This window comes from Nocardioides sp., from assembly GCF_964229035.1.
Lineage (GTDB): Bacteria > Actinomycetota > Actinomycetes > Propionibacteriales > Nocardioidaceae > Nocardioides.
Genome location: NZ_CAXRAZ010000017.1, coordinates 1 through 56,523 on the forward strand (window position 1 = coordinate 1; position 56,523 = coordinate 56,523).

Below are 56,523 nucleotides of genomic sequence, written 5' to 3' on the forward strand. Positions count from 1 at the left end.
GGCGTTGCGCACGGCGTCCTCGATGCGGTGCTTGCGCTCCTTGAGCTCGACCTCGGTGGCCGCGCCGACCTTGATGACGGCCACGCCGCCGGCCAGCTTGGCGAGGCGCTCCTGCAGCTTCTCGCGGTCGTAGTCGGAGTCCGACTTCTCGATCTCGGCGCGGATCTGGTTGACCCGGCCCTCGATCTGGGCCTGGTCGCCGGCACCCTCGACGATGGTGGTCTCGTCCTTGGTGATGACGACCTTGCGGGCCTGGCCGAGCAGCTCGAGACCGGCGGTCTCGAGCTTGAGGCCGACCTCCTCGCTGATGACCTGGCCGCCGGTGAGGATCGCGATGTCCTGCAGCATGGCCTTGCGGCGGTCGCCGAAGCCGGGGGCCTTGACGGCCACGGACTTGAAGGTGCCGCGGATCTTGTTCACGACCAGGGTCGACAGCGCCTCGCCGTCGACGTCCTCGGCGATGATGACGAGGGGCTTGCCCGACTGCATGACCTTCTCGAGCAGCGGCAGCAGGTCCTTGACGTTGCTGATCTTGGAGTTGGCGAGCAGGACGTAGGCGTCCTCCAGCACGGTCTCCATGCGCTCGGGGTCGGTGACGAAGTAGGCCGAGATGTAGCCCTTGTCGAAGCGCATGCCCTCGGTGAGCTCGAGGTCGATGCCGAAGGTGTTCGACTCCTCGACCGTGATGACGCCCTCCTTGCCGACCTTGTCCATCGCCTCGGCGATGGCGTCGCCGACGGTGGCGTCGCCACCGGCGGAGATGGTGGCGGTGGCGGCGATCTGCTCGCGGGTCTCGACGTCCTTGGCCTGGCCGAGCAGCTGCTCGCTCACGGCGGTGACGGCGGCCTCGATGCCGCGCTTGAGACCCATCGGGTTGGCGCCGGCGGCGACGTTGCGCAAGCCCTCGCGCACGAGCGCCTGGGCGAGCACGGTGGCGGTGGTGGTGCCGTCACCCGCGACGTCGTCGGTCTTCTTGGCGACCTCCTTGACCAGCTCGGCGCCGATCTTCTCGTAGGGGTCCTCGAGCTCGATCTCCTTGGCGATGGAGACGCCGTCGTTGGTGATGGTGGGGGCGCCCCACTTCTTCTCCAGGACGACGTTGCGGCCCTTGGGGCCGAGGGTGACCTTGACGGCGTCGGCGAGCGTGTTCATGCCACGCTCCAGGCCGCGCCGGGCCTCCTCGTTGAATGCAATCAGCTTCGACATATCTCCTGCGATCCTTACCCAGTCAGGTGGACGATCTTGCGGGGGTGCGGGCCGTCGGTCCGCGGCGCTGGCCGCAGGTGCACGAGGCTCCGACAGCCGGGCGTTCGTTGTCACTCTCACCACGAGAGTGCCAGCGTCATGTTTAGCACTCGACCCCTGCGAGTGCAAGGAGCGGGGCCCCTCTCCTAGGGTCGATCGCGTGACTCGGATGCTGCTCGCGACCTTCGACCTGATGCCCGGCGGCGAACCCGAGGGTCACCTGCTCCTCGAGGCGCTGCAGCACCGCAGCATCGAGGCCTCCTGGGCGGTCTGGAGCGACCCGTCGGTCGACTGGGCCGGCGCCGACCTGGTCGCCGTCCGCTCGACCTGGGACTACTACCGGCGCCCCGCCGCCTTCCTGGCCTGGGCCCGGGAGGTGGAGCAGCGCACACGCCTGCTCAACGGCGCCGAGGTGATGGCCTGGAACGCCGATAAGGCCTATCTCGCCCAGCTGCCCGATCTCGACGTCGCGGCCGTACCCACCCTCGTCGTCGAGGACGACGCCCTGCCCGCCGGGCTGCAGCAGGCACTGGAGCGCTGGGGGCCGAGCGTCGTCAAGCCGCGCACGGGCGCCGGCGGCGTCGGCGTGGTGGTGGCCGAGCAGCTGCACGACCCCCGGCTGCAGGAGCTCACCGCCGGCCCCTGGGTGGTGCAGCCGCTCGTGGCCTCCGTGCGCACGACGGGCGAGAGCTCGGTCTACGTGATCGGCGGCGAGGTGGCCGGCCAGGCCGCCAAGCAGGTCGGCGAGGCCGAGGCGGCGGCGGGCGAGGTGCGGGTGCACCCGCTGTACGGCGGCCGCACCGGTGTCGTGGAGATCGATCCCGTGCGCGCCGGGCTCGCCGTGCAGGCCGTCGACGCCGTGGCCCGCCGCTTCGACACCGGCGTCGACTACGCCCGCGTCGACCTCGTGCACCACGACGGCGCCTGGGTGGTGAGCGAGCTCGAGCTCATCGAGCCGAGCCTCTACCTCGACGTGATGCCGACCAACGCGGAGCGCTTCGCGGACGTGGTCGCGGCCCGCCTCGGCGAGCGGGACTGACCGGCACGCCCCCGCGCTCATCCCGCGCTCATCCCGCGCTCACCCCGCTGGCGGCGCGTGACCGAACGGCACCCGCTCGGCCTCCCCGAGCGCGTGCAGCACCGAGGGCAGCAGCGCCTTCGCGGTGCGCTTGTAGCCCAGGGCACTCGGGTGGAAGTTGTCGAGGCTGAACATCTCGTCGGGGTTGGTGATGAAGAAGGGCCCCACGACGTGGGCGAGCGACACCGCGTACGCGCCGTTGCGCGTGGCGACCTCGGCCTGGGCCGCGGCGAGCGAGCGCGACATCCGCGAGCCGAGCGAGCGCAGCGGCTGCGGCACGGGGCGCAGGGCGCCGAGGTCCGGGCAGGTGCCCACCACCACGGCCACACCCCGCTCGCGCAGCCGCACGACGGCGTCCTCGAGGTGGGCGGCGGCGGTGCCGGCCGGCACGCGGTGCGTGACGTCGTTGCCGCCGACGATGACCACCGCGACGTCCGCGCGGTAGTCGGCCGGCAGGGCGTCGAGCTGCCCGGCCAGCGCCGAGCTCTCCGAGCCCACCACGGCTCCGGTGCGCAGGCGCACCGGGCGCTGCAGCGCATCGGCCAGGCCGCGGGCCAGGCGGGCGCCGAGGGTGTCCTTGGGCCGCTCGGCGCCGAGCCCCGCGGCGATGGAGTCGCCCAGCACGAGCAGCTGCAGCGGCTCACCGTGCTCGGCGTAGGCCTTTCGCTTCCAGGTCTTGTCGGCGTCGAGCGCCTCCTCCCCGAGCGGCTTGCCGATGCGAGCGCGCGCGAGCGCCGCCTGGCGCCGGAGCAGCTCGCGACCGCCGCCGGTGGTCAGGCCGACGCCTGCCGCGAGCGCTCCGAGGACGACGAGACTGCTGCGCGACCTGCTCACGTCGCTCAGTAGTGCCACGCGCGGCTGAACGGGACGTGGCCCGGCGGTGGATCGGCGGGGACCCTCCGGGCGAACGTCGCGCGACGAGCCCGGCGACTCAGCCCGTCAGGCCCCGAGGACGACGACCTCCGGCTCGTGGAGCACGGGGAAGTTCACCGATGCGGCGATGAAGCAGTTGGCCGCGGCCTCGGCATGGATGGTCTGCGCGGTGGCGACCATCGCGTCGTCCGCGACCGTGACCCGGGGGCGCAGGGTCACGGAGGTGAAGCGCCCGCCCTGGCCGACCTGGCTCATCGTGCCGACCGGGCTGTCGGTGTAGGCCCGCACCACCACGCCGTGGTTGACCGCCGAGTGCAGGTAGCTGAGCAGATGGCACTGCGCGAGCGCGGCGAGCAGCAGCTCCTCGGGGTTCCACCGCGAACCGTCGCCACGGAAGGGAGTGTCGGCCGAGCCGAGCAGGTCGGGCTTGCCGGCGGCGCGCAGCAGCACGTCGCGGTCGTAGTCGCGGTAGCCCGAGGTGCCGCTGCCGCGGTCGCCCTGCCAGATGACGTCGAGGGCGTAGTGGTGATCGGTCACGCCGCGATCCTCGCGCACTCGGATGCAGATCGCGCGAAAGGCTGGCGAGAACACGTTCTACTTGGCACGCTTCTCCTGTGACCGCCGCCACACACGCTCCCGCTCGCCCGATCAACCTGGCCGATGTGCTCGAGGGCATGGCTGAGGCGATCCCCGACCGCGTCGCCGTGTTCACCACCGAACGGCGCTACACCTACGCCGAGGTCGACGAACGCGCCACGCGCCTGGCCAACCACCTCATCTCGCTCGGCATCGCGCCGGGCGACCACGTCGCCGTCCACGCGACGAACCGGATCGAGTGGGTCGACGCGCTGTACGGCTGCCTGAAGGCGCGGGCGGTGCCGATCAACATCAACTACCGCTACCTCCATGACGAGCTGGCCTACCTCTACGACAACGCCGACTGCGTGGCCGCGATCATCGCGCCGGAGTTCGTGGAAGCGGTGCAGGCGTTGGAGGTGCCGACGCTGCGGCAGCTCGTCGTCCTCGGGCCGGAGTACGACGCCGCGCTCGCCGCCTCCTCCCCCGTGCGCCCCGACCTCGGGCGCTCCGGCGACGACCACTACGTGCTCTACACCGGCGGCACCACCGGCAACCCCAAGGGCGTGGTGTGGCGCATCGAGGACCTGATGCGCGCCGCGCTCAACGCCGCCCGCTACGGCGCCCCGCTCGAGTCGGTCGAACAGCTCACCGCCGAGGCGGCCGCCAACGAGAACCCGATGGTGCTGCTCGCGTGCGGCCCGATGATGCACGGCGGCAGCCAGTGGATCCTGGGCAACGGCCACGTCGCCGGGCACACCGTGGCGCTCTACACCGAGCCGAGCTTCGAGGCGGAGAAGATCCTCGACCTCGTCGACGCCGCCGGCGTGGTGTCGCTGACCTTCCTCGGCGACGCCATGGGTCGCCCGGTCGCCGAGGCGATCCTGGAGAACCCCGGCCGCTGGCACCTCACCAGCCTGGCCGCGGTCTCGAACGGCGCCGCACCGCTCTCCGACGGGGTGCGCGAGGAGATCCGCCGCGCCCTGCCCGGTCGCTTCATCCTCGACTCCTACGGCTCCTCCGAGTCAGGCGCCGCCGGCTCCCGCGTGGACGACGGCAGCGAGGGCGCCGCCGGAGCACCCCGCTTCACCGTCGACGACCTCGTCGAGGTCTTCGACCCCCTCGGCAAGCCGTGCCCACCGGGCGTCGACGGCATGCTCGCGCGGCGCGGCCCCGTGCCGCTCGGCTACTACAAGGACCCCGTGAAGACCGCCGCCACCTTCAAGACCATCGACGGCGTGCGCTGGGTGATCCCCGGGGACTTCGCCCGTCGCGAGGCCGACGGCTCGGTCACCGTGCTCGGGCGCGGCTCGGTGTGCATCAACACCGGCGGCGAGAAGGTGCACCCCGAGGAGGTCGAGGCGGTGCTGCTGCGCCACGACGACATCTTCGACGCCGTCGTCGTCGGCACGCCGCACGAGCGCTGGGGCCAGCAGGTCACCGCCCTCGTGCAGCTGCGCGCCGACGTCCACCTGAGCCAGGACGACGTCCGCGCCCATTGCCGCGCGCTCATCTCGGCCTACAAGGTGCCCAAGACGGTGCTCTTCGTCGACCGCGTGCCGCGCACGCCGGTGAGCAAGGTCGACTACCCCGCCAGCGCGCGGTTGGCGGCTGAGCTGCTGGGCTGAACGCGCGCCCCAGCGGGCGCGTCGCGGTGTACGGTCTGGGCGCAGCCCGTCTCGGGGCTCGATCTCTGGGAGGGTCCATGCGTCGACTCACGCTCTTGTTCACGCCGCTCATCAGCATCGTGGCCGCTGCCACGCTCACTCCTGCGACATCAGCGGGCGCGGCCGAACCCGAGCCAACCTTCCTCGTGGTCGGCAGCCACGACACGGTGCTCGAGGAGAACGGCGACGGCCTGTGGGAGTCGGCCACCGTCGAGGTGTCCGGCCAGCTCGACTCCGGCAGCTGGACGGTGCGCACCGCGGACGGTGCCGTGGTCGGCGGGGCCGCACTCACGCCGGAACAGGTCGCGGCGGCCAACGACCGGCCCTTCGGCTACCTGAGGCTCCCGATCGACTCCGACACGCTCGGCGTCCGGCTGCCTGCGGGCCCGGCGACCGTCACGGTCACCGGCGTGTACCGCGACCACCGGCCGACGACCGCGTCGACGGTGATCCACGTCAGCGACGCCCCCGCAGTGACGGCGCCGCGGCTGCACGGCACGACCATCTTCCCGCGCGACTCCCACCCCGGAGTGGATCACGTGACGAGCGCCGTGTTCACCGTCGGGGCGACGGCTCGGGCGCACGAGTACGTGCTCTGGCAAGTGGTCGGGCCCTCCGGTCTCGCTGTCGACGGCCCGTACCCGCTGCGGACGCGCGAGAGGACCCTCACCTGGGACGGCGCGACTCGCCGCGACGGCGAGGGGGGCGCCACCGCCCCGGCGGGCACCTACCATCTGCAGCTGCTGTTCACCGACGGTGGATCGCTGGTCCCCGGCGCGCGGTCGGCGCCCATCAGGGTCTCGCACGACTACCGCACCGTTCGCGACGTGGCCCAGCTGCGCAGCGCCGCCAGCACCCGCACCCGCACCCTCCGCGTGCGCGACGCGCGGCTCCGCGCGGTGTCCGGCTCGCTGCGCTACCGCGCGCTCGATCGCCGCGCGCAGGCACTCGTGCGCACCGAGCACGTGGTGCGCGTCCCGGCGTCTCGCGCACCGGGCTATCCCATCTTCCTCCGCCTCGAAGGGCGCCACCGCCAGCCGGACGGCTTCGACCTCGAGGTCGTGCTGGCGGACGGCCGGGTGCGCGACGTCGACATCTACGCCAAGCTCTCGAACCGGCAGGTCTGGTACGTCGTGCCGCCGCGACTGATCCGCCGCGACGGCACGGTGCGCTTCCGGGTGCGCTGGGACGGCTTCCGCTACGACGGCCCTGCCCGGCTCGACCAGATCGGCGTCCAGACGACGCAGTACGTCTGGCACAGCCGCTGACGTCGACAGGCAGGAAGCCGGGAGCGGCTCAGCAGCCGCCGGCGACCGCGGGGATCACCGACACCTCGGCGCCCGGAGGCGTCGGGGTGGCGAGGTCCTGCTCGAAGCGCACGTCGTCGTTGTTGACGTAGACGTTGACGAAGCGGCGCAGCTTGCCGTCCTCGTCCAGGATCCGCGCCTTGACGCCCGGGAAACGGGCGTCGAGGTCCTCGAGCACCTCGGCGAGGTTGGCGCCCTCGGCGCTCACCTCGGAATCGCCACCGGTGTAGGTGCGCAGGATGGTGGGGATCCGGACGGAGACGGCCATGGGTGTTCCTTCGTGCTCGCTACGGCGCTGGTAGGGGGTGGGTCAGATCCCGGTGGCCTTGAAGGCCTTGTAAGACGGCGCGATCGTGGCCGCCGCGCCGACCTGGCCGGACACGGCGTCCAGGGTCTTCAGGCCGTGGCCGGTGTTGATGACGACCGTCTCGAGGGTGGGGTCGAGCTGGCCCGTCTCGACGAGCTTCTTGGTGACCGCGAGCGTGGTGCCGCCGGCGGTCTCGGTGAAGATCCCCTCGGTGCGAGCGAGCAGCACGATGCCCTCGCGGATCTCGTCGTCGGTGACCTGCTCGACCGCACCGCCGGTGCGGCGGGTGATGTCGAGGACGTAGATGCCGTCGGCCGGGTTGCCGATCGCCAGGCTCTTGGCGATCGTGTCGGGCTTCACGGGGCGGATGGCGTCGACGCCGGCCTTGTAGGCGGTGGCAACCGGGCCGCAGCCCTCGGCCTGCGCGCCGAAGATGCGATAGGGCTTGTCCTCGACGAGGCCGAGCTTGATGAGCTCCTGGAAGGCCTTGTCGACCTTGGTCAGCTGCGAGCCGGAGGCCACCGGGATCACGACCTGGTCGGGCAGGCGCCAGCCGAGCTGCTCGGCGATCTCGTAGCCGAGCGTCTTGGAGCCCTCGGCGTAGTAGGGCCGCACGTTGACGTTGACGAACGCCCAGCCCTCCTCCTCGCCGGCGATCTCGGAGGCGAGCTTGTTGACGTCGTCGTAGTTGCCGTCGACGGCCACGAGGTTCTCGGTGAAGATCGCCGAGTTCACCTGCTTGGGCTGCTCGAGGTTGCTCGGGATGAACACGACCGTCTTCATGCCGGCCCGGGCGCCGGCGGCGGCGACCGCGTTGGCCAGGTTGCCGGTGGAGGGGCAGGCGAACACGGTGGCGCCGAGCTCGCGGGCCGCGCTCAGCGCGCAGGCGACGACGCGGTCCTTGAAGGAGTTCGTGGGGTTGGTGGAGTCGTCCTTCACCCACACCTTGGCGACGCCGAGCTCGCGGGCGAGGTTCTTCGCCTCGATCAGGCGGGTGAACCCGGGCTCGGTGTTGGGGCTGGACTCGATGTCGCTCGGCACCGGCAGCAGCGCCTTGTAGCGCCAGATGTTGGCCGGACCGGCCTCGATCTCCTCGCGGGTGATCGCGGGGAAGTCGTAGGAGATTTCGAGCGGGCCGAAACACTCCGGACAGGCGTAGAAGGGGCCCAGCGCGACCTGGTGGCCGCATTCGCGGCACGACAGGGCGGTGGCGTTGCCGAACGCCCCCTCGCGCGGGCCGCCGGCAGCGGCGGGGGCGGTCGTGGTGGCGGTGGTGGTCGACTCGGTGACGACGGCGCTCATGGGGTTCCTCCCTCTCATCTGCCCCGGGCGGCTCTCGCCAGGGTCGGATTTGGCACCGTTTCCGCGACGGTCACCCGCAGGTGTCCGGAGGTTCGCGGCGGTTGCCGGGACTTCGTAGGGCCGTTCCCTCAGTCCCTCTGGATGAGCAGTGCCAACAGTAGGGTCGTCGGCTCCACGGACCCCAATCGGCATTCCGTCCGCTGAGATGAGTGCCCGGATCCTGAGATGCCGGGGGCGTCAGCAGGCGTCAGCGGCGGGCGCGGGCGTCGTCTGCGAGGCGGGTGAGCAGGTCGAGGACGCCGCGCGGGCCGCGCACCACGACGTCGGAGAGGTCCATCAGCGCGCTCTCCTCCGAGGACGCCGAGCACACCCGCAGCGTCGCGACGCCCTGGGTGTCGAGGTGGCCGAGGGCGTCGAAGGCCTCGACGTCGCCGAGGTCGTCGCCGGCGAAGAGGAAGCCCTCGGCGTCGAGCACCGCGGCGAGCCGCTCGACCACCATGCCCTTGTGGGAGCCGGGCGAGCGGACCTCGATCACCGAGCGGCCGGGCTCGAGCACCATGCCGTTGCGCTCGGCCAGCTCGCGCAGGCGCGGGAGGAGACGCTCGAAGGCGGCCTCGCCGTCGTCCAGGCGCCGGGTGTGGACGGCGACCGCGAGCCCCTTGTCCTCCACGAACGCCTCGGCCGCCCCCGCCTGGCGCAGCACGCGCGGCAGGTCGCGCTCGAAGGTCGCCAACCCGCGCGGCGGGCGGGCTCCGCGGATGCGGCGCTGGTTCGACGTCCACCGCTCGTTGCCGTACTGGCCGAAGACGAAGAGCTCCTTGCCGATCGCCTGCAGCGCGTCGCCGACCTCCTCGAGGCCGCCGAGGTCGAGCACCTGGCGGGCGGGGCGGCCGGTGATGACAGCGACGGCCGCGACCTCCTCGGCCAAGGCCACGAGCACGTCACGCGCGTCGGGGTGGATGTGCGCCTTCGCGGGGTCGTCGACGATCGGGGAGAGGGTGCCGTCGAAGTCGAGCCCGACGACCGTGCGCGGCGCCACCTCAACGATCGAGCCGTAGCGCCGCTCGGCATCGGCGGAGCGGAAGATCACCCCTCCACCCAACCATGAGCGGTGAAGCGGGGCTCCCCCGGCCGCGAGAACAGCGGACGAAAAGCCGACCCGCCGCCCCCTCGGCGGCCGTCACGCGCCCTCTCGGCGGCCGAAACCCGCCCTCTCGGCGACCGAAACGCGCCCTCTCGGCGTCTCCCCCGCGGCGGGCACGCGCCGAAGGCGCAGGGGCGAGGGCGGCGGTCACGCGCCGAAGGCGCGTCGGGCGAGAGTCCGGGCCCGAAGGGTCCGGGCGAGCGCCCGACCGACCGCCGCCCTCGCCCGAAGACGACTCAGAGCTCGCCGGTGAGGATGAGGGTGAGGTTGGTGGAGCTCATGGCGCCGCCGGTGTCGGCGGGGCGCACGCGGGAGACGCCGAGGTCGAGGGCGAGCTGGCGGGCGACGGCGCGCTGGCCCTTGGGGAAGTAGACGGTGGTGGCGGGCACGGTGCCGTACCAGTTGTCGGCGCCGGCGACCTTCCATCCCGCCTTCTCGACCGTGTCGGAGACGCGGGCGGCGAGACCCTTGATCTGGGTGTTGTTGAAGACGATCACCGAGTGGTCGGCGCGCACCACGGGCTTGGGCGTGGGCTTCGGCGGGGCCGAACTGCTGGGCGCTGCCGAGGGGCTGCCGCTGCCCGAGGGCGTGGACGCCGGTGCCGAGCTCGAGGGTTCGGCGGCGGCCTTGGTGGCGGAGATGTCGCGCTCGGCCGGGGCGTCGCTACGGGTGACGACGAAGGCGATCGCGGCGAGTGCGACCGCGACGACGCTGAGCAGCACCACGGGCGAGGTGAGCACGGCGCCGCGCTGGTGGCGCCGTCGGGGCTGCCCGACGGTGCGAGCGGGCCAGGTGGGGAAGGTGGGGAAGTTCACGGCCGCCTCTCTCGGTTCGGGTGCGGGTCAGGTGCGATGCGTGGCTGAGGAGGATCAGATGTCGAAGCCGAGGCGCCGGGCGGAGCGCTGGCGCTGGCGCTGCGAGCGGAGGCGACGCAGACGGCGCACCAGAAGGGGGTCGGCGGCGAGGGCCTCGGGACGGTCGATGAGGGCGTTGAGCACCTGGTAGTAGCGGGTGGCGCTCATGTCGAAGCGCTCGCGCACGGCGCTCTCCTTGGCGCCGGCGTACTTCCACCACTGACGCTCGAAGTCGAGGATCGCGAGATCGCGGTCGCTGAGTCGAGCGGGGTCGGCCGGACCGGCGTTCTCCTGCTGGTTGCGCTCGGCGCTCATCACGTCTCCTCGACCCGGGTGGTCGCCGCACGGCGACACGTCTGCCCCGTCACTGTAACGGCCGAATCACACCGATGTCATTCGCCGCGCCACGGCGCGGCGACCCGCTCGGCGAGCGCACGCCCTAGGGTCGACGGGTGACCTCCGCGAGCCTCCCCGAGCCCTCCGCCGAGCCGATCCGCTGGGGCGTGCTCGCCACCGGCAAGATCGCCCACAGCTTCGCCCGCGACCTCGCCCTGGTGCCGGGTGGCCGGCTGGCCGCGGTGGGCTCGCGTCGTCCGGAGGCTGCAACGTCGTTCGCCGCCGAGCACGGTGACGACCAGACCCGAGCGCACGGCTCCTACGCCGGTCTCGTCGCCGACCCCGACGTCGACGTCGTCTACGTCGCCACCCCCCACGCCCTCCACCCGGACGACGTGCGCCTGGCGCTCGAGGCCGGCAAGCACGTGCTGTGCGAGAAGCCCGTGGCGCTGCGCGAGCGCGACGCCGCGGCGATAATCGACCTCGCCCGCGAGCGCGGTCTGTTCTTCATGGAGGCGATGTGGACCGCCTGCCACCCGGTGGTGCGCGAGCTCATCGACGTCCTCGCCACCGGTCGCTTCGGCACGCCCCGGCAGGTGCAGGCCGAACTGGGCTTCCGCGTCGACGCTCCGCCGGAGGACCGTCTGCTCGCGCCCGAGCTCGGCGGTGGGGCCCTGCTCGACATGGGCATCTATCCCCTGACCTTCGCCCACCTCGTGCTCGGCGAGGCCGAGCAGCTGACGGCGACGGCGGGCCTCGCGTCGTCCGGGATCGACCTCGACATCGCGATCGCAGGTCGTTACGCGGGCGGCGCGGTGGCGGCGCTCGGCGCCTCGATGAGCTCGTGGTCGTCGCGGCGCGCGGCGATCGCGACCGACGAGGGCCGCATCGAGGTGGGCGCGCAGTTCCACCACCCCGACGAGGCCGTCTTCACCCCGCACGGGCCCGCGGGTCCGCGGCCCGAGGAGCGCGTCGTGCTTACCGGACGCGAGCCGGTGATCGGACGCGGCTACGGCAACGAGATCGCCGAGGTGCAGCGCTGCCTGCGCGAGGGGCTCACCGAGAGCCCGCTGGTGCCCCACGCGCAGACCCTGACGATCATGCGGCAGATGGACGACCTGCGCGCGCAGGTGGGTGTCGCCTACCCCGGCGACTGACCCCGACCCCCTAGGGTGGGCGACGTGGGCCATGACCTCGTGATCGTCGCCAACCGTCTACCGGTCGACCGGGTGGTGGGCGCGAACGGTCGGGCCACCTGGCGTCGCTCACCCGGCGGTCTCGTCTCCGCGATCGAGCCGGTGATGCGCGCCCACGACGGCGTGTGGATCGGCTGGCCCGGCGGCACCTCGCAGCGGCTGAAGCCGTTCACCGTCGACGGCCTCTCGCTGGTGCCGCTGTCGATGAGCGAGACCGAGATCGAGGAGCACTACGAGGGCTTCTCGAACGGCACGCTCTGGCCGCTCTACCACGACGTCGTCGCCAAGCCGGAGTTCCACCGCGAGTGGTGGGACACCTACGTCTCGGTCAACCGCCGCTTCGCCGAGGAGGCCGCCCGGCTGGCAGCGAAGGGCGCCACGGTGTGGGTGCACGACTACCAGCTGCAGCTGGTGCCGCAGATGCTGCGCGAGCTGCGCCCCGACCTGCGCATCGGCTTCTACCTGCACATCCCGTTCCCGCCGGCCGAGCTGGTCCAGCAGCTGCCCTGGCGGCGCCAGATCCTCGAGGGTCTCCTCGGCGCCGACCTCGTCGGCTTCCAGCTGCCCGGCGCCGCGCAGAACTTCGTGCGGCTCGTGCGCCAGCGCGTCGGCCACAAGACCCATCGCGACCACGTGTACCTGCCCGACGGGCGCACCGTGCGCGCCGCCGCGTTCCCGATCTCGATCGACGCCGCGGGATTCGAGGAGATGGCGCGCTCCGAGCACGTCACCGAACGGGCCGCGGCGATCCGCGAGGCGCTGGGCAACCCCCACAAGATCTTCCTCGGCATCGACCGCCTCGACTACACCAAGGGCATCCACGCCCGCCTGCGCGCCTTCGGCGAGCTGCTGCGCGACGGCGCCTTCACCGTGGACGACGCGGTGTTCGTGCAGGTGGCCGTGCCCTCGCGCGAGCGGGTGGAGCACTACCGCAACCTGCGCGACGACATCGAGTTGCTCGTGGGCCGCATCAACGGCGACCTCGGCCGCATCGGCCGCCCGGCGATCAGCTACCTGCACACCTCCTACCCCCGCGAGGAGATGGCGGCGCTCTACCGCGCGGCCGACGTCATGGTCGTCACGCCCTACCGCGACGGCATGAACCTCGTGGCCAAGGAGTACGTCGCCTGCCGCATCGAGGACGACGGTGCGCTGGTGCTCTCGGAGTTCGCCGGCGCCGCCGACGAGCTGCGCCAGGCCTGGCTCGTGAACCCCTACGACATGAACGGCATGAAGAGCGCCCTGCTCGAGGCCTACCGGGCCGAGCCGAAGGAGCTCTCGCGCCGCATGAAGGCGATGCGCCGCCAGATCGCCCAGCACGACGTGAAGGCGTGGGCCGACTCCTTCATGACCGAGCTCGAGGACGACGCCCACGACGCCGCCCACGGGCACAACCTGCGCGATCCGGTCCGCGGCTGACCCTCTCGCGGGCTGGGTGCGCGCGGTAGCGTTCACCCATGGATCTGGTGCCCCTTCGCTCCGTTCCGGGGGCCGGTCTGCTCCCGGGCCCGGACCAGGTCGTCGCTGCCGCGAGCAACGTCGCCCACAAGCTGCTCTACGGCGGGGTCGCCGATCTGCGCCCCATGCCCCGCACCCTCATCGACGAGGGCACGCTGCGCGAGGTCTACCACTACCGCCCCGCCGGTGCGGTCAAGGAGCAGGGCGACCCAGTGCTGCTGGTGACGCCGCTCGCCGCGCCGTCCAGCTGCTACGACCTGCGCCGCGGCTGCTCGCTCGTCGAGCACTTCGTCACCGAGGGGCGACCCACCTACCTCGTCGAGTACGGCGAGGTCTCCTTCCGCGACCGCAACCTCGGCATGGAGCACTGGGTCGACGAGGTCGTGCCCACGGCCATCCGCGAGGTCTCCGCCCACGCCGGCGGCCGACCCGTGCACGTGATCGGCTGGAGCCTCGGCGGCATCTTCTCGATGCTCACCCTCGCCGACGAGCGCTCCGGCGCGCTGCCGGTGGCCTCGCTCACCGTGGTCGGCTCGCCGGTCGACGTCTCGCTCGTGCCGCTGCTCGCGCCCTTCCGCCCCCTGCTGAACTTCTTCAACGGCCGCGGCCCGATCAGCCAGGGCTACCAGCTGCTCGGCGGAGCCCCCAAGCCGCTGGTCAAGTGGGCCTTCCAGCTCACGGCGTTCCAGAAGCTCGTCACCAAGCCGATCGCGCTGGCCACCCACGTCGACGACCGCGAGTTCCTGGCGCAGGTCGAGGCGGTCGACCACTTCACCGCCAACATGATCGCCTATCCCGGGCGCACCTTCGGCCAGCTCTACCACCGCTTCGCCAAGGGCAACCAGCTCGCCGAGGGCCTCTTCGAGCTCGACGACCGCACCATCGACCTCGCCGACATCGACGTACCCGTGCTCGTCTTCGGCGGGTCCACCGACGGCATCGCCCCGGTGCCGGCGGTGCGGGCCGTCGTCCCCCTGCTGACCAACGCACCCGAGGTGCGCTTCGAGGTGGTGCCCGGCGGGCACCTCGGTATGCTCACCGGCCGCGCTGCGCGCACCACCACCTGGCTCGTGATGGACGAGTGGATCAACCAGCACTCCGGCGGCGTCGCACCCACGCCGATCGGCACCAGCCCGAAGCGACGCCACTCCTCCTCGGCCTCACGCGCCCTGTCGAAGTAGCCCCGGTCCGGCAACCCGGGCACGCGCCTGGACGACCGTCCGGCGCGCCCCACTAGTCCTCAAGGACTACCGGGGCCCGACCGCATTCCCGATCCGGGACCCGGTCCCGGGACCGTAGGTTTATCTCACCGACGCGGTCCCCGGGCACGGAACTGGGGGGAGCACCATCGGGCCCGCGACACCCCATGGTCGTGGAGCACCCGGTGGTTCCAGAGGGGCCCGGGACCGCGTCGGGAGTCCGCTGCCGCGGCGTCGTCCCTGGGAGGGAGAGGGACGCCGATCGGCGCGGATCCCCGTGGGACGGGGTTGGGAACCCGCCGGGCCGGCGGTCGCCGTGGGAGCAGCGGCCGCCAGGCCCGGCGTCACTCTTTTTCGCCGCACGTCCGCCATGCGGCGGGCTCGGTCACCAGCCCCAGGAGCCGGGGATGCCCTTGAAGGGGCCGACCACCTTCGAGGTGATCCAGCCGCCGTAGAAGCCGCCCTCCTGCGGCTGCACCACCTCGTCGTCCACGGTGATGCGATCGACGGCGGCGGGCATCACCGCGACCATGCCCTGCAGGGCGGAGAAGCCCGGCGTGGGCAGCGGGTAGGTCCAGGCGGCGCGGGCGGCGACCACCGGTGCAGCGTCCTGCTGCTGCGCGACGAGGTCGTAGTAGGCCGCCTCGCCCTTCCACTCGCAGAACGACGAACCCTCGGCCGGGCGCAGCACGCCGGGGCCGAACGACTCCCGCGGCAGGTAGTACGTCGGCGGGTGGCTCGTCTCGAGCACGCGCCACGAGCGCGTCGTGGAGGCGATGACCAGCCCGCCGAGGGTGATCTCGATGGACTCGGTGCTGGGCACGCAGGCCGGGGGCCGGGGGTAGTCCCACACGGACTCCTGGCCCGGGCCGGGGCGGACGGGTTCGGGACGACGCATGCCTCCAGTGAACCGGGATGGGGCAACCGGCCCCTCGCGGCGCGTCACTAGGGTGCGGGCATGGCGGAGCAGAGCGCACAGCAGAGCGCAGAGCCGGGCGGGACCCTGCAGGGGCTGGTCGACCGGGGGCTGATGGCCGCCGACTGGGCGCAGGCGCTCGCGCCGGTCGAGGGGCGCATCGCCGAGCTCGGCGACTTCCTGCGCGCGGAGGTCGCGGCGGGTCGCGGCTACCTGCCGGCGGGCGAGAGGGTGTTCGCGGCGTTCCGTCGTCCACTCGCCGAGGTGCGGGTGCTGATCGTGGGCCAGGATCCCTACCCCACGCCCGGGCACCCCATCGGGCTCAGCTTCGCCGTCGACCGTGCCGTGCGCCCGCTGCCCCGCAGCCTGGTGAACATCTACACCGAGCTGCGCGACGACCTCGGCGTCACTCCTCCGTCGCACGGCGACCTGACGGCGTGGGCCGACCAGGGCGTGATGCTGCTCAACCGCGCACTCACCGTGACGCCCGGCGCCCCCGCCTCGCACCGCAACCGCGGCTGGGAGCACGTGACCGCCCAGGCCATCGGCGCCGTCGTGGCGCAGGCCGGCGACGGCCGCCCCACCGCCGCCCTGCTGTGGGGGCGCGACGCACAGACCCTGGTGCCCCATCTCGGCACCGTGCCCCACGTGGCCTCCGCGCACCCGTCGCCGCTGTCGGCGTCGCGCGGGTTCTTCGGCTCGCGGCCGTTCAGCCGCATCAACGCGCTGCTGGTGGAGCAGGGCGGCGAACCGGTCGACTGGTCGATCCCCGACTGACCCCGCGAGCATCCGGGAACACCTGGGAATATAGTTCAAGCTTCAACTATTGTGGGTGACATGACCTCCACCGCCATGCCTGCGCTCTACATCGGCCACGGCGCACCGCCGCTGCTCGACGACCCCGTGTGGTCGGGCGAGCTGGCGAGCTGGGCGCGCGAGCTCCCGCGGCCGAAGGCGGTGCTCATCGTTAGCGCGCACTGGGAGTCCGCGCCCCTCACGCTCTCGGCGAGCAGCGCACCCCTCGTGTACGACTTCGGCGGCTTCGACCCGAAGTACTACCGGATGACCTACGAGACCCCCGACGCCACGGCGCTCGCCCAGCGCGTGGCCGCGATGATGCCGCGCACCGAGACCGTGCACCAGCACACCGCCCGCGGACTCGACCACGGCGCCTGGGTGCCGCTGCGGATCATGTACCCCGAGGCCGACATCCCGGTGCTGCAGATGTCGCTGCCCACCCACGACCCGGGCCGGCTCATGGAGCTCGGACGACGCCTGCGCCCCCTGCGCGAGGAGGGCGTGCTCATCGTGGGCTCCGGCTTCCTCACCCACGGACTCCCGTTCCTCACCGAGTTCCGCATCGACGCCGCCGTGCCCGGCTGGTCGTCCGACTTCGACGCCTGGGCCGCCGACGCCCTGGCCCGCGGCGACGTCGACGAACTCGCCTCCTTCCGCGACCGCGCCCCCGGCCTCCCCTACGCCCACCCGACCGTCGAGCACTACAGCCCGCTCTTCGTCACCCTCGGCGCCGCCACCGACCCCGCCTCTCCCGCCGAGCAGGTCATCGACGGCTTCTGGATGGGCCTGTCCAAGCGGTCGCTCCAGGTCGCCTGAGGGCGCGGCCGCCGGTGGCAGATTCACCGGCCGGCCGGTGAAACTGGCACTTGGACGACGGAGTTCCGTCGTCCGAGCGCCAGAAACATCGTCCGAGTTCCGGCAGTTTTCTCGGCCGGCCGGTGAATCTGCCGCGCGGACGACGAGCGAGGGCCGACTCAGCGCACGCCGAGGCGCCGCATCACCTTGAGCGACATCAGCATCTGCTTGACGTAGCCGTCGTAGTCCTGGCCGGGGCGGGCGCCCATGACCTGCTTCTTGAGGGTGGCGATGTTCTTGGCGTCGGTGTACTTCAGCAGGCCCTGGTCGCCGTGGCGGGCGCCGACGCCGGAGTTCTTCACGCCACCGGACGCCGAGCCCTTGGAGGCGTAGGCCGTGGCGAGGGCGTCGTTGATGTTGACGTTGCCGGACTCGATGCGGTCGGCCACCGCGCGGGCGCGGTCGAGGTCGCGGCCCCACACCGAGGCGTTGAGGCCGTAGTCGGTGGCGTTGGCCAGGGCGATCGCCTCGTCGACGCTGCGGTAGGGGTAGAGCCCGACGACAGGGCCGAAGGTCTCGGTGGAGCCGGCGAGCATGTCGGGGGTCACGCCCTCGAGCACGGTCGGCTCGAAGAAGGCCGGGCCGATGTCGGGGCGGGCGCGGCCGCCGCAGAGCACGCGCGCGCCCTTCGCCACGGCGTCCTCGACGTGGGAGGCGACGCGGTCGCGGTGGTCGGGCGAGACGAGCGAGCCGATCTCGGGCCCGAAGTCGTAGGAGGCGCCGATGCGCAGGTTGGCGGCGCGCTCGACGAAGGCGGCCTTGAGCTCGTCGTAGCGGCTCTCGGGCAGGTACATGCGCTCGATGTGCATGCAGATCTGGCCGGTGTTGCCGAACACCCCGAAGGTGGCGCTCTCGACCCACTCGGCCACGCCGGTCTCGTCGAGGTCGTCGAGCACGATCATGGGGTTCTTGCCGCCAAGCTCGAGGCAGCAGCCGATGAGGTTGCGCCCGGCCCGCTCACCGATGACGCGACCGGTGGCGGTGGAGCCGGTGAACATCACGTAGTCCGCGTTGTCGATCAGCGTCGGCCCGACGTCCGGACCTTCACCGCAGACCACCTGGAACAGGCCCTTCGGCAGCCCCGCCTCCTCGAGCAGCGAGATGCCGAACAGCGGCGAGAGTGCCGTCTTGTTGTCGGGCTTGACGACCACGGCGTTGCCGGCGATGAGCGCCGGGATCGCATCCGAGAGACCCGTGGCGAACGGGAAGTTCCACGGCGCGATGATGCCGACCACGCCCTTGGGCACCCGCACCTCGGTGGACGACGACACGAACGGCACCGGGCCACCGTGCTTGCGGGGCGCCAGCACCTTCTCGGCGCGCTTGAGGTAGTAGCTCATCACCATCGGCGGGTCGCAGGTCTCCTCGATGGCCATGCGACGGTTCTTGCCGCTCTCGACCTGGATGAGGTCGGCGGTGGTGAGGGCGTTGTCGACCAGCAGGGTGTGGGCGCGCTTGAACACCTCGAGTCGGCGCGCCAGCGGCCACTGCGCCCAGAGCCGCTGGGCGGCGCGAGCCTCGGCGAAGGCGCGCTCGATGTCGGTGGGTGTCGACTGCGGCAGCTCGACGAGCACCTCGCCGGTGTAGACCTCGGTGAGCTTCCAGGTGGCGCCCGTGCTGCCGGGCACCCGCGCCACCAGCCGCTCGAGCAGCTCCTCGGTGACCGAGGCAGGACGACGCAGCCCGCTCGCCGCGGTGCTCACCAGGTCACCTTGCCGAGGATGAGCTCGGCGGCCTTCTCGCCGATCATGTAGCACGGTGCGTTCGTGTTGCCGCCGGTGATCGACGGCATGATCGAGGCGTCGGCGACGCGCAGGCCATCGATGCCGCGCACCTTCAGGTCCGGGCCGACCACCGCCCGCTCGTCGACGCCCATCCGACAGGTGCCGACGCCGTGGTAGACGGAGGTGACGCGGTTCTTCAGCGCCGGGCGCAGGCCGGGCCCGTTCGGGATCTCGGGGCCGGGGTGGATCTCGGCCTTCACGCCGCCTCCGAACGCCGCGCCCGCCATGATCTCGCGGATCATCTCGGTGCCCTCGGCGAGCACCTCCACGTCGTCCGGGTGGGTGAGGTACTGGTAGTCGATCAGCGGTGCCGCCATCGGGTCGGACGACGCCAGGCGCAGCGTGCCGCGGCTCTTCGGGTAGATCAGCGTGGAGAAGACCGTGAGGCCCGGTCGCGGGTCGGGCATGTGGCGCACCGGCTCGTCCTGGTTGGGGCTGGGATAGGTCCACGGCAGGGCGTGCAGCTGCAGGTCCGGGACGTCGGTGGCCAGCGAGGTGCGCACGAAGCCCACCGACTCGAACACCGAGTGGTCGAGGAACGATCCGCCGACGGTGAGGTCGCGCGCCATGCCCTTGAAGAAGGTCCACGGGTTGCCGCGGAAGGCCACCGACGGCACGTGGAAGCTGAGCGGGTGGAAGAGGTGGTCGTGCAGGTTGTCGCCCACCGGGAGGTCAGCGATCACGTCGATGCCGAGCGAGCGCAGGTGCTCGGCGTGCCCGATACCCGAGAGCATGAGCAGCTGCGGGCTGTTGACGAAGCCGGCGGAGACGATGACCTCCTTGGCGGCGCGGATGAAGCGGTGCTGCCCGCCCCTGCGGCCGGTGTCGACGACCTCGACCCCGGTGGCGCGGCCGTTCTCGACGACGACGCGGGTGGCGTGGACGTCGGTCTGGAACTCGAGTGTGGGCGGCGCCAGGTGGTGCACGTAGCCGCGGGAGGAGGAGTAGCGCAGACCGTCGGCGACGTTCTGCTGCATCCGCGCGATGCCCTCCTGCTCGGCGGCGTTGTAGTCGTCGAGCACCTTGACGCCGAGGGCGTCCGAGGTGGCCTGGATGAACTGGAGGGTGGCCTCCTGCGGGTCCTTCTTGCGGCTGATCTTGATCGGGCCGCCGGCACCGCGGTAGTTGTTCTCGCCGTCCTCGAAGTCCTCGAAGCGTTTGAAGGCGGCGTTGACCTCGTCGGCCGACCAGCCGGTGTTGCCCTCGGCGGCCCAGGAGTCGTAGTTGGCCCGGTTGCCGCGCACGTAGACCATGCCGTTGACCGACGACGACCCGCCGCCGACCTTGCCGCGCGGCGCCGGCATGCGGCGTCCGTCGAGGCCGGGCTGGGGCACCGAGCGGTAGCCCCAGTCGAACATCCGCTCCAGCTTGGGCTCGGAGTGCATCGGGCCGATCATGCCGGGCTTCTTCGTGAAGTAGCCGTGGATGCCCTTGTCGTCGCTCGGGCCCGCCTCGAGCAGGATCACCGTGGCACCCGACTGCGCCAGGCGGCCGGCCACCACCGAGCCGGAGCTGCCCGAACCGACCACCACGTAGTCGGCCTCGTTGCTGTACGCGCGCTTCGCCATGCGCAGACTGTAACGCGTTCTAGTTTCGTGACGAAAGACTTTCGTCTGGCACCTTTGAGTGGTGCGGATCCTCTCCATCCAGTCCTCGGTGGCCTACGGCCACGTCGGCAACTCGGCGGCCGTCTTCCCGCTGCAGCGACTCGGGCACGAGGTGTGGCCGGTGCTCACCGTGCACTTCTCCAACCACACCGGCTACGGCGCCTGGCGCGGCCCCCTGCTCGACCCCGAGGACGTCCGCGCGGTCATCACCGGCATCGAGGAGCGGGGCGTGCTGCCCACCTGCGACGCCGTGCTCTCGGGCTACCAGGGCTCACCGGCCGTCGCCGGCGTCATCGTGGACGCCGTGGGCCGCGTCAAGGCGGCCAACCCCGCCGCCACCTACACGTGCGACCCGGTGATGGGCAACGCCAAGTCGGGCTGCTTCGTCGACCCGGCCATCCCGCCGATCATCCGCGAGCAGGTGATCCCGGTGGCCGACATCATCACGCCCAACCAGTTCGAGCTCGGCTTCCTGGTGGGCGACGACAGCCTCGGCGAGCCCGCCCCCCTCGAGGCCGTGCTCGAGGCCGCGGACGCAGCCCGCGCGATGGGACCCTCGACCGTGCTCGTCACCTCGGTCGACCGGGTCGGTTCACCGGAGGACGAGATCGAGATGCTCGTCGTCACCGGCGAGGGCGCCTGGTCGGTCGCCACCCCGCGCCTGCCCATGAAGGCCAACGGCTCGGGCGACATCACCGCCGCCCTGTTCACCGCGCACCTGCACGAGTCCGGCTCCCCCGCGCTCGCCCTCTCGAGGACGACGGCGTCGGTGTTCGCCGTCCTGCGGGCCACGCTCGACTCCGGCGAGCGCGAGCTGCGCCTCATCGCGGCCCAGCAGGCCATCGCCTCCCCCGACGAGCGCTTCGAGGTGCGCCGGGTGCGCTGATCGCGCCCGGCACACCTCCGCACCGGCTCAGCGGCGACGCAGCACCATCTGCGCCACGTAGACGATGGCGAGCACGAGCAGGATCAGCAGCAGGATCTTCATGTGAGGCTTCCTTCGGGTGGGGGCGGAGCGCCGGCACCGGCGCGGGATGCGTCGGACCGCCCGAGACGGGGTGCGCTGTGTCGCCTCTTTACCCGGGAGCCCTGCGGACAACCTCCGCCGATCGGGAGTGGACGCGCGGGACACCGCACGGGACATGGGAGCCGGTGACAGGAATCGAACCCGCGACCCTCTTATTACAAGTAAGACGCTCTACCAACTGAGCTACACCGGCGGAGCCGGCGACGACCGGCGGTCGCCATCGTAGTGGGGCGATCGCCGTCGGCGCCGCCGCCTAGGGTGAGCCGCGTGGACCTCCCCGTGATGCCGCCCGTGTCGCCGATGCTCGCCAAGGCCGTTTCGGGCGTGCCCGACCCGGCCAAGCACGACCCGCAGGGGCTCAGCTTCGAGCCCAAGTGGGACGGCTTTCGCGCGATCGTGTTCCGCGACGGCGACGAGGTCGAGATCGCCAGCCGCAACACCAAGCCGCTCACCCGCTACTTCCCGGAGCTGGTCGCGGCGATCCGTGCCGAGCTGCCCGAGCGCTGCGTGCTCGACGGCGAGATCTTCGTCGCCCAGGACGACGCGCAGGGCCGCGGTCGCCTGCAGTTCGAGGTGCTCCAGGAGCGCATCCACCCCGCGGCCTCGCGCATCAACCTGCTGGCCGAGCAGACGCCCGCCGACTTCGTCGCCTTCGACCTCCTCGCCCTCGGCGACGAGTCCTACCTCGAGCGCCCGTTCGCCGAGCGGCGTGCCGCCCTCGAGCAGGCACTCGGCCACCTCTCCACCGACACTGCCGACCCGGCCGACCCGACCGGCGCGGGCCGCTGCCACCTCACCCGCACGAGCACCGACCCCGCGGTGGCGGCCGAGTGGTTCCACGTCTTCGAGGGCGCCGGACTCGACGGCGTCATCGCCAAGCCGCTGAGCGCGCCCTACTCGCCCGGCGTGCGCTCGATGCTCAAGATCAAGCACGAGCGCACGGCGGACGTCGTCCTCGCGGGCTACCGCGAACACAAGACCAGCACGCCCGAGCAGCCGCTGATCGGCAGCCTCCTCCTCGGCCTCGTGGACGACGCGGGCGAGCTGCAGCACGTGGGCGTCAGCGCGTCGTTCACCGCCAAGCGCCGCGCGGAGCTGTGGGCCGAGCTGCAGCCGCTGGTGTGCCCCATCGAGGAGCACCCGTGGGGGCGCTGGCAGGAGTTCCTCGTCGCCAATCCCGGCCGGGTGCCCGGCACGCAGAGCCGCTGGAGCGCGGGCAAGGACCTCTCGTTCACGCCGCTGCGCCCCGAGCGGGTGATCGAGGTCAAGTACGACGCGATGGAGGGGCGTCGCTTCCGCCACACCGCGCACTTCAAGCGCTGGCGCGACGACCGCGACCCCGCCTCCTGCGGCTACGACCAGCTGGAGCAGCCCGTGCGCTACGACCTCGCGGACGTGCTCGGCGGGTGACCCGCCCGCTCGCCGGGGGTGGGTGCAGGATGGGGGCATGACCGCCGAGGAGAAGTACGCCGTCGTCCTGCTGATCGAGCAGGCGCTCAGCGCCGCCGACGCCGCCCAGGTGCGTGAGCTGCACCGCGAGCTCGACGACGACCCGACCATCGAGGTCGACTACCACGTGCTGCTCCCGGTGGTCGACGCCGCCGCCGCGGTGGAGGCCTCCCTCGGCGTGATCGGCGGCGCCGACCTCATGGCTCCCCCGCTGACGGCCGATCCCGATGAGGTCGACGAGCTGCGCCAGGGCTACCAGAAGCAGGCCGACAGCGCGCTCGCCGCCACGGTCGCCGCGCTCGAGGCCACTGGCGCCCACATCGGCGGGGCGCATGCCGTCCACGAGGCGGCGGTCGACGCCCTGGAGAAGCTCGTCAAGGACGTCGACGGCCGCGAGGCGATCATCCTCACCCGCCCCCACGTGGTGGCCGAGTTCTTCCACGTCGACTGGGCCTCGAGCGCCCGCCGCCGCCTCGGCGTCCCGGTGCTGCACCTGCTCGAGCACGAGAGCATCGCCGAGCAGGCGTCCGGCCCGGGCGAGGGCGTCACCGGCATCTGAACCGCCCAGGTCACACCCCTTGCGCGTAGCCATGCCGCAGGCGGATCGTTGATCGGGTCATGACCCCCCGCCTCGACGACCTCGACCTCCGGCTCCGCGCGGCCCTGGAGGCCACCTCCCGGCTCGACGACGTCGAGCGGGCCCTCGGCGTGGCCCTGTGCCGCGACATCGTGTCGATGGTGCCCGATCTCGGGCTCCCCCACCGGGGGCGCACGGCGCGCGACGCCGTCCACCTGCTCGTGGGCACCGCGCTGCCGCAGCTCGACCCGCGCCTGCGCGGCGAGCTGGCCCGGCTGTGCGAGGTCGCGGTGGTGCGCGGGCGCTGACGCGTCTCCCCGACCGCTCATGCCGGAAGGCGGACGCCTCAGCCGATGCGGTTGCCCTCGTCGTCCCAGTGCTCGGCGACCTTCTTGCTGGGCTGCACCCGCGGGGGCTCGCCGGGCATCTTGGGGTGATCGGGCGGGAAGTTGAGCTCGCCCCCGGGCAGGTCCTCCCACAGCGCCAGCAGCGGCTCGAGCGGGTGGACGACGTCGTCGATCGACGCCCACGCGTCGCCGTCGGCGAGCAGGTCGGGCACTGAGAAGAGGTTGAGCTCGCGCGGGTCGGCGAGATCGGCGAGCGCCGCCCACGACAGCGGCGTCGAGACGGGTGCGCCCGGGCGGGGGCGCAGCGACCAGGCACCGGCCACGGTGCGGTCGCGCAGGTTCTGGTTGAAGTCGAGGAACACCGAGCCGGGCGGGCGCAGCTCCTTCCACCAGGCCGTGGTGGCCCCGACGTCGCGGCGCTCGAGCTCGCGGCCGAAACCGATCGCGGCGTGGCGCACCTGCTCGAAGCTGTAGCGCTGCTCGATGCGCACGTAGACGTGGATGCCGCGGTTGCCGCTGGTCTTGGCGAAGCCGCGCAGCCCCAGCTCGTCGAGCAGGTCGCGGGCGGCGGCGGCCACTCGCTGGGCGTCGGCGAAGGTCGCGCCCTCCTGAGGGTCGAGGTCGAGGCGCAGCTCGTCGGGATGCTCGACGTCGTCGGCACGCACCGCCCAGGGGTGGAAGGTCAGCGTGCCCATCTGCGCCGCCCACACCGCGGCGGCCGGCTCGCTCAGCAGCAGCTCGTCGATCGGGCGACCGTTGGGCGTGGTGACGCGGGCGGTCTCGACCCACTCCGGCGCCCCCTTGGGCAGCCGCTTCGAGTAGAAGCCGTCGCCCTGCTGGCCGGGAGCCGGGCCGGTCGTGAGCCGCATCCCCTCGCGCCAGCCGGCGGGCCAGCGCTCGAGCGCCACCGGGCGACGTCCGTTGGCGTGCATGAAGGGCTCGGCCACGGCAGCGAAGTACTCGCACACCGCGAGCTTGGTCACCTCGGGTGTGTGGTCGGTCGCCTCGTAGATCACCCGATCCGGGCTCGAGACGCGCACCTCGCGCCCGCCCACCGTGATGGTCACCGCCGCAGCCTTCGCCATGGCCCCACGCTAGTGGGCGCGGGGGCGACTCAACCGCGCGCGATCGGGAAGTGCTGAGGAGACACGACTGTTGAAACTTCCATCACCGATCGAACCCCCACATCGATAGCGAAAGAGTCCCCATGACCGACCTGTTCAGCCCCCTCACCACCCCGCTCGGCGAGCTCCCCAACCGCCTCGTGATGGCGCCGCTCACCCGCAACCGCTCGAAGGGCACCGTGCCCGGCGACCTGGCCGTCGAGTACTACCGCCAGCGCGCCACGGCCGGCCTCATCATCACCGAGGGCACCCAGCCCAGCGCCGTCGGCCAGGGCTACCTCGACACCCCGGGCATCCACAGCCCCGAGCAGGTCGAGGGCTGGCGCCGCGTCGCCGAGGCCGTGCACGCGGACGGCGGCCGCATCGTCGTCCAGCTGATGCACGCCGGTCGCGTGGCCCACCCCGACAACAAGGGCGGCCTGGAGTCGGTGGCGCCCAGCGCCAAGGCCGCACCGGGCGACATGATCACCGCCGAGGGCCCGAAGGAGCAGCCGACCCCGCGCGCTCTCGAGGCCGACGAGATCGACGCGGTCGTCGAGGAGTACGTCGACGCCTCGCGCAAGGCCATCGAGGCCGGCCTGGACGGCGTCGAGGTCCACGCCGCCAACGGCTACCTGATCCACCAGTTCCTCGCTCCGGGCGCCAACGAGCGCACCGACGAGTGGGGCGGCTCCCCGGAGAACCGCGCCCGCTTCGCCATCGAGGTCGTGCGCCGCGTGGCCGCCGCGATCGGCGCCGAGCGCACCGGTGTGCGCATCTCGCCGGCCCACAACATCCAGGGCTGCGACGAGCTGGACCCGGCCGACGTCGAGGCCACCTACACCGCGTTCATCGAGGGCATCGCCGACCTCGGCCTGGCCTACCTGTCGATCCTCGCCGACCCGCGCGCCGAGCTCACCCAGAAGCTGCGCAGCGCCTTCGGCGGCCCGACCTTCCTCAACTCCGGCTTCGCCGAGCTGACCACCCGCGAGAACGCCGCGGCGATCCTCGACGAGGGTCTCGCGGACGCCGTCGTCGTGGGCCGCCCGTTCCTCGCCAACCCCGACCTCGTGCGCCGCTGGGCCGAGGGGCTGGACGAGAACGAGCCGAACCCCGACACCTTCTACGGCGGTGGCGCCGAGGGCTACACGGACTACCCGTTCGCCGACTGAGCGCCACCCCCGCGGGGCTGAACGCACCCCTGAGGACGACGAAGGGCACCTCGCGCAGCGCGCGGGGTGCCCTTCGTCGTGGTGCGTGAGCTCAGGCGTTGTCGGCCGGCTCGAGGCTCAGGCTGATCGAGTTGATGCAGTAGCGGTCGCCGGTGGGCGTGCCGTACCCGTCGGGGAACACGTGCCCGAGGTGCGAGCCGCAGTTGGCGCAGCGCACCTCGGTGCGCTTCATGCCGTGCGAGTTGTCCTCGAGGTACTCGATCGTGTCGCTGATCGGCTGGTAGAAGCTCGGCCAGCCGCAGCCGGAGTGGAACTTCGTGTCGGACTCGAACAACTTGGCCTGGCAGGCCTTGCAGCGGTAGACGCCGGTGGTCTCGGTGTCGGTGTACTCGCCGGTGAAGGCACGTTCGGTGCCCGCCTGGCGGAGCACCTGGTACTCCTCGCGCGAGAGTTGCTCGCGCCACTCCTCATCGGACTTCTCGACCTGGTAACCCATGGCTCCTACGCTACGCCGCCACACCAGCGGCTCACGCGGCGAGACCCTCCACCGGCATGCCCGCCGAGCGCCACGCCGCGAAACCGCCGTCCACCCCCACACAGGGGACGACGCCCGCGCGACGCAGCTGCTCGATCGCGCCGGCTGCCGCGTCGTCGTCCGAGGCGAGGACGACGACCCGCGCGGACGAGCGCAGACCGGCGGCCGCCTCGTGCAGGCGACCGGGCGCGGCGACCCACACGGGCAGCCACGAGGCGACCTCACCCTCGCGGGCGCGCACCGCGGCGGGGCGCACGTCGAGCAGCACCGCACCGAGGGCCACGACCTCCTGGAACGCCGCGCGCGGGCTGAGCCCGGCGGTGGCGGCGGGGCGGGAGGGGGTCCAGTCGGTGGCGAGCGCGAGGGCGCTCACCACTCCTGCCCGGCACGCTCGACACCGATCACCTCGAGGCGGTCGCCGTAGAAGCGGAACCGCGTCATGGTGTGCAGGCGGGGCGAGTAGGCGTGCAGCGAGAGGGCCGGCTCATCGGTCTCGTTGCTCACGTTGTGGGTGTAGCCGGCGGCGAAGGCGCGGGAGTGGCCCGGTCGGATCTCGGCGAGCTGGAGGCCGCCGTCGAAGGTGTGCTCGGTGAGCGCCCCGCGCAGCACGGTGAAGGCGCCGGCCGAGGGGCCGTGGTCGTGCCAGTCGGTGGAGGCGCCAGCCGGCCAGGAGATCAGCCAGAGCTCGTACTCGGCGGTGGCCTTGACCCGCACCCAGGTGCGCTCGGTGGCGTCGAGGTCGAGCACCTCGTAGAGGTCGGGGTCGTCGGCGTGGTCGCGCAGCGTCTCGAGCAGCGGCAGGACGGCGAGCTGGGTGGCCGAGGTCGTGGGGCGTCCGCCGGAGCGGGCGCGGCGCAGGGTCGGGTCGGCGGTGACGGGGGCGCGGAAGGCAGGGGTGGTCATGGCAGGTCCTCACAGGTGATGTGACGGGTCGGCGCGCGGTGCGCGCAGCAGCGACCCGGGGAGGTTGTCGGGCTGGATCAGGCGAAGGGACGCGAGAAGATCAACAGCAGCGACAACACCGCAGCGCGTCGCAGCAGACGACGACGCAGGCAGCGGTGTGACCGGACATGACTCGTATTCTGTACTAACTCACTAGGTATTGCAACCCATGGGCCGACATCGACCCGGAGGTGCACTCAGGGCAGGGTCGCGAGCAGCTTCTCCGGGGTGATGAGGCGCCCGGTGTAGAAGGGGATCTCCTCGCGCACGTGGCGCCGCGTCTCCGAGCCGCGCAGGTGCCGCATGAGGTCGACGATGCGGGTGAGGTCGTCGGCCTCGAAGGCCAGCAGCCACTCGTAGTCGCCCAGCGCGAAGCTCGGCACGGTGTTGGCCCGCACGTCGGGGTAGTCGCGCGCCATCTGGCCGTGCTCGGCCAGCAGACGACGGCGCTCGGCGTCCTCGAGGAGGTACCACTCGTAGGAGCGCACGAAGGGGTAGACGGCCACGTAGTCGTAGACGCGCTCCTCGGCCAGGAAGGCCGGCAGGTGGCTGCGGTTGAACTCCGCCGGGCGGTGCAGCGCCATCTGCGACCACACCGGCGCCAGGCGCGAGCCGAAGGCGGTGCGGCGCAGGCGGTGGTAGGAGTCCTGCAGCTGGTCGCTGTTCTCGGCGTGCGACCAGATCATGACGTCGGCGTCGGCGCGCAGGGCGGCGACGTCGTAGATGCCGCGGACGACGACGTCGTCCTCGCTCGCCATGGCGGCCAGCGCCTCCTCCAGCTCGGCCAGCTCGCTCTTGCGCACGACGTCGTCGTTGCCGAGTGGGCGCTCGAGCTTGAAGACCGACCACGTGGTGAAGCGCTGGGTGGCGTTGAGCTCGTTGATGCGGGCGGCGTTGGTCTTGATCTCCGCCTGCGGGTCGTTCGCCTGGGTCGCGTCGCTCATGTCTCCATTGTGCCGCGTCATGCCAGTACCTCCTCCACGGCCCGGTGGGCCGATCCGATGGTGGCGGGGATGCCCACGCCGTCGTACACCGCACCGCACACCGAGAGCCCCGGCACCGCTGCCACAGCCGCACGGATGCGGGCCACTCGGTCGGGGTGGCCGACCGTCAGCTGCGGCAGGCCGCCACCCCAGCGCTGCACCACGGCGTCCACAGGGACGGCGGTGAGCCCGGTGGCCTCGGCGAGGTCGGCGAGCGAGGCGGCGACGAGCTGCTCGTCGGGCACCTGCACGGTGGCCTCCTCCCCCAGCCGCCCGAGCGAGGTGCGCAGGAACAGCAGGCCGTCGCCGGCCTTGCGCACCCAGTCCCACTTGGCGAAGGAGAAGGTGGAGGCCTTGATGCGCCGACCGTCGACCGGCGGCACGAGGAAGCCGGCTGCACCGACCTCCAGCGCCTCTGCGACACCGGGGTCGTCGGCGCGGAAGGCGAAGGTGACCACGACCACCGAGGCGTAGTCGAGGGCGGCGAGCTCGGCGGCCGCGACCGGCGCGAGCTCGCCCAGCAGGCGCGCGGTCGGCGGGGCCGGGGTGGCGACGACGACGCGCGCCCCCCGCTCCTGCCCCCCGGGCTCGGTGGTGACGACGAACCCGTCACCGTCGCGTCCGAGCCCGACCACGCGCGTGCCGTAGCGGATCTCGACGCCGGGCCGGTCGCGCAGCGCGGCGTCCAGCGCCACCGGCAGGCGGCCCATGCCGCCGTCCACGGTGGCGAAGACGGGCTGCGGGCCGCCCGCCTGCAGCGTGGGCGTGGGCAGGGTGAAGTGCTCGCGCGTGACCAGGTCGGCCAGCTGCGGCACCGCCGCGCGCACGGAGATGCGGCGGGCGTGGCCGGCGTACACGCCGCCCAGCAGCGGCTCGACGAGGCGGTCGACCACCTCGTCACCGAAGCGGGCGGCCACCAGGTCGCCGACCGAGGCGTCCTCGCCCTCGGCGAGCTGCGGCACGACCTGGGCTCGAGCCCGCGCGAGACCCTCGTCGCTCAGCACTCCGGAGGCGGCGAGGTCGTCGAGGTCGACCGGTGCCCCCATCAGGCTGCGCGGCAACCGGCGCAGCTCGCCGCGGGTCCAGATGCGCGAGGACGCCGAGGTGGGGTGCACCAGCGGCAACCCCAGCTGCTCGGCGAGCGCCCGCCCCTGGGCGTGGCGGTAGAGCATCGCCTCGGCCCCGACGTCGACGCCCACGCCGGCGACCTCGCCGGTGCGCAGCTTGCCGCCGGGCTGGCCGTCGGCCTCGAGGAGCAGGACGTCGGCTCCGGCCTCGGCCAGGTCGTGGGCGGCCGTCAGGCCGGCGATGCCACCACCGACGACGATCGTGCGTTCTCCACCGCGAGCCACGCCTCCAGCCTGCCACGTCGGGCGAGCGCGGGAACCGGACGCCGGTCCCCCGCGTCGCAGGACCATGGACCTCATCGCATCGCGCGCCTCGGCACCGCGCTCCCTCTCCCGTCTTCGCTCCCCTTCACGCGCCGTCGTCCCGCTGGCCGGGCTGGCTCTGGTGGCCGCTCTCGCCGGCTGCTCCGGCGCCACTTCATCCTCGGATGCCTCCAGCTCCGGCGCCAGTGCCGGCGAGATCGCGCCCGCCGACGCCGCGCCCGACGTCGCAGCACTGAGCGACAGCCGGGTCGCGAGCACCGCCGGCGACGCGGGCGGCTCGAAGGTCGCGACCTCGGGCGACGTCGCCGCACGCGACACGGCCGCCCCGCCGTCGATCATCTCCACCGGGTCGGTCAGCCTGCGCGCGGACGACGTGGCCTCCGCCCGCACGAAGGTGCGCCGCATCGTGGAGGGCCAGCAGGGCGAGGTCACCCAGCAGGAGACGATCACCGGCAAGGACGGCGAGACGCGCACGGCGACGCTCACCGCCCGTGTGCCGGCGGCTCGCTTCTCCGACGCCGTCGCGGGGCTCGAGGACCTCGGCGACGGGGTGAGGCTCGTCGACTCCTCCACCTCCAGCGAGGACGTCACCAGCCAGGTGGTCGACACCGCCGCCCGCGTGCGCGCCCAGCAGCGCAGCGTCGCGCGGATCGAGGCGCTCATGGCGCGGGCGCGCACGATCGGCGAGGTGATCTCGATCGAGGGACAGCTCGCCCAGCGGCAGGCCGACCTCGACGCCCTCATGTCGCAGCAGAAGTACCTCGCCGACCAGACCGCGATGTCGACGATCTCGGTGAGCATCGAGCAGCGCCGTGCGAGCAGCGAGGACCGCGACCGCGACGGCTTCGCCGGCGGTCTGGCCGCCGGCTGGGACGCCTTCGTGGGCGGAGCGGGCGGAGCGCTGACCGCCCTCGGCTTCGCGCTGCCGTGGCTGGCACTGCTGGCCGTCGTGGGCGCTCCGGTGGTGGCCTGGCGCCGCCGCCGTCGGGTCGGCCCGGCGCCGGCGCCGGCGACTACGCCGTAGCCCGGACTCCCGCGGCGAGCAGTCGGTCGACGACCGGCCGCGTGCGCTCCACGAACGGGGCGTAGGCGGCCGGGTCGTCGTGCTGACGCTCGACCACGTAGATCCCGCCGGTGGGCACGATCGCGCCGAGGTGGTGGAGCAGGGCCACGAGCCCCTGCTCGGGCGCGAGCGTGTGGCCAGGGCCGCCGCCCAGCATGAGCGGCACCGCCACACCGGCCAGCTCGCCGACGCCGAAGCGGTCGAGGACGAGCTTGAGCAGACCGGTGTAGGTGGCCTTGTAGGTGGGGCTCGCGACCACCACGAGGTCGGAGGCCGCGATGCCGGCGACGAGCTCGGCGACCCGCTCGTCGTTCCAGTCGAGCAGGCCGGGGCCGACCTCGGCGAGGTCGACGACGAGGGAGGGCTCGTCGTCCACGAGGGCGCGGTGCAGGTGCAGCGCGGCGGCGAGGGTGCGGCTGCCGGCGCGGGGGTTGCCGACGAGCACGGCGGTGCGCCGGCTCATCGGCGCGAACCCACCGAGGCGAAGGGGACGGCCGTGGTGGTGTGGCGCTGCGGACCCTCGTACTTCCACAGACCGCGCTCGGCGAGGATCGGCAGCACGCCCTCGCCGAACCAGTAGGCGCCCTCGAGGTGCGGGTAGGCGGAGAGCACGAACTCGTCGAGGCCGAGGTCGGCGTACTCCGCGATGCGGTCGGCCACCTGCTCGTGGCTGCCCACGAGGGCGGTGCCCGCACCGCCGCGCACGAGCCCGACGCCGGCCCACACGTTGGGGTAGATCTCGAGGTCGTCGGTGCTCCCGCGGTGGAGGTCGAGCATGCGACGCTGGCCCTCGCTCTCGCTGCGCCGCAACCCCTCCTGCACGCGCTTGATCGACTCGGGGTCGATGCCGGCCAGCAGGCGGTCGGCCTCGGCCCACGCCTCCTCGGCGGTGTCGCGGGTGATCACGTGCATGCGGATGCCGAAGCGGATCGGCCGGTTGCCGGGCCCCCGGCCGCGCTTCTCGGCGAGGTCGCGGATCCAGGCGATCTTCTTCGCGACCGCCTCGGGCGGCTCGCCCCAGGTGAGGTAGACGTCGGCGTGCTCGGCCGCGACGTCGCCGGCCGCCGGCGAGGAGCCGCCGAAGTAGATGTCGGGCACGGGGTCGGGGATCTGCGCGAGCTGGGCACCCTCGACCTGGAGGTGCTCGCCCTCGAAGTCGACCGTCTCGCCGGTCCACAGCCGGCGCACGATCTCGAGGAACTCTCCGCAGCGCGCGTAGCGGGCCTCCTTGTCGAGGAAGTCGCCGTACATGCGCTGCTCGTGGCTCTCGCCGCCGGTGACGACGTTGAGGAGCAGCCGTCCGCCGGTGAGGTTCTGGTAGGTGCCCGACATCTGCGCGGCCAGGTAGGGCGAGACGACGCCGGGCCGGAAGGCCACGAGGAACTTCAGCCGGTCGGTGGTCTGGCTGAGCATGGCGGTGGTGAGCCAGGCGTCCTCGCACCACGCACCCGTGGGCGTGAGCGCGGCCTCGAAGCCGTTGTCCTCGGCGGCCCGCGCCACCTGGGTGAGGTAGGCGACGTCGGCCGGCCGGCCCGACTGGCCCGGGTTGACGCCGTGACCGCCGCCGACGACGTGGCGCCCGTCGCCTCCGTTGGTGGGGAGGAACCAGTGGAACGCCAGGGACATCGCGGGGCCTTTCGTCAGCGGTGGTGGTTGCGGGAGCGCCGGTCCGGGAGGCCCGCCACCGAGATTCGGTACGGGCCGGCCTCCCGGATCGTGGAGCCTCAGATGCGCTCGAGCTCGGCCGCCTCGAGCTCGCGCACCAGCGGGAGCACCTCGCGGCCGAAGTACTCGACGTCCTCGAGGTAGTGCAGGAAGCCGAGCAGGAAGAGGTTCACGCCGCGGCGCTTGTACTCGATGATGCGCGTGGCGATCTGCTCCGGCGTGCCAATGAGGCCGGTGCGGAAGCCGTCGTTGTACTGCACCAGGTCGGCGAACTCGGAGTCCTGCCACATGCCCAACTTGTCGCCGGTGGCCTGGCCGGCCTGCTTCACGGCGGAGCCGAAGCCCTCGACGGCCTCGCGGTCGGCCTTGTCGACGATCTCGCGCAGCACGTCGCGGGCCTCGGCCTCGGTGTCGCGGCCGATGAAGAAGGCGTTGACGCCGAAGCGCACCTGACCGGCGCGACCGTGCACCGCGGCGACGTCGGTGACGTCGCGGATCTGCTCCGAGATGCCCTCCGGGGTGTTGCCGTTGGCGAAGTACCAGTCGGAGACGCGACCGGCCATGCCGCGGGCGTCGGTGGAGTTGCCGCCCTGGAAGATCTCCGGGTGCGGGCGGCCCTCGCTGCTCAGCGGCTTGGGCTTCAGGTCGAAGTCGTGGAGACGGTAGAAGTCGCCGTTGAACTCCGCGTGCTCGGAGGTCCAGATCTCGCGGATGTAGCGGATGAACTCCTCCGAGCGGCGGTAGCGCTCGCCGTGCTCGAGCCACGGCTCGCCCAGCTTGGTGAACTCGTCCTTGAACCAGCCGCTGACGACGTTGATCGCCGCGCGGCCACCCGAGATCTGGTCGGCGGTGGCGATGAACTTGGCCAGCACGCCGGGCTGCCAGAGGCCGGGGTGCACCGCGGCGATGACCTTGAGCCGCTCGGTGGCCAGCAGCAGCGCGAGGCTGAAGCTCGTGGACTCGTGCTGGTAGGCCGCGCCATAGCTGGCGATGTAGCGCACCTGCGAGAGGGCGTACTCGAAGCCGTTGTTCTCGGCCAGACGGGCGAGCTTGACGTTGTAGTCGTAGCTCCAGTCGGTGCGCTGCTCGATCTTGCTCACGACCAGGCCGCCGCTGACGTTCGGCACCCAGTAGGCGAACTTGATGGGCTCGGCGAAGGCCTCGGGGTCGAAGGGCGCGGCGTTCGCGCTGCTGGTGGGGTCACTGCTCATGACGGGTCTCCGTGCTTCGGGGGCTGACTTCAAACTGAAGTACTTCGATGGACATTAACAAGGTGTGCTCGCGGGTTCACGTGCCTGGGACGACGACGAGGGGCGGAAGCGGCGATCCCCCCACAGGCGGGACCGATCACCGCTCCGCCCCTCGCGACCGGCGCACGCTCAGCGTTCGGGGACCGTGCGCCCGATCGCCCAGGCGTAGGGCGGGGGCGTGCCGTTCACCGCATGGGCCCCGACGACGCGCGCCTTGAGGATGCGCGGGTTGTGCGAGGCCACCGTGCGCGCGTTGCGCCAGTGCCGGTCGAGTCCCTTCTCCACCGCCGTGCCCGAGGCACCGAGGGTGTCGAAGAGGTCGGAGGTCAGGTCGAGCACCAACTGCGTGGCCACCACCTGGGCCGCCGACGACTCCAGCTCGGCGACCTCGTTCGCGGCCGCGACCCGGCCGGGCTTGTCGTCCGCGAGGGCGGCGAGATCGGCCACCTCCTGCAGTGCCGTGGCGGTGCGGATCGCCGCCGCCTCCGCGGCGTAGACCCCCGCGGCCGCCTCGCCGATGCGGGCCAGCACCTGGGCGTCGTCGCGCACCCGGGCGGCGTTGGCGTGCGAGTAGTTGCGCTCGCGCCGCTGCACCTGGACGACGAAGTCGCGCACCGCCGCCCGCCCGATGCCGGCCAGGACGGCGAGCAGGTTGAGCTGGTAGAGCGCGGTCTGGAACACGAAGCGCTCACCGAAGGCCAGCACGTCGCCCGCCGCCACGTGCGCGGTCTCGAAGGTGGTCGTGCCGCTTCCGGTGCCGCGCTGACCGAAGCCGGACCAGTCGTTCGACACCACGACCTGCGGCTGACGGGTGTCGACCAGGGCGATCGCGAAGTCGGGATCGCGCCCCGGGACCTCGCGGCGGACGTACACGTCGGCCCACTGCGCGTAGACCGTTCCGGTCGTGTAGTACTTGCTGCCGGTGAGCAGGTAGTCGCCGTCGGGCTGCGCGGTGAGCACCGTGCGCTGGGTGTCGATCGAGGTGGAGCCGATCTCCGACCAGGCGTTGCCCGCCAGCTCGCCCTCCGCGAACCGGTCGAACCACACGCGCTGGTCGTGGCCGCGGGCGTGCTGCCACAGCCGGTCCTCCACCAGTGCCGCGTGGCCGCGCAGAGCCTGCGGGAGGTTCGAGTCGGCGGCCGCGAGGTCGATCCAGAGCTGCGTGAGCTCGGGGATCGAGGCCCCGCGGCCGCCGAACTCCTCCGGCACGCGCAGCGCGCCGAAACCCGCCTCGGCCAGGCGGCGGACCTCCTGGTCGGGCAGGACGTCGTCCAGCTCGCGGTCGAGGGCGCCCGCGCCGATCTCGGCGAACAGCGGCGCGTACTCCGCGCGCAGCCGGTCGAGCAGCGGCGTGCGCAGCGTGGGGCGGTCGAGCAGGCGGACGACGTCGCGGGCGTCGTCCACCAGCCCGGGGCCGGGCTGGGCGGCCTGAGCGCGCTCGGCGGGCTCGGCGGTGCCGGTTTCTCGGGTGTCGAGGGTGGTCATCGTCGTGCCGCCTCTCAGGTGTACCAGCTCGGCGCGGGCAGCTCGCCGAGCAGCGCGTAGCGACCGACCTCCGCCTTCTTGTGCGCGATGGGGTCGTGCAGGCTGTGGGTGCGCAGGTTGCGCCAGTGGATGTCGAGGCCGACCGAGCTTGCGGTGGCTCGCGCCCCGGTGACGTCGTAGACGCGGGTGCCGACCTCGAGGCCCACCTCGATGGCCACCTGCTTGGCCGCGGCGATCACGACCTCGGCCTCGCCGCGCTCCTCGGGAGTCACGGTGTCGGCGTGGGCGTTGATGGCCTCGATGAGCCCCGCGGCCCGCTCGGCCAGCGCCTCGGCGGCCCACAGCTTGGAGCGCAGCTCGCCGTAGGTGGCGAGGACGTGGAACTCCTCGGTGGCGCTGGGCTTGGGGTCGTGCGCGTAGGGCCACGGGCGGGTGCGGTCGCGGGTGTAGGCCGCAGCCGTGGCCAGCGCGCCCTCGGCGATGCCGAGGTAGAGGTTGACGAAGATGATCTGGATGAGCGGCACGTTGAGGGTGTTGTAGACCCGCGGGCGGAACTCGTGGCCGGACTCGGTGGCGACCCAGCCGGCGGCGGCCGCCCACGGCACGCGCACGCCGTCGATCACGACGCCGCCGCTCTCGGTGAGGCGCTGGCCGAGGGTGTCCCAGTCGCCCTTGAAGCGGATCGCGGGCTGCTGCGTGGGCACGATGGCGAAGACGTGGTCGTCGGTGCCCTCGATCACGCCCTCCAGCACCGTGACGTCGGAGATGCGACCGCCGGTCGAGAAGGACTTCTCGCCGCGGTAGACGAGCTCCTCCTCGCCGTCGGCGTTGCGCTCCAGCGAGATGACGAGGTCGTCGTCGCGCGGGTTGACCGCGCCGCCGAAGAACCACTGCTCGCGCGTGGCCTGCTCCTCGACCGCAGCGATCTGTCCGGGCGTGCCGACCAGTCGGGCGGCCCACGCCCACAGGTAGTGGTAGCCGAGCAGCTGGCCGATCGAGCCGTCGCCGGCGCTCACGGCGCGGACGACGCGCAGCGCCGTCGTCCAGTTCTGGCCGGCGCCGCCGTGCTCGACGGGGCCGAGCAGCGTGACGAGGCCCGACTCCTTGAGGAGGTCGACCTCGGCGCGGGGGATCTGCAGGGCGCGGTCGCGCTCGACGGCGTCGGCGGCGAGGGTGGTGGCCACCTGGCGGGCGCGCTCGATCCAGCCCTCGGGCGTGGTCGGTCGCTCGGCCCAGGCCGGACGTGCACCGGGGACCGCCGGGGTGTCGGCGGCGGGGGGCAGGCTGGAGGTGCTGGGCGGTGGGGTGGTCGGCGCGGTCATCGGTGGCCTCCTGGTGGCCGATCGGGGAGCGGAATGCTAGGGTTAACCCGGATTTGTCTACCGAGTTACTCGACTAAACCTAGTCGGTTCGCTCGGGAGCACAACCCCTCCGGGGCTCGGCATCGCCGATGGCGGTGTGCAGGATCCGCCGAGCACCATGGCCGCAGGACCCCGCACCACCCGCGCACCACCCGCGCACCACCCGCACGACAGCAGCACCCGGCACCACCGATCACGAGGAGAACCCCCATGCGCATCGAGCAGCTGGAGTACCTGGCCGCCGTCACCCAGCACGGCTCCCTGCGCCGCGCGAGCGAGAAGCTGCACCTCTCGCAGCCGGCGCTCAGCGAGGCGCTCACCAAGCTCGAGCGCGAGCTGAAGGTCACCCTCCTCGACCGACGCCGCTCGGGCGCCCGGATCAGTCGCGAGGGCCGCGAGCTGCTTCCTTACATGCTCGAGGTTCTCGCGGCGGTCGACCGGCTGCGCGTGGCCGCCGGCACCCAGCGCACCGACACCCGGGTGATCCGCGTGGGCACGGTGCACGCGGCCACCTCCACCCTGCTGGTGCCGGCCGTGCGCGCCTTCCAGGAGCGGCACCCGGGCACGACCGTCGAGGTGCTCACGCTGCAGCAGCCCCAGATCGACGAGGGCCTCGCCGAGGGCACGATCGACCTCGGCCTGGTCAACGTGCTCGACGGCGACGACGCCCCGATCGGCCTCGAGGGCTCCGACCTCGTGCACGGGCGCCCCGTGGCGGTGCTGCCCACCGGCCACCGCCTCGCCGCCCGCCCCCAGGTGAGCCTCGAGGACCTGCGCGCCGAGCGTTTCGTGATGATGCGGGCCGGCTACGTGATGCACCGCTTCGTGCACCGGGCCTTCGGCGCCGACCTGCCCACCGCCACCCACAGCACCGACGGCGCCGAGATGGGCAAGGCGCTGGTGGCCGAGGGCGCCGGCGTCACCGTGCTCCCCGACTACTCCGTGGCCGGCGACCCGCTGCACCGGGCCGGCCTGCTCGAGATCCGACCGATCGCGGGCGAGACCACCGTGGTCACCCTCCAGCTGCGCCAGCGCACCTCCCTGCAGCAGCCGCTGCCCGTGCGCGAGCTCGCCACGGCCCTGCTCGACCGCGCCGCCGCCTACCGCGAGGCCATCGGCCGCCCGGCCACCGCCGCCTCCTGACGCCTGCCGGGGCGCTCGGCCGCCAGCCGGGCGCGTTCCGGCGCGAGCGCGTGCGGCGCGCCCCTCGTGGACGACGCCCGCCCGCACCATGATGGGCACGTGACCGACCCGCGCATCGCCGTCCTCATCGACGCCGACAACGTCTCCCACCGCTACGCCGGCCCCCTGCTCGAGGAGCTCGCGAAGTTCGGGCGCACCACCGTCAAGCGCGCCTACGGCGACTGGTCGGCTGATGCGATGAAGGGCTGGCGCTCGAAGCTCAACCGGCACGCGATCTCACCATCGCAGGCCTTCGCCTACACGACCGGCAAGAACTCCACCGACTCCGCGCTCATCATCGACGCGATGGACCTGCTCTACTCGGGCAACGTCGACGCCTTCGCGATCGTCTCCAGCGACAGCGACTTCACCCGCCTGGTCACCCGGCTGCGCGAGTCGGGGCGCACGGTCTACGGCGTCGGACGCCGCTCGACCGCCCGCCCGCTCCAGGAGGCGTGCGACCAGTTCCTGCAGCTGGAGCTGCTCGACGTCGGCACCGAGCACGCGGCCGCACCCGCGGACGAGGCCGCTGAGGCCGCACGCGACGCGTCGGCTGCCGAGCGGTCGGAGCAGGCCGGCCCGGCAGACGCAGCAGGGACGGCCGAGCCGGTCGAGACACCCAACCTGCAGAGCCTGCTCACCCGGGCCGTGAACAACGCCGCCGGCGACGACGGGTGGGCGGGGCTCGGACCGCTCGGCAGCAACATCCGCCGGCTCTACAGTGCTTTCGACGCCAAGGAGTGGGGCCACCGCACCCTCCTGACGCTCGTGCAGGACCAGCCCTACCTCGTCACCGAGGGCTCGGGGAGCGCCGTGCGGGTGGGCGTGAAGGGGCAGGTCGCGGCGCCGCCCTCGAAGGCGACCGCGACGAAGCCGGCGCGGACGGCCGCGAAGAAGACCGCGAGCAAGAACGCGAAGAAGGCGCCTGCGGCGAAGGCGGCGGCCGACGCGGGCCAGGCTGCACCGGCGAGCGGGGCCACCGCGACGGCCAAGGCCACCGGAGCCGCTAAGGCCACCGTGACGACGCGTCGTCGCTCGAGCCGATCGGGCGCTTCTGCGGCCTCCGACTAGGCCGTGAGGGTGCCGCTCGAGCAGAGGGCGGCGTCGTCCGCACCGAGCAGTCGCACCGCGCCCGCGTCGTCCACGAGGACGGCGGTGCGCCCACGGGCGGCGAGCCAGTCCCCCGCCTCCGGCCCGAGGACGACGGCCGCGGTGGCCTCGATGTCCACCTCGGTCAGGCGCGGGCCGATGACGGTGACCTGACGGAGCAGGTGCCCGGTAACGCCCTCTCGGAGACCATCGCGCGCCCCTTCGGCGACCACCGCGCGCCCTCTCGGCGACCACCGCGCGCCCTCTCGGCGGGGGTCGCGGATGTGGGCGCCGCGGCGCGCGGAGCCGGAGGTGGCGAGGGCCGCGTCGCCCAGGGCCACGGTGGCGAGCAGGCGGGTGGGGTCGTCGGGGTGCTCGACGCCGATGCGCCAGGCGGGCGAGTCCGGGGAGGCGACCCGGCAGACGAGGTCGCCGCCGACGGAGAGGCAGAAGTCGCCGCGGCCCAGTGCCTCGAGGTGGCGGGCGGCCCGCTCGACCGCCCAGCCCTTCACCACGCCCGAGGGGTCGGGGCCGCCGCCGTGCGGCGAGCGCACCGCCGCGATGTCGAACGCGCCGTTCGACTCGACGCGGGCGCGCGCTGCGATCGCCAGCACCTCGGCGAGCTCCGCGGGCGCGTCGGCCAGCGCCAGCTCGCCCCTCCCCCAGCGGTTGACGACCGACGCGGGCCGGTAGGTGCTGAAGACCTCGTCGACCCACCTCAGCTCGCCGATCGCCGCCGCCCACGCCCGCTCGAGCGCGCCGTCGCCGGGCTCCGCCGAACCCCGCACGGCCACACTGGCCACGGTGCCCATCACCGCGGCCGAACGCCGCCACAGGGGCCGGCGGACGACGCCGATCGCGGCCGGGGCGCTCACAGCCCCGCCTGGTCGAGGGCGCTCTGCAGCGACTGGCGGTAGCCGTCGCTGGTGAAGGTCGCGCCCGACACCATGTCGATGTCGGCGCTCTGGGCGGCGATGGTCTCCTGCACGAGCTGGGGCAGGGCGTAGGAGTTGATCTCCTGGTCGCGCGGGTTCTCGGAGGGGTACACCGGCACCGCGACGTCGGTGATCTTGCCGTCGGTGACGGTGATGGCCACCTGCACCGGCCCCCAGCGCGTCGAGACGCTATCGCCGGTGTAGGTCGTGCCGCTCGCCGAGCCGGCCGACCCCGCGCCGCCTGACGAGCCTGACGAGTCCGATGAGCCGGACGAGCCCGGGGTGAGCGAGGTGCCGGCGATGCTCGGCGCCACCGCGCCCGAGGCCGCCGCCTCGCCACCGGAGCCGCCGGTGGAGGTGTGGTAGCCGAGGAGCAGCACGAGCACCGACACGGTGCTGGCCAGCCACAGACTGATGCGACGCATAAGGATCACCACTCGAAGTTCTCGACGTGGAGCCGGCTCTCGGGCAGACCGACTCGGGACAGGGTGCCGCGGACCAGGTCGGTCCACGCGGCGGGGCCGCAGACGTAGACGTCGCGCTCGGCGACGTCGGGGATCCAGGCGAGCAGCGCGCTGGCGTCGTCCACGGGGGCGGAGAGGGGCGGGAGCCACGAGCCGGCGGCGCGGCGGCGACCCGGCAGGCGGACGACGCTCGCACCCCGCTCGCGGGCGATGGTGTCGACCTCGGCGGCGAAGAGCGGCTGCTGGTGGTAGCGCTCGAGGTAGACCGCCTCGCCCGGCGCATAGGCCAGACCCTCGAGCAGCGAGCGCAGCGGGGTCATGCCCACGCCGGCGCCGATGAAGGCCACCTTGCGGGCCTGCCGCGCACGCGGGCTGAGCCGGCCGTAGGGACCCTCGACGAGCACCCGGCTGCCCGGCCGGATCGCGGGGGTGAGCGCGCTGTCGTCGCCGGCGGCCGCCACCGTGATGCGCAGGCTCTGGCCGTCGGGCGCGGCGGAGAGGGAGTAGGGGTGGGCGCGGGAGGCGCCCGGGGCACCGAGGAAGCGCCAGTTGAAGAACTGGCCGGGCTCGGCGCGCAGCCGGTCGAGGCGTCGACCGGTGACGTAGATCGACCAGGTGCCGGTGGCCTCCGGCACCACGGAGGTGACCCGCAGGGCGTGGCGGAGGTTCACTGCGACCGGTCGCAGCACGCGCCACACCACGACCGCGCCGGCGGCGAGGATCCACGTCGTCCACCAGAAGGCGGTGCGCAGGGGCGAGGCGGTGAACTGCTCACCGGTCCACAGCTGGTGCGGCAGCGCCAGACCGACGCCCAGGTAGGCGTACAGGTGCAGCAGGTGCCACGACTCGTAACGCAGGCGCTTGCGCGCGGCTCGGACGCTGGTGACGACCACCATCACCAGGCACAGCGTGCCGGCAGCCGCCAGCAGCATGCCGGGGTAGCTCCAGGTGAGGTCCCACAGCATCCCCGGCGTCGCGAGGAGGCGACCTCCGGCGTAGCCGAGCGTGATGGTCGCCAGGTGCACCATCACGAGGCTGAACGAGGTGAAGCCGATCGTGCGATGCAGGCGCGCCAGGCGATCCTGGCCGAACGGACCCTCGAGGATCGGCAACCGGGCCATCAGCAGCACCTGCGCGAGCAGGAGCACCGAGCCGGCCAGCCCCGTCCAGCGGCCCGCCGACATCGCCAGCGAGGCGAGGTCGGTGACCGAGCGGACACCGCCGTCGGCGACCCACCAGTAGGTGACGAGCAACAGCGAGGCCCACAGCGCCAGACCGGCGCCCAGGCGGGCGGCCTCATCACGGCGGGCGCGCGAGGTGGCGGGGGCGAGGTCGCCGCCCGCTGCGGCCGTCGCCGACGTCGCGGACGACGCGCCGGCCGCTGCCGGCGGCACGGACAGCGTGGTCACGACGAGCTCGACCCGGAGCTCGACCCGGGAGCGGTACCGATGCCGGGAGCGGTGCCGGCGCCGGGAGCGGGCGGGACGCCCGATCCGGCCGGCCCCCCGGGGGCGCCCGGTCCGTGCGGGCCGTCGCCGTCACCGTCGCGATCGCCGTGCCGACCGAAGCCCCCGCGGCCGTCGCCGTCCGCGTCGCCACCCTGTTGACCCTGCTCGCCCTGCTGGCCCTGCTCGCCCTGCTGGCCCTGCTGGCCCAGCTGGCCCTGCTGACCCTGGTCACCGGGCTGCACCTGGTTGCTCACCGGGGTGAGGTCGTCGCCGGCACTCACGTGACCGACGGCGTAGCCGCTGATGCCGGCCAGCACCGCGGCGACGATCCCGGCCGCTAGCGCACGGGTGCGACCGCCGCGACCACGCGGGGCGTCGGCCGCGACGGGGGCGAGCGGCACCGTCGGCGGCGGCGGGGGGTACGGCGGCGGCGGGGGCAGCGCACCGGCGTCGTCCGCGCGGGCGGCCGGCTGCTCGACGGTGGGCCGCTCGGCACCCGGGGCCTCGCCGGCGGCCGGCGGCACAGGCTGCTGCCCGCCGGGGCGGGCCTCCCAGCGGTTGCCCGACGGCGTCGAGCGCAGCGGCTGGGTGGACGCGTCGTCCTCGCCGGCGGGGCGCGGGCTCTGGTCGTTGTCGCTCACGGTTGCTCTCCTCACGCGAGGCACGGTGGTCTCCGTGCTCCTCGTCGAGGAGTCTCGGCGGCGCCCGTGAGCGGGCGCTGTCGCCTTGCTGTGGGCCGGCTGTGAGTCGCTGCCGGCCCCGGCCGTCGTCAGTCCAGCGGGTGGGCGTGGACGACGTCGGTGAGCCGCGCGAGCTGGTCGGGGTCCGTGCTCGGGATGACGCCGTGGCCGAGGTTGAAGATGTGGCCGCGGGCCCGGCGTCCGGCCTCGATGACCTCGGCGGCACGCGCCGCCATCACCTCGGTGGGGGCGAACACGAGCGTGGGGTCGAGGTTGCCCTGCACCGCGCGCTCGCCGACGAGCGGGATCGCCCGCTCGAGCGGGGTGCGCCAGTCGACGCCGACGACGTCGGCACCGGCCTCGCCCATGAGGTCCAGCAGGTTGGAGGTGCCCACGCCGAAGTGGATGCGCGGCACGCCCAGGGCGCCCACCCGCTCGAGCACGCGGGCCGAGTGCGGCTGCACGTGCGTGGCGTAGTCGGCCGGGGTCAGCGCACCAGCCCAGGAGTCGAACAGCTGCACCGCGGAGGCACCCGCCGCGACCTGCGTCTCGAGGAAGGTCGCCGCGATGCCGCCGATCTTGCGCATCAGCGCGTCCCACACCTCGGGCGCACCGAACATCAGCGCCTTGGTCTTGGCGTGCTCCTTCGACGGCCCGCCCTCGACGAGATAGGAGGCCACCGTGAAGGGCGCGCCGGCGAAGCCGATCAGCGGGGTGCCGCCGTTCATGCCGGCGAGCTCGCCCACCAGGCCCTGCACGGCCTCGGTGATGAAGGGCAGGTGCTCGGGGGTGAGGTCGGGGATGGCGGCCACGTCGTCCAGCGTGCGCACCGGGTTGGCGACCACCGGGCCGATGCCGGGCTTGATGTCGAGGTCGACACCGAGGGCCTTCAGCGGCAGCACGATGTCGGAGAAGAAGATGGCGGCGTCCACGCCGTAGCGACGCACCGGCTGCAGCGTGATCTCGACGATCAGCTCGGGGGTCATGCAGGACTCCAGCATGCCCACGCCCTCGCGCACCTTGAGGTACTCCGGCAGCGAGCGACCCGCCTGGCGCATGAACCACACCGGCGTGTGGGGCACGGCCTCGCCCCGGGCGGCCTTGAGGAAGGCGGAGTCGCGCAGGTGGTCGGGCGTGGTCGCCGGCTGTGCTGTCACGGTGCTCAGGGTGACAGGTGAACGGCGTGTGACGCACATCGAATGGTGACGGCGGGCCTAGGCTGACGACATGGTCGCCCGGCACGAGTCGAACCAGGGGCCCGGCGCACCGTCGGTGCCCCGGGCCTTCAGCATGGCCGTCGACAGCATGCGGCGCGCCGTCGTGCGTCCCGAGGTGCTGCTCGAGGAGATGCCGGCGCCTCAGCGCATCGCCCCCTACGCCAGCGCGATCTCCGCCGACGTCACGGTCGACGGCGACGACGTCGCCACCGGCCGCCTCGTGCTGCTCCACGACCCGGCCGGCAACGACGCCTGGGAGGGCGAGTTCCGCTGCGTGGCCTACTGCCGCGCCGAGGTCGACGAGGAGATCTCCTCCGACCCGATGCTCACCGACGTCGCGTGGTCGTGGCTGCTCGACGCCCTGGGGGCCCACGGCGCCGAGCACGTCGCCGTCTCCGGCACCGTCACGCGGGTCAGCACCGACAGCTTCGGCACCATGGCCGGCGAGCCCGGCAGCGCGCAGGTCGAGGTCCGCGCCTCGTGGACGCCGCTCGACGTCGCCGACCTCGCCACCCACGTCGAGGCCTGGGCCGAGCTGCTCTGCACCGCCGGCGGGCTCGAGCCGGTGCCCGACGGCGTGGCCGTGATGCCCTCGCGCCGCGGGCAGCGAGGAGAGCTGGTTTGACGGCCGAGGAGTCCCACGAGGCCGACCTGGACGACCAGCAGCCTGGTGAGCCTGGGCAGCCCGTCGAGCTGCTGCGGCTCGCCGACGGGTTGCCGCCGGTCATCGACACCCCCGCCGCCCTCGAGGAGTACTGCGCGGCCGTGGCGGCCGGCAGCGGACCGGTGGCGCTCGACGCCGAGCGCGCCTCGGGCTACCGCTACTCCAACCGCGCTTACCTGATCCAGGTCAAGCGCGAGGGCGCCGGCATCGGCCTCATCGATCCCATCGCCTTCCCCGACCTCGCCCCGCTCGCCGAGGCGATCGGGGACGCCGAGTGGATCCTCCACGCCGCCACGCAGGACCTCCCCTGCCTCGCGGAGGTGGGGCTGCGCCCGGTGGCGCTCTTCGACACCGAGCTGGCCGGTCGGCTGCTCGACTACCCCCGGGTCGGTCTCGCGACCCTCGTCGAGACCCTCCTGGGCAAGCAGCTGCTCAAGGAGCACTCGGCCGTCGACTGGTCGCAGCGCCCGCTGCCCGACGCCTGGCTGGAGTACGCCGCGCTCGACGTCGAGGTGCTCGTCGAGCTGCGCGACCTCATCGCCGCCGAGCTGGTGGACACCGGCAAGGCCGACTGGGCGCGCCAGGAGTTCGAGCACCTGCGCCACTTCGAGCCCACCGTGCGCACCGACGCGTGGCGCCGCACCTCGGGCCTGCACAAGGTGCGCGGACGACGCATCCTCGGCGCCGTGCGCGAGCTGTGGGAGACCCGCGACCGCATCGCCCGCGAGCGCGACGTCACGCCCGGGCGCCTCATCCCCGACTCCGCGCTCGTGGCCGCCGCCACCGCGATGCCCTCGAGCCGCGGCGACCTGATGCGCACCCCCGGCTTCCACGGCCGCGGCGCCTCGCGCCACGCATCCGACTGGCTGGCCGCCATCGCCACGGCCGCCGCCCTCGACGAGGACGCCCTGCCCTCGCGGGTCAGCCACGGCGACGGCCCGCCCGCACCGCGCACGTGGGCCGAGCGCGACCCGGTCGCCGCACGGCGCCTCGAACTCGCGAAGACCGCCACCGCGGCGATCGCCGAGAAGCACCGCCTGCCGGTCGAGAATCTGCTCACCCCCGACACCGTGCGCCGCCTCATGTGGTCGCCCCCCGCACCCCGCGAGCCGGTCGAGCTGCTCGAGGCCGTCATCGACCAGCTGCGCGGCCTCGGCGCCCGCGGCTGGCAGATCGGCCTCACCGCCGCGGCGCTCACGCAGGCGGTCCTCGACGCCGAGGCGCAAACCGCGCCGCGGGCCGGATCGCGGGCGTCGTCCGCGGCTCAGGGGGTGGGGGACTCGCCGGAGGGTGAGGCCGTGCCCGAGGGAGTGCCCGACGGCGAGGGCGACTCCGACGGCTCGTAGTCGGGGTCGAGCACCTGGCGCGACTTCTCGTCGATCGCGGCGAGCAGCGCCGGCAGGTCGTCGAGCACCGGAGCGGTGAGCAGCGCGGCGATGTCGGGGCCGACGAGGCGCTGCAGCGGCGCGTCGTCCTCGCGCAGCGGCGGGACGACGATGCGGCGCACCGCCTCGGTGAAGACCGACGCGTGCTCGGGAGCCTGGCTGGGCTGCAGGAACGACGGCGAGAAGGCCACTGTCAGCTTGGTGGGCTGCACGTAGCCGGTGGCGGCGAGACGCGCCATCGCGTCGTCGGTGACGAGGTAGGTGAGCACGTTGGCCGCCGCGTCGGTGCGGCGCGGCCCGGCGCGGTCGAGGCAGATGCCGGTGAGCTCGGCGACGGTCTTCGGCGAGCCGATCGTGGGCATCGGCATCACGTCGAAGTCGAGCGAGCCCACACCGCGCAGCTCGGGCACGAGGCTGCGGTCGCCGGCGATCATGCCGAGGCGTCCGGCCTTGAACCACTCCAGCGCGCTGCGCTGGCGCAGCTGACGGCTGGTGAGGGTCAGGCGCGGGTCGCGCAGCAGCTCGAGGGTCTGGCGCAGCGCGTCGGGGGCGCCGTCCTCGGCGAGGGCGAGGCTGGTGGGGTCGACCTCGTCGTCGTAGACGCTGCCGCCGCCGGAGTAGATGAAGGGCGCCAGGCCCTCGAGGGTGGGGGCCACGTAGATGCCGCGGGCCCGGGCCTCGGGACGACTGGCGTACTCGGCGGCCGCGCGGAACTGCGCGAAGGACCACGCCGAGTGGTCGGGAAGCGGCACGGGCAGCTTCTCGGCGGCCATGGCGTCGAAGTCGACCAGCCGCTTGTTGTAGAAGATCACCTGCGGCGCGGTGGTGTAGGGCATGCACTGCAGGTCGTCGTCGTCGGAGAACGCCGACACGGCGTCGCGGGAGAAGTCGTCGCCGATCGGGATCTCGCGAGCCTGCACCAGGTTGAGCAGCGGCGTGGTGCGCTTCGTGCGGATCGCCTCGGCGAGGTCGGCGCGGGGCAGCAGGTAGAGGTCGGGATCGGCCTTCTTGGCGCGGACGTCGGCCAGCATCGCCGCGGCCGTGGGCCACGAGCGCACCTTGACGAGGGTGTCCTTGCTGCTGGCGTTGTAGTCGGCGACGACGGCGCGGAAGGCGGTGATCTCGGCGTCGTTGCCCCACACGCCGAACTCGAGCGTGATGAGCGACGGCGCAGCGGGCTTGGGTCGCGCGGCCATCTCCTCCTCGGAGGTGAGCGCGAGGTACGACATGCCCGACAGCACGACGAGGGCCACCACGAGCACCGCCACACCCGTGCGCCAGGTGAGCCGCTGGTCGCGCTCGTCCCCCGACCCGGGGGCGACGGCGGCGGCGGACCCGTTCTCGGTCTGCGTCGGCTCGCCCGCGTCCGTCATCGTGCCCCTCCCCTCCCTGGCCGGGCCACTCGTCCCACCCGGCCCGCTCACCCTAGCGACCGTAGGCTGGATCGGTGCCCGACCCCCGCCCCCACCACCGCCCCGTACCCAAGCGCGGCGTGTTCTTCGACGAGCAGGCGGGCGGCCCCGACCCGGCCGTCGTGGCCGAGGCGGCCGAGCGGGCCGCGGCCGTGCTGGTGCGCGGCGCTCGCACCAGCGAGGACGCCGGCATCGCCGAACGGCTGGTGCACCTCGCCGACACCGAGGGCATCGAGGCCATCGCCGAGGCCTGGGCCCACGCCCCGGCCGACAGCCTCGGCGGGAGCCTGTGGCGCCTCTACCTGCTGCGCTCGTGGGTCTTCGCCGACCCGAGCGGGGTGGCACGCCAGTTCGAGGCGGGGCGCCGGCACGCCGAGTTCGCCCGCGTCGTGGCGGGCGTGGCCGACCCGCCCGGGCCCGACGAGCTGCGCACCATGGTGGACGCCGTGCTGCGCGGGATCGCCGAGGGCGACTTCGCCGACGTGCTCCTGCGCGCCGCCGCGTTCGCCCGCGTGGTCGCCGCGGGGCGTGCCACCCTGCCCGAGGTGCCGGACGCCGACGTGCGCCGGGTGCTCGTGCTCGCCGAGCAGCTCGAGGCGGCCGGTCACGCCGAGCTGGCCTGACTCCTCGCCCGTCCCTGAGGCGGGGAATCAGGCGGGGAATCAGGCGGGGAAGGGGAAGACCGCCGGGCTGCGGTGGCCGCGCGGACCGATCGCCCGCACGCCGAGCACCACGTTGTCCTTCGACAGGTCGATGGTGGCCTCGCGCGCCCCGGCGCCGCCGCGCACCGCGATCGCGCGCTGCCACAGCGGCTCGGCGCTCGGGCGCCACACGATCTCGTAGCCGCTGATCTCCCCCGATCCGGGCGCCCAGGTGAGGCGGGTGTCGTTGGTCAGCACGGTGGTGTCGATGCGCACCTGCTGGGGCACCCCCGGCGCCTGGGCGAGCGACCACAGGGTCGCTGCGTTCACCCGCGCCACACCGGCGATGTAGGCCGGGTCGCAGAACTCCGGGAGGTCGCCGTACTGGCGCCCGTCCTCCACCCGCACGTCCTGGTGCTGGTGGGCGAAGTCCTCGGCCGGCTCGGTGAAGCGCGCGGCCGGGATGCCGGCGTCCAGGAAGGCGCGGTGGTCGCCGCCGCGCAGGTAGCGGTCGAGCCGGTAGACCAGCCGGACCTGCATGCCCGTGACGACGCGGGGAGCGACCTCGGCGACGAAGCGGCCGAGCTGGCGGGTGGGGCTGTCGTTCTCGCCGCCCACCGAGATCCGCGTCGCCCGGGTCTGCTCGTCGTCGGTGCGGGGCAGTCCCTCCACGAAGAGCCGCACGCTGCGGCGGTCGACGTCGCCGTCGTCGGCGCGGCTGGAGCCCACGATGTCGTCGGTGAACATCGCCTGGACGTCGACCCCCTCGGCCTTCAGCTGCCGGGCCAGGAACGCCGCACCGTAGAGGCCCTGCTCCTCCCCGGCCACCGCAGCGAAGATGATCGTGGCCGCTGGACGACGCGTGGCCATCACCCGCGCCAGCTCCATCGCCACCGCCACACCGGAGGCGTCGTCATCGGCCCCGGGAGCGTCACTGGTGAAGTCCATGACGTCGCTGGCGCGCGAGTCGTAGTGGCCGCTGACGACGTAGACCCGGCGCGGGTCGCTGCTGCCCTCGAGGCGCGCCACCACGTTGCTGATCACCGTGGGGGTCGGGATCCGACTGGCCGGCTGCTGGGTGTACGACGGCACGGTGACGCTCATCCGCCCGCCCGATCGCGCGGCGTAGCCGCGCATCTGCTGGGCGATCCAGTCGCGCGCGGCACCGATGCCGCGCACCGGGTCGGTCTGCGAGCTCAGGGTGTGGCGGGTGCCGAAGGCGGCGAGGCGCTCGATCGTGGCGCGGATGCGACGAGGGTCGATCTCGCGCAGGATCGCGCGCAGCTCGGCGTCCGGGGGCTGGGGTCGGACCGGTCGTCCCGGCCCGTCGGGCCAGCCGCCGGTGAACGGGTCGTCGCCTGCTGGGGGCGCGGCGAGCGCGGGTGCCGCGGCGGCCGCGGTGAGGCCCGCGGCACCGGCGGCTCCGGTGCCGAGCACGGCGCGGCGCGAGACGCCCCGCGCTCCGGCGCCGGGGGCTGGGGTGGGGCGGGTGTCGGTCATCTGAACCTCCGAGAACGGTCAGTGGGACTCCCCCACCCTGCCACGCCCCCGGCGAGCAGGGCCCCGTCCAGTGTCTGCGCCGCGGAGCGCAGCGGTGGCTGTACTCCCGGGCGGGACAGTGGCACGGATCGCGTGGGTTCGGCTTCGATTCGCGGGCTCTGCGACGTAGGGTGGGAGACCGAGCACGTCGGGCCGCGGCAGCCCCGGGTCCCACAAATAAGCCGCTGCGAGCGGCCACGCGCCGTGAGGCGCTCCCGGTCCGGCGTGCTCGCTCACACCCGCCCCCGCCGCCCGCGTCAGCCACCTCGACGGGCCGGGAGGGGCCGCGGTCAGAGGGCGTCGAGAGCCTTGCGCAGCCGCACGTCGGAGACCGGGCCGTCGGCGCCGAGGCGCTGCGCCCACAGCGAGACGCGGTACTCCTCGAGCATCCAGCGCACCGCCTCCAGCGCCACCCCGGCGGGCCGACCCTCGGGGAGCGCGGCGTAGCGGGCGAGCACGGCGTCCTGGAGGGGGCCGAGGAGGTCCATGCGCTGGCGGTCGCGCCCGAGCGCCGCGGGCCCGCCGTTCTCGAGCGCCTCGCGCCGCTCCTTGATGGCCAGCAGCCAGATGCGCAGCCGGCGCAGACGGGCGGCGCCGAGCTCGCCGACGAAACCGTCGTGCACGAGCCGGCCCAGCTGGGCCTGGGCGTCGGTGAGCGCGGGCAGCATCATCATGTCCGCGCGCCCGCTGAGCAGGCGGTCGGCCTCACGCCACGCCTGCAGCACCCGCAGCACCTCGGCGAGGGTCTCGCGCACCCGCTGCGGCGCCTGCTCCCGCAGGCGGGCGAGCAGGGCGTCGTACTGGGCGCGGGCGCGGATCGGCTCCTTCGCCCCCGCGTCGTCCACGGCATCGAGGACGACGCCCCGCAGGCAGTCCTCCACCAGGGCCGCGGGCGAGGGGTAGGGCGTGCCCGCCAGCGCGAGCTTCTCGGCGTTGCCGAGGCCGTCGAGCACCCCCTTGGTGGGCGCCTTGCCGAGCGCGATCAGCAGCAGCCGCACGACGCCGTGGCGGTGCCGGGCGTCGCGCTCGTCGGCCGACCCCGAGATCTGCACCCCCACGGTGGCGCCCTCGTCGACGAGACCGGGGAAGGCCTCGACCTCGTGGCCGGCGCGGGTCGAGACGGTGCTGGCGGGCAGGTCGCCGAACGTCCAGTCGGTCTCGCCGCTGCGTGCGATGCCCTCGTCGGCGGCGACCTCGGCGAGCGCGCGGTCGAAGGCGGGCTGCAGCGGCTGCTTGAGCTCGGCCAGCGAGGTGCCGCGGGCCTGGACCCGTCCGCGGTCGTCGACCACGCGGAAGGCCGGCGTGAGGTGGGTGGGCAGGGAGGCGACGTCCCACGCCTCGGGGGGCACGTGCACCCCGGTGGTGGAGCGCAGGTAGCGCGCGAGGGCCGTCAGGATCGGCTCCTCCCCCGCGGGCACGGCCGCGAGGAAGGCGCGCGCGGTGTTGGGCGCCGGCACGAAGTTCACCCGCAGCTGCTTGGGCAGGGCGCGGATCAGCTCGGTGACCAGCTCCTCGCGCAGGCCCGGGACGAGCCAGGAGAAGTCGGCGTCGTCCACGCGGTTGAGGGAGGCGAGCGGGACGTCGATGGTGAGGCCGTCGTCCTTGGCGCCGGGCTCGAAGTGGTAGCTGATGGGGAAGGTGAGACCGCCCTCGTGCGACCACTGCTCGGGGTAGTCGGCCGCGCTGACCTCGTCGGCGGCGTCGTGCACGAGCATCGCGGGGTCGAAGGTGAGCAGGTCGGGCTGCGGCTTGCGGGCGTCGCGCCACCAGCGGTCGAAATGGGCGCCGCTGACGACGTTCTCGGGCACGCGGGCGTCGTAGAAGTCGAAGAGGGTGTGCTCGTCGACCACGAGGTCGCGGCGACGCGCGCGATGCTCGAGCTCCTCGGCCTCGGCCAGCAGGCGCCGGTTGTGGGCGAAGAAGCGATGGCGGGTGTCCCACTCGCCGTAGACCAGAGCGTGGCGGATGAAGAGCTCGCGCGAGAGCTCGGGGTCGATGCGGCCGTAGGTGACCGGCCGGTCGGCTACCAGCGGCACGCCGTACAGCGTGACCCGCTCGCGCGCCACCACCGAGGCGCGCTTGCGCGACCAGTGGGGCTCGGCGTAGGTGCGCTTGACCAGGTGCGCGCCGAGCCGCTCGGCCCAGCGCGGGTCGATCTCGGCGTTCTGGCGCGCCCAGAGGCGCCCGGTCTCGACGAGCTCGCCGGCCATCACGAACTGCGGGTTCTTCCGCGCCAGCCCGGAGCCGGGGAAGATCGCGAACTTCGCGCCGCGGGCGCCGAGGTACTCCCGCGGCCCCGGACGACGCTCGCGCGGCGGCCGCTTGGCACCCGGGGGCGGCTTCTCGCGCTCCTCGAGCAGCCCGATCTGCGACAGCAGGCCCGCGAGCAGCGCCTGGTGCACCCCGTCGGCGTCCACGGTGTCGCCCTCGCGCGGCGCCTCGAGGCGGATGCCGATCTCCTTGCAGATCTGGCGCAGCTGGGCCACGAGCTCCTGCCACTCGCGCACCCGCAGGTAGTGGAGGAACTCGCGCTTGCACATGCGGCGGAACGCGCTGCCCGAGAGCTCCTTCTGCTGGGTGCGCAGGTGGGTCCACAGGTTGAGGAGGGTGAGGAAGTCGGACTTCTCGGCCTTGAAGCGCGCGTGCAGCTGGTCGGCCTGCGCGCGCTCGGCAGGATGCTCGGGGCCGGGGCGCTCGCGGGGGTCCTGCAGCGAGAGCGCGGCCACGATCACGAGGACGTCGCGCACGCACCCGAGGCGCTCGGCCTCCAGCAGCATCCGGCCCAGGCGGGGGTCGACGGGCAGGCGCGCGAGCCGCTGACCGGTCTTCGTCAGCTCACCCTTCGTCGAGATCGCGCCGAGCTCCTCGAGCAGCTGCACGCCGGCCTGCACGTTGCGCCGGTCGGGCGGCTCGACGAACGGGAAGCGCTCGATGTCGCCGAGCCCGAGCGAGGTCATCTGGAGGATGACTGAGGCGAGGTTGGTGCGCAGGATCTCGGGGTCGGTGAACTCGGGGCGTCCCTCGAAGTCCTCCTCCGAGTAGAGCCGGATCGCGATGCCCGCCGCCACGCGGCCGCAGCGACCCGAGCGCTGGTTGGCCGATGCCTGGCTGATCGCCTCGATCGGCAGCCGCTGCACCTTGGTGCGCGCGGAGTAGCGCGAGATGCGCGCTACGCCGGTGTCGATCACGTAGCGGATGCCCGGCACCGTCAGCGACGTCTCGGCGACGTTGGTGGCGAGCACCACGCGGCGCTTCGAGCTCCCGCGCGGGCGGAACACCCGGTGCTGCTCCTCGGCCGAGAGCCGGCTGTAGAGGGGCAGCACGTCGACGCCGCGCGTGCCCTCACCGAGCGGCGCCAGCGCCTCGGCGGTGTCGCGGATCTCGCGCTCGCCGGGCAGGAAGACCAGGACGTCGCCCGGCCCCTCCGCGGAGAGCTCCTTGACGGCGTCCACGATGGCCTCGGTCTGGTCCCGGACGATGGGCTCGCCGTCCTCGTCGCTGCCCTCGTCGCCGGGCAGCTCCATGAGCGGGCGGTAGCGGACCTCGACCGGGTAGGTGCGCCCGGAGACCTCGACGATCGGCGCCGGCGTGCCGTCGGCGGCCGCGAAGTGCTCGGCGAAGCGCTCGGGGTCGATCGTGGCCGAGGTGATGATGAGCTTGAGGTCGGGGCGCTTCGGCAGCAGCTGGCGCAGGTAGCCGAGCAGGAGGTCGATGTTGAGGCTCCGCTCGTGCGCCTCGTCGATGATGATCGTGTCGTAGCGGCGCAGCATCCGGTCGCGCTGCAGCTCGGCGAGCAGGATGCCGTCGGTCATCAGCTTGATGCGGCCGGCGCGTGAGGTCTTGTCGGTGAAGCGGACCTGGTAGCCGACGAGGTCGCCCAGCTCGGTGTCGAGCTCCTCGGCGATGCGCTCGGCCACCGCCCGCGCCGCGATCCGCCGCGGCTGCGTGTGCCCGATCAGCCGCTGGCGCTCGCGTCCGTCGCGCCCGGTCGTCGAGGCGCCGCGGCCCAGCTCGAGGCAGATCTTCGGCAGCTGGGTGGTCTTGCCCGACCCCGTCTCGCCCGCCACGATCACGACCTGGTGGTCGCGGATCGCGGCGGCGATGTCGTCGCGGCGGGCACTGACCGGCAGGTCGGGCGGGTAGGAGATCTTCACAACGCCGCCCATCATCCCATCGCCCCCCAGCGGGGCGGCAGCGGTCAGTCGGGGCCGGGGGCAGCGGCGAGGTGCAGGTGGACGACGGCCGGCTCGACGCCGGGCGTCGAGCGCTCGTGCTCCTCGAAACCGTGCGCCGCGGCGAAGGCGAGGCCGGCGTCGTCCCCCGCGAGGACGACGGTCTCGATGCGGCGCGGTGCGTAGCCGCGGGCCACCGCGAGCTCGACGTCGAGGTAGGCGGTGCCCAGACCGCGTCGCCGGTGGTCGGGGAGGATGCGGACGACGACGGTGGCGATGCCGAGGAAGTTGCCCTCGTCGTCCCACTCGGGCGGGCGCACCGTGGCGCAGCCGACGAGCTCGTCGTCCAGGTAGGCCAGGGTCAGGCGGTCGCGCTCGGCCTGGTCGGCGACCTCCTCGGGAGAGGGCGCAGCCGCGGGCGCGACCGTGGCGTGCACGGAGCGCCAGTCGTCGAGCTGCTCCCCCTCGGCGAGGACGACGCGGAACTCGCGCCGCGGCGGCCGTCCGGTCGCGGCCGCCTCGGCCCGCTGGCCGACCACCGCCTGTCGTAGGGCTCGGCGGGCGCCGGTGAAGTAGAAGCCGGGGCCGAGCCACGGAGCGAGCAGCACGAGCACGAACCACAGCGGGCGACGTTCGCCGGCGCGCCGCCAGGTCCGCGAGCGGAAGCGGAACATGTCGACGAGGGCGACCGCGGTGGGGGCGAAGACGAGCGTGTAGGTGCGGGCGAGGTCCCAGTCCATCGGTGAGCACTCCTCCGCATCAGCGTCCGCAGGCACGAACGACGTGCCGATCCCCTCGATCATGCCAAGGCCCCTCGAACGGCGCCGCAGCGCGCTCGCCCGAGGACGGTCTGAGCGATCGGGATTGATCCACCGGGTGTGACCTGGGCTACAGTGGAACCCAGATTGTCTGACAACCGTCGATCTTCCGGTCAAAGTCACCCGAAAGAGGAGGATCTTTCGCCGGAACCGAGGATCGGAGCATCAGCATGACCCTCACGCCCGACCGCACCGGAATCACTCCGCGCCGCACGGCCGCCGAGTTCGCCCGCGCCGAGCAGCGCACCGCGCACAACTACCACCCGCTGCCCGTCGTCCTGAGCCACGGAGAGGGGGCCTGGGTCACCGACGTCGACGGCCGTCGCTACCTCGACCTGCTCGCCGGCTACTCCGCGCTCAACTTCGGCCACTCCCAGCCGCGCCTGCTCACCGCCGCACGCCGCCAGCTCGACGAGCTCACCCTCACCAGCCGCGCCTTCGTGCACGACCGCTTCGCCGACTTCTGCACCGCACTGGCCGACCTGTGCGGCAAGGACCTCGTGCTGCCGATGAACACCGGCGCCGAGGCGGTGGAGACCGCGATCAAGGTCAGCCGCAAGTGGGGCTACGAGGTCAAGGGCGTGGCGCCCGGCGCGGCCCGCATCGTGGTGATGGGCGGCAACTTCCACGGCCGCACCACCACCATCGTCGGCTTCAGCGACGACGCCGACGCCCGCGACGGCTTCGGTCCCTTCACGCCCGGCTTCGACGTCGTGCCCTACGGCGACATCGCCGCGCTCGAGGCCGCCCTCACCCCCGACACCGTGGCCGTGCTGCTCGAGCCGATCCAGGGCGAGGGCGGCGTGATCATCCCGCCCGAGGGCTGGCTGCGCGAGGTCCGGACGCTCTGCACGCAACGGCGCGTGCTGATGGTGGCCGACGAGATCCAGGCCGGCCTGGGGCGCACCGGTCGCACCTTCGCGTGCGACCACGAGGGCGTCGTCCCCGATCTCTACGTGCTCGGCAAGGCGCTCGGCGGCGGCGTGGTGCCGGTGTCGGCCGTCGTCGGCGACCGCGACGTGCTCGGCGTCCTGCGCCCCGGCCAGCACGGCTCGACCTTCGGCGGCAACCCGCTCGCCTGCGCCGTGGGCATCGAGGTGGTCTCCCTGCTGCGCAGCGGCGAGCCGCAGGCCCGCGCCACCGAGCTCGGCGGCGTGCTGCACGAGCGGCTGGCCGCGATGGTGGGGCGCGGCCTCACCTCGTTCCGGGTGCGCGGCCTGTGGGCCGGCCTCGACGTCGACCCCGCCCTGGGCACCGGGCGCGAGGTCTGCGAGCGCCTGCTGGTGCGCGGGGTGCTCGCCAAGGACACCCACGGATCGACCCTCCGCCTCGCCCCGCCGCTGGTCGTCTCCTCCGACGACCTGCACTGGGGCCTCGACCAGCTCGAAGGAGCCCTCTCATGACCACCTCGACAGCCTCGACAGCCTCGACCCACACCACCACGCGGTCGATCAACCAGGTCGGCGTCGTCGGCCTCGGCAAGGTGGGCGAGCTCGTCGCCGGCCTGCTCGCCGACGCCGGCTTCAAGGTGATCGGCTACGACGCCCGCCCCCGCACGGGCCTGCGCTTCGAGACCGGCGAGCTCGACGTCGCCGACGCCGGCGCGCTGCAGGAGGCGCTGCGCGGCGTGGACGCCGTCCTCTCCTGCCTGCCCTACGACCGCAACATCGAGGTCGCCGAGGCCGCCGCCGCGGTGGGCTGCCACTACTTCGACCTCACCGAGGACGTCCCCACCACCGCGCGCGTGATCGAGCTCGCCGCCACCCACCCCGAGGTGGCGTTCGTGCCGCAGTGCGGTCTGGCTCCCGGCCTCATCGGCATCGTCGGCGCCTCGCTGGCCCAGGGCTTCGACACCATCCGCTCCATCGAGCTCAAGGTCGGCGCGCTGCCGCAGAATCCCACCGGCCTGCTCGGCTACGCCTTCAACTGGTCGGCCGAGGGAGTGGTCAACGAATACCTCAACGACTGCGAGGTGCTGCGGTCCGGGCGCCGCCAGATGGTGCCGGCGATGGAGGAGAAGGAGCG

At 73.1% G+C, this 56,523-nt stretch carries 51 protein-coding genes, 1 tRNA gene, 1 pseudogene and 1 riboswitch (1 of these 54 only partly in view); of the genes and pseudogenes, 21 read left to right on the forward strand and 32 right to left on the reverse strand.

The annotated features are described in order from the left end of the window. The coding region (gene groL, locus ACERUN_RS06025) for a chaperonin GroEL (protein ID WP_370288913.1) at window positions 1–1,206 on the reverse strand (1,206 nt) is incomplete at its 3' end. Between the two features lie 199 nt (window positions 1,207–1,405). Between groL and ACERUN_RS06030 the strand changes: the two genes are divergently transcribed. Further along, window positions 1,406–2,284 carry a RimK family alpha-L-glutamate ligase gene (locus ACERUN_RS06030; protein WP_370288914.1) on the forward strand — a complete coding sequence of 293 codons (879 nt, stop codon included), beginning with the start codon at window positions 1,406–1,408 and terminating at the stop codon, window positions 2,282–2,284. Between the two features lie 39 nt (window positions 2,285–2,323). On the opposite strand, the gene ACERUN_RS06035 is transcribed toward ACERUN_RS06030, so the two are convergent. Together ACERUN_RS06035 and ACERUN_RS06040 are read right to left on the reverse strand one after the other, a co-directional pair. Next, window positions 2,324–3,157, reverse strand: a complete 834-nt coding sequence (locus ACERUN_RS06035; RefSeq protein WP_370288915.1) for an SGNH/GDSL hydrolase family protein — start codon at window positions 3,155–3,157, stop codon at window positions 2,324–2,326. Window positions 3,158–3,262: 105 nt separating this feature from the next. Then, window positions 3,263–3,733 (reverse strand): OsmC family protein, encoded by a 471-nt coding sequence (locus ACERUN_RS06040; protein ID WP_370288916.1) that lies wholly within the window; start codon window positions 3,731–3,733, stop codon window positions 3,263–3,265. A 77-nt stretch (window positions 3,734–3,810) separates the two neighbouring features. On the opposite strand from ACERUN_RS06040, the gene ACERUN_RS06045 reads away from it, so the two are divergent. Continuing rightward, window positions 3,811–5,400, forward strand: coding sequence for an AMP-binding protein (locus tag ACERUN_RS06045; protein ID WP_370288917.1), 1,590 nt, complete (start codon window positions 3,811–3,813; stop codon window positions 5,398–5,400). A gap of 77 nt (window positions 5,401–5,477) precedes the next feature. Next, on the forward strand, window positions 5,478–6,707 hold the full coding sequence (locus ACERUN_RS06050; RefSeq protein WP_370288918.1) for a hypothetical protein: 1,230 nt from the start codon (window positions 5,478–5,480) through the stop codon (window positions 6,705–6,707). Window positions 6,708–6,735: 28 nt separating this feature from the next. Here ACERUN_RS06050 and ACERUN_RS06055 read toward each other — a convergent pair whose 3' ends face one another. From ACERUN_RS06055 to ACERUN_RS06075, 5 genes are all read right to left on the reverse strand, one after another. After that, complete coding sequence (locus ACERUN_RS06055; protein ID WP_370288919.1) at window positions 6,736–7,014, reverse strand: MoaD/ThiS family protein; 279 nt, start codon at window positions 7,012–7,014, stop codon at window positions 6,736–6,738. Between the two features lie 42 nt (window positions 7,015–7,056). After that, complete coding sequence (thrC, locus tag ACERUN_RS06060) at window positions 7,057–8,355, reverse strand: threonine synthase (RefSeq protein ID WP_370288922.1); 1,299 nt, start codon at window positions 8,353–8,355, stop codon at window positions 7,057–7,059. 11 nt (window positions 8,356–8,366) lie between these two features. Continuing rightward, window positions 8,367–8,503, reverse strand: a riboswitch (SAM riboswitch). A 99-nt stretch (window positions 8,504–8,602) separates the two neighbouring features. Then, a complete protein-coding gene (gene otsB, locus ACERUN_RS06065) occupies window positions 8,603–9,445 on the reverse strand; it encodes a trehalose-phosphatase (protein ID WP_370288923.1) in 843 nt (280 codons plus the stop codon). A 290-nt stretch (window positions 9,446–9,735) separates the two neighbouring features. Next, entirely contained in the window at window positions 9,736–10,314 is a 579-nt protein-coding gene (locus tag ACERUN_RS06070) for a LytR C-terminal domain-containing protein (RefSeq protein ID WP_370288924.1), read from the reverse strand. Window positions 10,315–10,368: 54 nt separating this feature from the next. Further along, on the reverse strand, window positions 10,369–10,668 hold the full coding sequence (locus ACERUN_RS06075) for a DUF3263 domain-containing protein (protein WP_370288925.1): 300 nt from the start codon (window positions 10,666–10,668) through the stop codon (window positions 10,369–10,371). A 137-nt stretch (window positions 10,669–10,805) separates the two neighbouring features. On the opposite strand from ACERUN_RS06075, the gene ACERUN_RS06080 reads away from it, so the two are divergent. The 3 genes from ACERUN_RS06080 to ACERUN_RS06090 are packed head-to-tail and all read left to right on the forward strand — an operon-like array spanning window position 10,806 to window position 14,524. Further along, entirely contained in the window at window positions 10,806–11,846 is a 1,041-nt protein-coding gene (locus tag ACERUN_RS06080; protein WP_370288927.1) for a Gfo/Idh/MocA family oxidoreductase, read from the forward strand. Between the two features lie 15 nt (window positions 11,847–11,861). Beyond that, the gene (locus ACERUN_RS06085; protein ID WP_370288928.1) at window positions 11,862–13,304 is read left to right on the forward strand and encodes a trehalose-6-phosphate synthase; all 1,443 of its coding nucleotides are present in this window, start codon (window positions 11,862–11,864) and stop codon (window positions 13,302–13,304) included. A gap of 38 nt (window positions 13,305–13,342) precedes the next feature. Continuing rightward, entirely contained in the window at window positions 13,343–14,524 is a 1,182-nt protein-coding gene (locus ACERUN_RS06090) for an alpha/beta fold hydrolase (protein ID WP_370288930.1), read from the forward strand. Between the two features lie 403 nt (window positions 14,525–14,927). Here the strand turns inward: ACERUN_RS06090 and ACERUN_RS06095 are convergent, their stop codons facing one another. Next, window positions 14,928–15,440 carry a DUF427 domain-containing protein gene (locus ACERUN_RS06095; protein ID WP_370288931.1) on the reverse strand — a complete coding sequence of 171 codons (513 nt, stop codon included), beginning with the start codon at window positions 15,438–15,440 and terminating at the stop codon, window positions 14,928–14,930. 132 nt (window positions 15,441–15,572) lie between these two features. Between ACERUN_RS06095 and ACERUN_RS06100 the strand changes: the two genes are divergently transcribed. Then, the gene (locus tag ACERUN_RS06100) at window positions 15,573–16,235 is read left to right on the forward strand and encodes a uracil-DNA glycosylase (protein WP_370288985.1); all 663 of its coding nucleotides are present in this window, start codon (window positions 15,573–15,575) and stop codon (window positions 16,233–16,235) included. Window positions 16,236–16,295: 60 nt separating this feature from the next. Next, window positions 16,296–17,072 (forward strand): dioxygenase, encoded by a 777-nt coding sequence (locus tag ACERUN_RS06105; protein WP_370288932.1) that lies wholly within the window; start codon window positions 16,296–16,298, stop codon window positions 17,070–17,072. A gap of 158 nt (window positions 17,073–17,230) precedes the next feature. Here the strand turns inward: ACERUN_RS06105 and ACERUN_RS06110 are convergent, their stop codons facing one another. After that, complete coding sequence (locus ACERUN_RS06110; protein WP_370288933.1) at window positions 17,231–18,814, reverse strand: succinic semialdehyde dehydrogenase; 1,584 nt, start codon at window positions 18,812–18,814, stop codon at window positions 17,231–17,233. Beyond that, entirely contained in the window at window positions 18,811–20,463 is a 1,653-nt protein-coding gene (locus ACERUN_RS06115) for a GMC family oxidoreductase (RefSeq protein ID WP_370288934.1), read from the reverse strand. Before ACERUN_RS06115 ends, ACERUN_RS06110 begins: the two co-directional genes overlap by 4 nt. Before the next feature lie 61 nt (window positions 20,464–20,524). Between ACERUN_RS06115 and pdxY the strand changes: the two genes are divergently transcribed. Beyond that, the gene (gene pdxY, locus ACERUN_RS06120) at window positions 20,525–21,388 is read left to right on the forward strand and encodes a pyridoxal kinase PdxY (protein ID WP_370288935.1); all 864 of its coding nucleotides are present in this window, start codon (window positions 20,525–20,527) and stop codon (window positions 21,386–21,388) included. Between the two features lie 261 nt (window positions 21,389–21,649). Here pdxY and ACERUN_RS06125 read toward each other — a convergent pair. Continuing rightward, window positions 21,650–21,722: transfer RNA gene (locus ACERUN_RS06125), tRNA-Thr, on the reverse strand. 74 nt (window positions 21,723–21,796) lie between these two features. Between ACERUN_RS06125 and ACERUN_RS06130 the strand changes: the two genes are divergently transcribed. From ACERUN_RS06130 to ACERUN_RS06140, 3 genes are read left to right on the forward strand one after another with little or no spacing between them, the layout of a single operon-like run. Then, window positions 21,797–22,939 (forward strand): ATP-dependent DNA ligase, encoded by a 1,143-nt coding sequence (locus ACERUN_RS06130; RefSeq protein ID WP_370288936.1) that lies wholly within the window; start codon window positions 21,797–21,799, stop codon window positions 22,937–22,939. A gap of 37 nt (window positions 22,940–22,976) precedes the next feature. After that, entirely contained in the window at window positions 22,977–23,537 is a 561-nt protein-coding gene (locus tag ACERUN_RS06135; protein ID WP_370288938.1) for a hypothetical protein, read from the forward strand. A gap of 59 nt (window positions 23,538–23,596) precedes the next feature. After that, window positions 23,597–23,863: a hypothetical protein gene (locus ACERUN_RS06140; RefSeq protein ID WP_370288939.1), complete on the forward strand. Its 267-nt coding sequence runs from the start codon at window positions 23,597–23,599 to the stop codon at window positions 23,861–23,863. 38 nt (window positions 23,864–23,901) lie between these two features. On the opposite strand, the gene ACERUN_RS06145 is transcribed toward ACERUN_RS06140, so the two are convergent. Next, entirely contained in the window at window positions 23,902–24,987 is a 1,086-nt protein-coding gene (locus tag ACERUN_RS06145; protein ID WP_370288940.1) for a DNA polymerase domain-containing protein, read from the reverse strand. A 122-nt stretch (window positions 24,988–25,109) separates the two neighbouring features. On the opposite strand from ACERUN_RS06145, the gene ACERUN_RS06150 reads away from it, so the two are divergent. Beyond that, window positions 25,110–26,177 carry an alkene reductase gene (locus ACERUN_RS06150; protein WP_370288941.1) on the forward strand — a complete coding sequence of 356 codons (1,068 nt, stop codon included), beginning with the start codon at window positions 25,110–25,112 and terminating at the stop codon, window positions 26,175–26,177. 91 nt (window positions 26,178–26,268) lie between these two features. Here ACERUN_RS06150 and msrB read toward each other — a convergent pair whose 3' ends face one another. The 5 genes from msrB to hemG form a co-directional block, all read right to left on the reverse strand. Then, complete coding sequence (gene msrB / locus ACERUN_RS06155) at window positions 26,269–26,673, reverse strand: peptide-methionine (R)-S-oxide reductase MsrB (RefSeq protein ID WP_370288942.1); 405 nt, start codon at window positions 26,671–26,673, stop codon at window positions 26,269–26,271. Window positions 26,674–26,704: 31 nt separating this feature from the next. Continuing rightward, entirely contained in the window at window positions 26,705–27,085 is a 381-nt protein-coding gene (locus ACERUN_RS06160; protein WP_370288944.1) for a rhodanese-like domain-containing protein, read from the reverse strand. Next, the gene (locus ACERUN_RS06165; RefSeq protein WP_370288945.1) at window positions 27,082–27,615 is read right to left on the reverse strand and encodes a cysteine dioxygenase family protein; all 534 of its coding nucleotides are present in this window, start codon (window positions 27,613–27,615) and stop codon (window positions 27,082–27,084) included. The genes ACERUN_RS06160 and ACERUN_RS06165 overlap by 4 nt, the downstream gene beginning before the upstream one ends. Before the next feature lie 236 nt (window positions 27,616–27,851). Continuing rightward, on the reverse strand, window positions 27,852–28,598 hold the full coding sequence (gene hemQ, locus ACERUN_RS06170) for a hydrogen peroxide-dependent heme synthase (protein ID WP_370288946.1): 747 nt from the start codon (window positions 28,596–28,598) through the stop codon (window positions 27,852–27,854). Between the two features lie 17 nt (window positions 28,599–28,615). After that, on the reverse strand, window positions 28,616–29,989 hold the full coding sequence (gene hemG, locus ACERUN_RS06175; protein WP_370288947.1) for a protoporphyrinogen oxidase: 1,374 nt from the start codon (window positions 29,987–29,989) through the stop codon (window positions 28,616–28,618). A 64-nt stretch (window positions 29,990–30,053) separates the two neighbouring features. Here hemG and ACERUN_RS06180 point away from each other — a divergent pair. Continuing rightward, window positions 30,054–30,932: pseudogene (locus ACERUN_RS06180) on the forward strand (DUF4349 domain-containing protein); the annotation flags it as partial. 109 nt (window positions 30,933–31,041) lie between these two features. Here the strand turns inward: ACERUN_RS06180 and ACERUN_RS06185 are convergent. From ACERUN_RS06185 to ACERUN_RS06205, 5 genes are all read right to left on the reverse strand, one after another. Further along, window positions 31,042–31,554 carry an NADPH-dependent FMN reductase gene (locus ACERUN_RS06185; RefSeq protein ID WP_370288948.1) on the reverse strand — a complete coding sequence of 171 codons (513 nt, stop codon included), beginning with the start codon at window positions 31,552–31,554 and terminating at the stop codon, window positions 31,042–31,044. Further along, window positions 31,551–32,717: an LLM class flavin-dependent oxidoreductase gene (locus ACERUN_RS06190; protein WP_370288949.1), complete on the reverse strand. Its 1,167-nt coding sequence runs from the start codon at window positions 32,715–32,717 to the stop codon at window positions 31,551–31,553. Before ACERUN_RS06190 ends, ACERUN_RS06185 begins: the two co-directional genes overlap by 4 nt. Window positions 32,718–32,815: 98 nt before the next feature. Next, window positions 32,816–33,967, reverse strand: a complete 1,152-nt coding sequence (gene sfnG / locus ACERUN_RS06195; RefSeq protein ID WP_370288950.1) for a dimethylsulfone monooxygenase SfnG — start codon at window positions 33,965–33,967, stop codon at window positions 32,816–32,818. A gap of 168 nt (window positions 33,968–34,135) precedes the next feature. Beyond that, a complete protein-coding gene (locus ACERUN_RS06200) occupies window positions 34,136–35,491 on the reverse strand; it encodes an acyl-CoA dehydrogenase family protein (protein WP_370288951.1) in 1,356 nt (451 codons plus the stop codon). Between the two features lie 14 nt (window positions 35,492–35,505). After that, window positions 35,506–36,813 carry an acyl-CoA dehydrogenase family protein gene (locus ACERUN_RS06205; protein WP_370288952.1) on the reverse strand — a complete coding sequence of 436 codons (1,308 nt, stop codon included), beginning with the start codon at window positions 36,811–36,813 and terminating at the stop codon, window positions 35,506–35,508. 249 nt (window positions 36,814–37,062) lie between these two features. Here ACERUN_RS06205 and ACERUN_RS06210 point away from each other — a divergent pair, with 249 nt between their 5' ends. After that, complete coding sequence (locus ACERUN_RS06210; protein ID WP_370288953.1) at window positions 37,063–37,995, forward strand: LysR family transcriptional regulator; 933 nt, start codon at window positions 37,063–37,065, stop codon at window positions 37,993–37,995. 99 nt (window positions 37,996–38,094) lie between these two features. After that, window positions 38,095–39,105 carry an NYN domain-containing protein gene (locus ACERUN_RS06215; protein WP_370288954.1) on the forward strand — a complete coding sequence of 337 codons (1,011 nt, stop codon included), beginning with the start codon at window positions 38,095–38,097 and terminating at the stop codon, window positions 39,103–39,105. Here ACERUN_RS06215 and ACERUN_RS06220 read toward each other — a convergent pair. From ACERUN_RS06220 to hemE, 5 genes are all read right to left on the reverse strand, one after another. Next, window positions 39,102–39,998: an FAD:protein FMN transferase gene (locus ACERUN_RS06220; RefSeq protein ID WP_370288955.1), complete on the reverse strand. Its 897-nt coding sequence runs from the start codon at window positions 39,996–39,998 to the stop codon at window positions 39,102–39,104. The two genes, ACERUN_RS06215 and ACERUN_RS06220, sit on opposite strands and share 4 nt — an antisense overlap. After that, window positions 39,995–40,483, reverse strand: a complete 489-nt coding sequence (locus ACERUN_RS06225; protein WP_370288956.1) for an FMN-binding protein — start codon at window positions 40,481–40,483, stop codon at window positions 39,995–39,997. Before ACERUN_RS06225 ends, ACERUN_RS06220 begins: the two co-directional genes overlap by 4 nt. Window positions 40,484–40,488: 5 nt before the next feature. Further along, window positions 40,489–41,931, reverse strand: coding sequence for a ferric reductase-like transmembrane domain-containing protein (locus tag ACERUN_RS06230; RefSeq protein WP_370288957.1), 1,443 nt, complete (start codon window positions 41,929–41,931; stop codon window positions 40,489–40,491). Next, window positions 41,928–42,611: a hypothetical protein gene (locus ACERUN_RS06235; RefSeq protein WP_370288958.1), complete on the reverse strand. Its 684-nt coding sequence runs from the start codon at window positions 42,609–42,611 to the stop codon at window positions 41,928–41,930. Before ACERUN_RS06235 ends, ACERUN_RS06230 begins: the two co-directional genes overlap by 4 nt. A 128-nt stretch (window positions 42,612–42,739) precedes the next feature. Further along, on the reverse strand, window positions 42,740–43,846 hold the full coding sequence (gene hemE, locus ACERUN_RS06240) for a uroporphyrinogen decarboxylase (RefSeq protein ID WP_370288960.1): 1,107 nt from the start codon (window positions 43,844–43,846) through the stop codon (window positions 42,740–42,742). Window positions 43,847–43,877: 31 nt separating this feature from the next. Between hemE and ACERUN_RS06245 the strand changes: the two genes are divergently transcribed. Then, window positions 43,878–44,492 (forward strand): DUF3000 domain-containing protein, encoded by a 615-nt coding sequence (locus ACERUN_RS06245; protein WP_370288961.1) that lies wholly within the window; start codon window positions 43,878–43,880, stop codon window positions 44,490–44,492. Further along, window positions 44,489–45,877 (forward strand): ribonuclease D, encoded by a 1,389-nt coding sequence (locus ACERUN_RS06250; RefSeq protein ID WP_370288962.1) that lies wholly within the window; start codon window positions 44,489–44,491, stop codon window positions 45,875–45,877. Before ACERUN_RS06245 ends, ACERUN_RS06250 begins: the two co-directional genes overlap by 4 nt. On the opposite strand, the gene ACERUN_RS06255 is transcribed toward ACERUN_RS06250, so the two are convergent. Beyond that, window positions 45,796–47,289: an extracellular solute-binding protein gene (locus ACERUN_RS06255; RefSeq protein ID WP_370288963.1), complete on the reverse strand. Its 1,494-nt coding sequence runs from the start codon at window positions 47,287–47,289 to the stop codon at window positions 45,796–45,798. The two genes, ACERUN_RS06250 and ACERUN_RS06255, sit on opposite strands and share 82 nt — an antisense overlap. Before the next feature lie 74 nt (window positions 47,290–47,363). On the opposite strand from ACERUN_RS06255, the gene ACERUN_RS06260 reads away from it, so the two are divergent. Further along, complete coding sequence (locus tag ACERUN_RS06260; RefSeq protein ID WP_370288965.1) at window positions 47,364–47,951, forward strand: hypothetical protein; 588 nt, start codon at window positions 47,364–47,366, stop codon at window positions 47,949–47,951. Between the two features lie 39 nt (window positions 47,952–47,990). On the opposite strand, the gene ACERUN_RS06265 is transcribed toward ACERUN_RS06260, so the two are convergent. From ACERUN_RS06265 to ACERUN_RS06275, 3 genes are all read right to left on the reverse strand, one after another. Next, window positions 47,991–49,469 carry a M20/M25/M40 family metallo-hydrolase gene (locus ACERUN_RS06265; protein WP_370288967.1) on the reverse strand — a complete coding sequence of 493 codons (1,479 nt, stop codon included), beginning with the start codon at window positions 49,467–49,469 and terminating at the stop codon, window positions 47,991–47,993. 329 nt (window positions 49,470–49,798) lie between these two features. Next, a complete protein-coding gene (gene hrpA / locus ACERUN_RS06270; protein ID WP_370288969.1) occupies window positions 49,799–53,674 on the reverse strand; it encodes an ATP-dependent RNA helicase HrpA in 3,876 nt (1,291 codons plus the stop codon). Between the two features lie 32 nt (window positions 53,675–53,706). Further along, window positions 53,707–54,483, reverse strand: a complete 777-nt coding sequence (locus ACERUN_RS06275; protein WP_370288970.1) for a GNAT family N-acetyltransferase — start codon at window positions 54,481–54,483, stop codon at window positions 53,707–53,709. 185 nt (window positions 54,484–54,668) lie between these two features. Between ACERUN_RS06275 and rocD the strand changes: the two genes are divergently transcribed. Continuing rightward, entirely contained in the window at window positions 54,669–55,901 is a 1,233-nt protein-coding gene (rocD, locus tag ACERUN_RS06280; protein ID WP_370288971.1) for an ornithine--oxo-acid transaminase, read from the forward strand. Then, a protein-coding gene (locus ACERUN_RS06285) for a saccharopine dehydrogenase family protein (protein ID WP_370288972.1) crosses the window boundary here: on the forward strand, window positions 55,898–56,523 show its 5' portion. 514 nt of this gene lie beyond the right edge of the window; 626 of the gene's 1,140 nt are visible here — the first part of the coding sequence; it begins with the start codon at window positions 55,898–55,900; its stop codon lies off the right edge, out of view. The genes rocD and ACERUN_RS06285 overlap by 4 nt, the downstream gene beginning before the upstream one ends.

Coding starts and splice junctions, on each gene's coding strand:
- ACERUN_RS06075 (WP_370288925.1), bottom strand. CDS start 10,668: ATGAGCGCCGAGCGCAACCAGCAGGAGAACGCCGGTCCGGCCGACCCC.
- ACERUN_RS06090 (WP_370288930.1), top strand. CDS start 13,343: ATGGATCTGGTGCCCCTTCGCTCCGTTCCGGGGGCCGGTCTGCTCCCG.
- msrB (WP_370288942.1), bottom strand. CDS start 26,673: ATGGGTTACCAGGTCGAGAAGTCCGATGAGGAGTGGCGCGAGCAACTC.
- rocD (WP_370288971.1), top strand. CDS start 54,669: ATGACCCTCACGCCCGACCGCACCGGAATCACTCCGCGCCGCACGGCC.
- ACERUN_RS06055 (WP_370288919.1), bottom strand. CDS start 7,014: ATGGCCGTCTCCGTCCGGATCCCCACCATCCTGCGCACCTACACCGGT.
- ACERUN_RS06185 (WP_370288948.1), bottom strand. CDS start 31,554: ATGAGCCGGCGCACCGCCGTGCTCGTCGGCAACCCCCGCGCCGGCAGC.
- ACERUN_RS06050 (WP_370288918.1), top strand. CDS start 5,478: ATGCGTCGACTCACGCTCTTGTTCACGCCGCTCATCAGCATCGTGGCC.
- ACERUN_RS06265 (WP_370288967.1), bottom strand. CDS start 49,469: ATGACCGACACCCGCCCCACCCCAGCCCCCGGCGCCGGAGCGCGGGGC.
- hrpA (WP_370288969.1), bottom strand. CDS start 53,674: ATGGGCGGCGTTGTGAAGATCTCCTACCCGCCCGACCTGCCGGTCAGT.
- ACERUN_RS06135 (WP_370288938.1), top strand. CDS start 22,977: ATGACCGCCGAGGAGAAGTACGCCGTCGTCCTGCTGATCGAGCAGGCG.
- ACERUN_RS06200 (WP_370288951.1), bottom strand. CDS start 35,491: ATGACCACCCTCGACACCCGAGAAACCGGCACCGCCGAGCCCGCCGAG.
- hemE (WP_370288960.1), bottom strand. CDS start 43,846: ATGTGCGTCACACGCCGTTCACCTGTCACCCTGAGCACCGTGACAGCA.
- ACERUN_RS06225 (WP_370288956.1), bottom strand. CDS start 40,483: ATGCGTCGCATCAGTCTGTGGCTGGCCAGCACCGTGTCGGTGCTCGTG.
- sfnG (WP_370288950.1), bottom strand. CDS start 33,967: ATGAGCAGTGACCCCACCAGCAGCGCGAACGCCGCGCCCTTCGACCCC.
- ACERUN_RS06165 (WP_370288945.1), bottom strand. CDS start 27,615: ATGACCACCCCTGCCTTCCGCGCCCCCGTCACCGCCGACCCGACCCTG.
- ACERUN_RS06245 (WP_370288961.1), top strand. CDS start 43,878: ATGGTCGCCCGGCACGAGTCGAACCAGGGGCCCGGCGCACCGTCGGTG.
- ACERUN_RS06115 (WP_370288934.1), bottom strand. CDS start 20,463: ATGGCGAAGCGCGCGTACAGCAACGAGGCCGACTACGTGGTGGTCGGT.
- ACERUN_RS06150 (WP_370288941.1), top strand. CDS start 25,110: ATGACCGACCTGTTCAGCCCCCTCACCACCCCGCTCGGCGAGCTCCCC.
- ACERUN_RS06255 (WP_370288963.1), bottom strand. CDS start 47,289: ATGACGGACGCGGGCGAGCCGACGCAGACCGAGAACGGGTCCGCCGCC.
- ACERUN_RS06095 (WP_370288931.1), bottom strand. CDS start 15,440: ATGCGTCGTCCCGAACCCGTCCGCCCCGGCCCGGGCCAGGAGTCCGTG.
- ACERUN_RS06275 (WP_370288970.1), bottom strand. CDS start 54,483: ATGATCGAGGGGATCGGCACGTCGTTCGTGCCTGCGGACGCTGATGCG.
- hemQ (WP_370288946.1), bottom strand. CDS start 28,598: ATGAGCGACGCGACCCAGGCGAACGACCCGCAGGCGGAGATCAAGACC.
- ACERUN_RS06190 (WP_370288949.1), bottom strand. CDS start 32,717: ATGTCCCTGGCGTTCCACTGGTTCCTCCCCACCAACGGAGGCGACGGG.
- ACERUN_RS06100 (WP_370288985.1), top strand. CDS start 15,573: ATGGCCGCCGACTGGGCGCAGGCGCTCGCGCCGGTCGAGGGGCGCATC.
- ACERUN_RS06210 (WP_370288953.1), top strand. CDS start 37,063: ATGCGCATCGAGCAGCTGGAGTACCTGGCCGCCGTCACCCAGCACGGC.
- ACERUN_RS06140 (WP_370288939.1), top strand. CDS start 23,597: ATGACCCCCCGCCTCGACGACCTCGACCTCCGGCTCCGCGCGGCCCTG.
- ACERUN_RS06205 (WP_370288952.1), bottom strand. CDS start 36,813: ATGACCGCGCCGACCACCCCACCGCCCAGCACCTCCAGCCTGCCCCCC.
- ACERUN_RS06105 (WP_370288932.1), top strand. CDS start 16,296: ATGACCTCCACCGCCATGCCTGCGCTCTACATCGGCCACGGCGCACCG.
- ACERUN_RS06145 (WP_370288940.1), bottom strand. CDS start 24,987: ATGGCGAAGGCTGCGGCGGTGACCATCACGGTGGGCGGGCGCGAGGTG.
- thrC (WP_370288922.1), bottom strand. CDS start 8,355: ATGAGCGCCGTCGTCACCGAGTCGACCACCACCGCCACCACGACCGCC.